The following is a 56,195-nucleotide window of genomic DNA, read 5'->3' as shown; positions in this document are numbered from 1 at the left end:
AAAGATCCAGAAGGCTCCCATCAGAGCCAGCGGCGTCATGACCCACCACTGCCCAGCAGTGAACCCCTTGTCGCGCTGCCGAGCTGCGTAGGCGGTGCCCGGGCAGAGTCGCTCTGCTTTGCGCAGACCCCGCCGGGCCATCAAAGGCCCGACGAGGAAGCCGAACGGACCCAGGAAGAGCAGGGTCAGCGAGAACCACCAGAAAAATCGGTTGTGGGGCGTCAGCACTTTTTTAGGCGCAGCCCGCGGCGCACCGGCGCCAGGAAGCGGGTGTGCCAAGCCAACCGGCGTGCTGGCCATCGGGTCAGGGTTGGTCGTCATTTTGCGTAGGCCCTCCACGTGCCGTCGGCCTTGGCATAGCGCAGGTTCTTGTTGACGGGGACGGGGACCTGCCGACCAGCAATCTCGAGGACGACCTGGCCGCGCGTGTCGCAGCGGTAGCCGTCGGCGTCCTCGGCCTTGGTGCAGCCGGTCAACTCGAAGTCCCGAATGTCGCTCACTCGGCCGGCGCCGCTCTGCTCAAGCAGGGTCACCAGGGCCTGCTTGGCGTTGTCGTTCGAGGGCTTGCCGCTGCAGGCGGTCAGGCCCAAGGCCGTGGTCAACGCGACCAGGCCGATCCATGCGTTTTTCATGTCGTTCCTTTTGCTGAGGGATGGTGATGGGGGAGGCGGGCGAGATCAGGGGCTACGGCTTGTCGCGGTTGCCGTCGGGCTTGAAGCCCGCAATCCAGAGCCGGCTGTCCTTGAAGGGCGTCAGCAGGCCGCTGGTCCCCGGATGCAGATCTGCGGTCTGGAGGAACCCCGAGACCCACGCCACGCGCAGCGACACGTCGACGGCGCGATCGGCGACGCCGGGGCGGCTCACGTTGACGGCGAACGGTTGCGCGGGCGGGTTGGGGCCGGTGGAGCGCTGAGCGCCGGTGTTCGGCTTGCTGGCCGGCACCCGGATACCGGTCAGCGTGTCGCGGCCTTTCCAGAGAGCCGACGTGTTGAGCTCGGCCACTTCGCCCAGGTCGTCGCTGTCGGTCAGCGGGGCGTCGGCGCAGGCGCGGAAGGTCTCCGTGCTCGAGGTCGCGGGGTCGGACCAGATATGCGCTTCCACGGTCCAGCAGGGCAGAGAGACGCCCCATTCGGTGAACGTCAGCGCGACCCGAGGCCACTCCAAGCGGCCTGCCTGGGCAGCCTGATGGTTGTCGCCCTTGAAGAGTCCGGGCAGCTTCCCGGCGCCGCCGAGGGGCGTGTAGAGGGGGCCGGTGCTGCTGGTCCGGGTGGTGGACTTGCCGTCTGCGTTCGGCTTGATGCCGACCATTCGTTGGCCGGCATCTTTCAAGCTGCCACCCAGTTGGCGGAAGAAGCCGGGCTTGGGGGCTGAGCCGTCCTGGGCCTGGGCCGTGATGGCCAGCGACGCTGCGAGCAGGACGGCGCCTGCGATCCGTGCGGTCTTCATGAAATCCCCTGTCTATGGTTGGAGGGTGCTACATTTCATGAAGAGTCTGCCATGCAGAGGAGGACCAAGTCATGCTGTCTGACCCGGTTTTTCAACTTTCATTCACTTGTCGAAGTCCTCACCCCGCGCGCTCTTTGCAGCTCGCCTCAAGCAGGCCCGAGAGCTGCGCGGCATTGCCAGCCAACGAGCGCTGGGGGTGCTGATGGGGCTTGATAAGAAGCTGGCGAGCAGCCGGGTCAACCGCTACGAGACTGAGGTCAGCGGAATCGACTTGGATGGGCTGGGAAGGCTGGCCGATACGCTAGGGGTGCCAATGGCCTATCTGGTCGCCGAAGACGACGACATAGCAAAAGCAATCTTGGCTCTGGCGCAGATGGCTCCTGAAGAGCGATCTCGCGCCATCGACGCTTTGTTGCGAGCCGGCAACCTCTCTGGCTGACCGGTTGTTCAGGGGCGGTCCCTGGGACTTACGAATCCAGTGTCCGAGGCCCTGCCCACCGGCAACATGGTTCACCAGGGCAGTAGGCATGGGGCTTGCCATGAACCATCTTTTTTGGCAAAAAATTTTGTTTTATGTTATTTAAATCATGGGGTTACCGGAATTTTTGAGCCGTTATAGTCTGTAGCTCTATCTAGATACTGGGTGAGAGGAAGAGAAAACTTGTAGCATCGATCCTCCGAGCGGCAAGTTATGGCACTTCTCCAGTCCATCCTCGACTTCCTTGAACGCATGGCTTCGCAAACCGACCCAGTTTTCGCCGCGGCGTTGCTGCTTGTCGTAATGGCCCTGACCTTGGTGGGAATGTCCCTCTATGTGGTGCTGGCGGCGATCCGAGGGCGAAAGGAATGAGCACGACTTGGGGGAGTTTCCCGAAGGGGGCCGTTGAGTCGGCTCAACTGGCATCCCTCACTGGGGCTGGTGGAGACGTGGGCATCCACATTGCGGCCCATAAGCTCTACTTTGCGCTGGCGCTCGAAGTGAACTTCGTCACTCGCCAGGTCGAAATGGGGATGTCGTTCCTGCAGGATCGCACTGCACTCGCTAGGCCAATGTTGAGTAGGGCCTTGGGAGCTTTGGAACAGGCTGGAGTGTTGCAGGTTGAGCGCGATGGCTATCGAAACCGGTATACACAGCTCCTACATGTGCCGAACGCTTTTCGGCAGGTCCCAAGCTTTGTGACCCGCCAAGCGCTCAAGTTGAAGCTCAACCGAGGGGTGTCCGTTCTGGCGGCGTGGAAGTTGCTGCCCGTGTTGCTTTATTTGCGTGATAGAAAAACAGGTGACGCGCTGGCCATGCATGAGACGTTGCAGCGCTACTCACGAGTGCGGCCGGAACACATCAGTGCCGGCATCTCCCAGTTGGTCGAATGGGGCCTAGTCAGGCACCGACCGACGGAGAGCAATCGCAACGGCCATCCAAGCTTTGTGTATCGGCTGGTAGGAGACTTCGGTGGTGGGACACCTGAAAACGCTGTGGCGACCACCCCAGTGCTGAAACCGCACAAGGTGCCTTTCTAAGGATGACCTGGTTCGTCGGGAGCTTGTGGAGAGCAGATAGCGGCAGAGAACTCCCAAAGGCCCACAATCAGCTCCGCTTCTTCCAGCGGCGGGGGCGCCGCCTTCCCTCAGGTGACGTCCTCTGTCCCGTCTGCCCGTCGTGCGCGAATCAAGGGCTGGTGCCCTCTGCTGGGAGAGGTGTGCCCAGCTCAGGTCCCATGTTGACCAGCTCCTGACAGAGTGGGCGAGCCTCATTTGGTGCGTAGACACCGCAAACGTGGCACATCCCAAAGGTGGCCATGGCTGACATACGCGCTGCGTTGTCCAGCATGGTCAGGACAACGCTCGGATCGAAGTCGGCTTCCAAGGTCTGGCGGTGCCCATACATAGCCAGAGCGGCACGGCCTCCATGGGTAAAGGAGTGATAGAGATTCCACTCGTCCTGTGAAAACCTTGAGAAAAAATCGGTGCCCACAAAAGGCGGTCGGGCGTCGATGGCGGCGGCCACATCGGTCAGATTGCCCCCTTGGAACTTGTCATTTTCAACAAGCTGCGAGGCTTGCTGGTCAGTCGCACACAGGGCAAACCACCACCCGCGTTGCAGGGTTTCATACATGGGGCGCACGAGGGCGAAGGCGCTCGGGATCAGATTTAAGTCAGGCTTTGAGGTCAAGGTAACGATAGAAAGGGCGTGCTGGAAAGAAAGCCCAAATTCCTGGTATCCGATGTGGTGCCGATCGGGTGCGTGCTCAGGTGGCATGGGGACCTGTTTTGCGATATCGGCCATGCGAAGCTGAAGGGCCAGCACTTCCTCTGCGCGTTGTAGGATTGGATCTTGAGGCACGGCGGCATCCTCCCATAGGGCTAAGGGCGAGGGTAGCGCAGTCGTTCCCATCTCGGCATATCAGCATGAGCAGTGAAGGGCTGGCTCAACCCGGCACTTGCTTAGATAATTGGCAATCGACCTATCAGGATTGGAGTGTCTATGTCAAGCTTGGTTCCGCGAGAGAAGCGTAAGTTGGAAGACTTGTTTGGCATGAACAGTGGCTATGTGTTGGATTTTTCCAACAACACGTTCGCGCGGTTTTTTGAAGAGGAAATCAAGCGAGACATTTACAGCGGCGCTTATAGCGACAAGGGTTCCTCCAAGGCCAACCATCTACGCAGCTTCTGGAACAAAGAGGATGATGCCTTGGTTGGGCGAGTCATTGCTGGCTTGCTGGAGTATTGCAAAGAAACTGGCCATTCGGCGCTTGAGCGGCAAGCGCTATTCCGTGACTGCGAGGCGATCGCTGCGCGATTAGCTCAGGCAAAACCTATACCAGACATTGAAACGCTAGAGGGCGATACTGAAGACTTTCAGCAGGTGGCGAAGGCAGCCCGCGAGTGTTTTGAGCGAAACGAACCCGAGCAGGGGTTAGACCGCTTGCATACTTTTTTGGTTAAGTTTCTTCGGAAGCTTTGCGAAGACCACAGTATTCCCAAGGACCGCTCGGTTCCGCTGGGCGGGTTGATGGGAGCCTACGTAAAGCGCCTGAAAGAAGAGGGTTTGGTTGCCTCGCAGATGACCGAGAACATACTTAAAGGGGCCATCACAATCTTCGGGCAATTCGATCATGTGCGGAACAACCATTCGATGGCCCACGATAACCCCGTTTTGGCTTACGACGAAGCTCTGCTAATTGCCAGCAATGTCACTAGCACGGTCCGCTTCATTAAAGCATCGGAAGAGCGGTTTAAGGCAGCAGCTCGCGTTCGCGCCGTGGAGGCGAGCCGTCAGGACCTCAATTTTCCCTTTTAATTGCCGCTTTGCCAGGTGGACGTTGACTGGGATATAGGGTAGGTCGGCAGTAGGCATCTGGTGATGCTCATGATGGAGCTCCAGAAAAGGCAGAAAATTTGAGCGGTGCATACTTATGCCCGGGGCCGGTCGAGTGGTTCATTGGCCAGTTGCCTTTACGGGTAGAACTTGCTCGGCTCAGCCAAGCACGAATCGAACTGCCCCCGCTGGTAGCGCGGCAGTTCCACGTTGGGCTGATACAGCTCCAGTGCGCTGATCTGCTTGCTGCGCGTCGCCTGCGATCGCTTGTGTAAGTAGTGCTTGCGAAGCACTGGAACCCGTTCGCGGGGATCGGTGCTGTGGCCCGTGACCAAGGCAATCTCCTTCTCGGGGACGTCGATTGCATCGAGTTCGGTGGCTAGGGTGTGGCGGAAGGCGTGGAAGCCGATTCCTTTCTCGAACCCAAGGGTCTTCAGGTAGCGCCCAAAGTCCACCACGAACTGCTGGCTGTAACGCGCATTCGTTTCCCCGGTCTTCCGGTTCACACCAGCGGAGAGCAACGGGAACAGTCGGGGGTGGTCGGTCGCCTTCATGTCTTCCACGAATTCCAGGAAGCCTGCCTCCAAGAGTGGCTTCGCGATGGGGACGATGCGCATGCAGCCCGCACCCTTCATGCTTTGCCGGCTGCGCCGACGGCGTTTCGGGTCCGCGGCCAAGTCTTGGTCCAACGTCTTCTGGAAAGCGATGCACCACACCCCGCGTTCCTCAATGATGTCGGTCAGCTTCAGCTGGCAGACCTCGTTGACCCTGGCGCCGGTATACAAGCCGATCATCGGCGCCCACCAATACTGGGGTTTCTTTGCCCAGGGGATGAATGTCTCGGGGTCGAAAATGGCCTGCAGGTCTTCGTCCTCGAACAGCCGGATGGCCTTCTCTGGATCGATGGTGTCGTCCTGCTTGATCTTCCGGAAGGCTTTCATGGGCGAAGAAACGATGGCCTGTCCGTTGACCAGGTGGTTGAAGAAAGCGACGAGGAACCGGCGATGACGCTCCTCGGTGGCCGGGGCCAGCGGCGCCACGTCCTGCTCTTTCCCCATGGCGATGGCTTCGTCGAAGGTGAGATCCTTCAACAGCGGGTCCGACGTCAAGTTCCTGGGGGCCCAGCGTAGGAGCTTCCAGAGCGCTTGGATGTGGTGGTAGTCGACACGTGATGCGGAGATGTTGCCGCAGGTAAGAAGCAGCAGCTTCAACGTGCGCTCGGTGGCCAACACTGTCTTTGGGTCCAGCTGCCGGCGGCGCATGTCCTCCAGATGGTCTTCGATTTCTTTGGCCAAGGGGCGCGACGGGGTGCCCATGGGCAACTGCGCTGGGTAGCGTGTGCTGTTCTTCAGGCCGCTCTTTCGTCCGGTTTCGTCGAGCGCGGCGAGGATGCACTCTTGGAGATTGATGGCGGCTTCCCGGCCTCGGATGATGGCGCGGTCGATGCGGAACCGGCCGATGTGGATGCCTTCCAGCTGCAGGAGGCCGAACGGCGAGGCGATGTAATCGTTGAGTGTTGCGGAGGGGTTGCTGGTCATGGGTCACTTCCATCGAAAGATGGAAGTAGGGATAAAACAGGGCGCGAATTCGTCAATGGGGTCGATACAAAAACTTGCAGCGTTGGCGCAGTCCTTAGGCGTTAGGGTATTCCCGATGGGGTGCTTCCCGCATCCGCAAATTCGTTATCCGGCGAGAAGCCTTATAAACCAAGGGTTTTGAGAGAATTTTTGTCGATTTATCGCAGTCAATTGCGTACTGTTTGCAGTAAATAAGCTAACTAAAATGATTGAAGTGTAGATTTCGAAGCTTAACCAATGATAAATGTTAGCTTATTTTAGTTAGTTTATTTATATTTCTCTGGGTTTTTGGCAACAGAATTTTTTTCTGAGCAACAGCGAAGGAGTTGCGACGGTGGATCACTTCGAAGGCGTGGTGCTCGACTACCTCCGAGCGGACCGTGGGTTGTTCGTCAATAGCCAATGCTGCATCCAGCTCAACGAGGGGGCCAACCCGGACACCAGCGGCCCGCATTGGTATTGCGACGCGGTGGCCGTGAGCTTCAAGGAACAGATGGCTTACCTGTGTGAGATCACCTACGCGGCCGGGGTATCGTCGCTCCTAGGTCGGCTGCGGTCTTGGGATGAGCATTGGGAAGGACTGAAGGTTGCCCTGGCGCGCGACAGTGGTGTGCCGGCAGCGTGGCCCCTCAGACCCTGGCTTTTCGTGCCGGAAGCACATGCAGAGCGGCTGAAGGCCGGCCTCGCGTCTCTGCGCTGCCTGCCGAGTCCGCGAATCACGTTCCTTGAGGAAGTCGTGCCCTGGAGCTACCGATCCTGGAACCGCGGTTCCTATGAGGATGCTCCAGGCCTATGAAGTCCAGCGGCATAGGCAGCTGACCCGCCATCTCCATCGCCGGCTATGATTCCCGCAAAGGGGAGGGAAGCCGATATGAGGATGATTCGAATCCGCCAGGCCCTGCTCGGCTGGGCTCTCTTGCTGCCAGCGTCAGCAGCCATGGCCTGCAGCTGCGTGATGTATGAAAGCTTGGACGACGCTAAAGCCAGGGCTGCCGTGGCTGTCCAGGCGACGATGGTTTCCGTGCAGAGGAAGATCGTTCAGCACGGTGACGCGCCTTACTCGGAGCAAGAGGTGGTCCGTTGGCGTGTTGGGGAGTCCATGCGTGGTCCCTTGGCCGCAGGCCAGGAATTCGAGACGCGGACAACGATTTCTCCGGCTGCCTGTGGTGAGCAGGTGGTCGATGTCCAGCGAGCGCAAGCAATGCCTCTACGTAAAACGTGGTGGCTGTTCTTCCAGTGGATTCCCGAGAACGGGGCGTCTTGGTTTGTTGCCACGTGCTCAAGAAGCCAGCCCGTTGACGCAGTGTCCCCAGTGCCTGCTTCGTAGGATGACCTCGTTCTAGGTGCAGGGAAGGGCATCGCCTAACGGCCGCCCTGAAACTTGAAGGTGAAGCGAGCGGATGCGGCGGTCGCGCTGGCAATTGGCACGGGTGTGGCGTCCACCAGCGTCAACATGCCATCGGCAACAGGGACCGGGACGCCCAGCGTGAGGTCCATCTCCTTGGACCAGCCGCCGCCAAGCACGGTCACCCTGACGACCAGCCGGCCGGCCTGGATGCATTGAACGTCGGCAGGGCAGCGGCTGTCCTCGATGACGCGATCGGGGCGCACCCTGGGGCCATCCACCGCCGCAGTCTCTCCCAGGCCAACAGGGCCTTCGATGGGCTGGTTCGCGACCGGACCACCCGCCGCGCACCCGGCAAGTGATATCGCCATCAGCGCTGCAAGTAGCTTCACTCTCATCCAAGAGGCAGGGACAGCTTTTCGTTGTTCGATTCGCATGTCTGGGGCGGCTCCGAAGATGGCCTGAGTGTCCCACAGCTCTGCAATCCGCTGCTGAGATGCGCACCAGAGACTGCCGAACTTGAATGCTGTGGGCATGAGCACTCTCAGTGAGCGGACGCTCACGGCAACGCACGCCAGACCCTGGGCAACGTTGCACGCAGGCAGCACTCAAGTCCCCCTATGCTTTTCAATCGCCGGCAGTGCAGTCGCACATCATTGCTCTCCACCCGCGCTGGGCCTCTTGAAGGGAATCCTAGCTTCGCTGTCCCGACCGCAAGGGCGAGCCTCCTCCTCGACGCTGACGCTCTGTTGCGGCCCTCCGCTGCGCGCCGCTGCCGCGGTGCTCACTCCCGGGTGCGGTCGAGCCTAACGCTCCGCCTGCCGGTTCCCACGAGGCGCACAACGCGCTGGTGGAGAAGAACCGATGAAGCGCACCACCCAGGACCGCACGGCTCAATACCAACTCCCGATGGACGAGGAGGGCATTTTGCTCGCCGCCGCTACCATCTTGGAGCGTCGCCTTCAGCGGCAAGGCCGGATCCACAATCCCATCCACGCCGGGAGCTACCTGGTCGCCCGTTGTGCCCACCTGCCGCACGAAGTGTTCGGCGTCGTCTTCCTTGACACCAAGCACCACATCCTGGCCACCGAGCACCTCTTCAACGGCACCATCGACGGCTGCGAAGTCCACAGCCGAGTCGTCGCCAAGCGTGCCCTGGACCTCAACGCTGCCGCCGTCATCCTCTTCCATAACCATCCCAGCGGGAATCCCGAGCCGAGCGACGCCGACCGCCAGGTCACCGAGCGCCTGAAGCAAGCGCTTTGCCTCTTCGACATTCGAGTCCTCGACCACCTGATCATCGGCGGCCACCAGCACACCAGCCTGGCAAGCAGGGGGTGGGCCTAGCCCGCCCCTTCACCTCTCTTGTCTGCCGGGGCTAGACTGCCAAGGAAGATCTACATCCATGGAGCAGGAATGAAAGCGTTTCACGTGCGAGGGATTGTCTGGGAGACCGATGGCAAGCGTCCTGCGTTGCCGGATGAAGCCAGGGTCGAATGCGAGAGCGAAGAGGGGATCGCTGATGCCTTGAGCGACGCATACGGTTGGCTGGTGAGCGAGTTCCTTGTCGTAGAGGAGACCGGCGGCGACCACACCAGTAACGTGCGTCGGGATTGAAGGGTTGGCGAGTTGGTCGGCGCCCGTTTCCCGCTTCCGCTAAAGTGTCGGACCGTGTTTGAACTGGCGCTCGCCACCTGAGCGTGCGCTTAGAGGAAGTCGTTGTTGATGGCGTTGAAGGGTCTGTTGGTTCTGTCTTTGGCTTTTGCTTCGGTTCCTGGCGTGGCAGCAGAGTTGGTCGGCCGCGCGACCGTCACGGACGGCGATACCCTCACCGTGGCGAAGCAGCGCATCCGCCTGTGGGGCATCGATGCCCCAGAAAGCACCCAGCAATGCACCACCAAGGACGGACGCTTCTGGCCCTGTGGTCGGCGGTCCGCCGCCGCGCTGGACGGCTACGTGCTGGACAAAACCGTTCGCTGCCAACCCAAGGACACCGACCGCTATGGCCGGGTGGTCGCGGAGTGCTTCGTCCAAGGGCAGTCCGTCAACCGCTGGATGGTGTGCTCAGGCTGGGCCGTCGCATATCGCCAATACGCCACGGCGTTCATCGCGGACGAAGCCGGCGCGCGCCAGCAGAGGCGTAATCTCTGGCAAGGGCCTTTCCAGATGCCCGCCGACTACCGGCGCGGCAAGCGTGAGCAGGCCGCACGCCATGCCAAGGTCGCCACGCCACCCATGCCCCGCGGATGCCGCATCAAGGGCAATATCTCCCGTCATGGCAAGAAGATCTACCACGTGCCCGGACAGCGGGACTACGAGCGGACCAGCATTGATCTGAGCCGTGGCGAGCGCATGTTCTGCAGCCCGGAGGAGGCCGTGCGCGCAGGGTGGCAGCCAGCAAAGCGCTGAAGTGTTTTTGTCTGCCAAAGCACCGAGCGGCGGCCGTAGACTCTGACGCGGTGAGGGAGAGGTTATGTCTCCGTGGGAGTCCGGCGGCCAGAAGAGCAAAGTCTGAAGAGGCGAATGTCATCAAGCAGAGCCGGGCGGGACAGCAGTAACCAGAAATGAGTCAACAGCAAGAACACAAGTTCAAATATGTTCTTGCTAGTCGTTTTGAAATCGAACATCTAGATAAACTGGGGGCGGCGTCATGTGGGTTTGCGAAGGCTCAAGAATCGACTGGACCGCTGTGGCCGCCATAATCGCATTAGCCATATGGATGGTTGATGGTTGGCGCCGTCGCGGCGAACGCGCCGCCACTCGCCGCGTTCTTGCTCAAATAATGACTACGCCAGTTGGTTTGGCACAAATCGAAATTGCTCACTTCAGGACGCTGGTTATGCCATCGACGGAAGACCAGTCGATAGTCTTGGAGCTTATGAATAGCGGAGAGAAGCGTAGAGAGTTTGCAAATAAGGCCCTTCAGGTCAAATTTGAACTCCCTACGCAGTTCCTTGATAAGGTCGATGTTTTTGGGCAGCGCACCTCAAACAGGCTGGCTTGGGCCTTTTCCCAGACAACTCGATTGCATACCATGTGGAGGCTTTTCGCAGAAACATCCGATCAGGTTGATGATGACGAGATGGGGGCAAGACTAAAGCACGCCCTTGTTCAGATACAAGAGACTGAGCAGGCTATTGGTGAGGCTTTCAATGCCGTCCTGACAGATGGTCGAGCATCAGCCTGGATTTGACTATTTTCAATGAATTGCGACAGTATTTTTTGGAAATATGAAACATGCCAATTTCGTTTTATTTCGACGGCGATGATGTTGTTTGGACGCAGCGTTTTGAGTCGCCAGCCGTTTACCTCGATACGTGTGGCATTCGGGAGATTGCGCGGAACGAAGAACTCGCCACCCGCTTCGCAGAGGGTCTCAAGGTGCGCGGTGGCACTTGGCTGTTATCGTCTTTATCAATGAGCGAATTCGCGCACTTCTCCGATCCTCGGCACGTTGAGCAGGCGGAACGTTTTTTTGCTCAGGTAGTGCCCCACGTTTACTTCTTTTGGAACGATCCAGATGATGCGCGAGCCCGTGGGGAAGCAACAGATCTCGCCAAGCGCACGATACCACCGGCCGATCGCCGGAATATGGATTACTTCTCCCGCAGGTGGGCGCATACACAATCGCTTGTCGGAACCTTTAGTGGAGTCTTCCAGTTGGTCCACGAACGCCGAGCGGAGATGGCTAAAGTTCTGGACGAAATCGCGGACAGTTTAGTCGAGGCTCTAGCACAAAAACGGAGCCTCCCTGCCTACCGGAGTCGAGCAAAGGCGGCGCATCCTGATGATGGCCGTAGCCGACAGAAGATCATCTTCGGAGAACTTCTGCGGTCTGTAGTGCTCGACCCTAAGGCGAGATTTACACGCAACGACGCCATCGACCTCATGCATACAGTGGATGCGGTGGACTACTGCGATATTGTGTTATTGGACACGGCATGGGCAAAAAGAGTTCAGGCTCTTCGCGGCCGTATTGCACAGTGGAGGATCACAATGCCTTTGGCTCAAGGCTTTTCCGTTGGTAAGGATGGGGTTTCGCAATTTTTATCTTCGCTGGAGAAGTGGTCTAGCTACCGAGCTTAAGCTAGCTTCATTGGGCTCGGGTTTTATTGCTAGTTAGCTATTTTTATTTTTGGGTCGCCAAAGTGAATTTAGATAATCGTGAATTGGCATTGGCGATTTGGCTCTCAATTGCGCTGTTTTGGGGGCTTGGACGTAAAGACATCAGTCGCGCATTACTAGGATTGATTCGTGCTTTATTTAAGCGCAGTTTGGTTATAATTTTTTCTATCTTATTTTTTTATATTTCTTTGATTGTTTTAGCGCTTTGGCATATGGGTTGGTGGAGGGTTGATAATATTAAAACTACCTTTATTTGGGCTTTCGGTTCGGCATGCTTAGCTGTTTTTAATGTAAATAGAGTTGAGGGTGAAAAGAATTTCTTTCGCCGCGGTCTTGGGGAAATCGTAGGTGTTGCGGTGGTGATCGACTTTCTGACCGCTGCCGACACTTTTCCTCTTTGGGTGGAAATGCTCATTCTCGGAAGCGCTTTTTTTCTAGCTTCTATAAATGTGGTAAGTGCCAAAGATCCTTCTCTTAGGGGCGCGCATCGTGCAACAAAGTTTCTTCTGACCTCGCTTGGCCTTATAATGCTTGGGAAGTCGATTTTTCATATCGCATCTAATTTCGGCGACTTCGCAAGTGTTAATACCGCTCGAGAGTTTTTCTTGCCAATTGTCCTAGGCTTATTACTGTTGCCCTTTCTGTTTATGCTCAATGCTTACATGGTGGCTGAAAGTGTATTGGGCGTGTTCAAGCATCGAAGTAAAGACCCCAAGCTAACTATGCGTGCTGGCGTGAAGCTTCTTAGAAATATGGGGCTTGATATGTCAGGGTGGCGGCAGTGGCAACATCATGTGGGCAGGTTTCCGCCCGGGAGCCTTGCCGAAGTGGACGAATCGATCTTAGAAATCAAGAGGGCTCGACGACGTCAGCGAAATCCATATCGCGTCCAACCTGTGATCGGCTGGCTGCCAGACGCAGCGATAGGTTTCCTTGCCCAACAAGGCTTGCAAACTCGGTCCTACTATCGGGACTACGAGGATCAATGGCGCGCTGCGTCAGCGATGGTCAAGTTAGGCTCGGGCATCGTGACTAACAATGTAGTCTACTATTTAACTGGGGATGAGTTCACCGTCAAGGAGCTGCGGTTGCAACTCAATGTCAATCAGCCTGAGGATCGAGAAAGTGCGAAGGATGTTTTTGCTGCGCTATGCAACTGTCTCCTAAGAAAAGCTCTTCCTTTTGTTTTTACCTATGACGATTACTTTGAGATTGAAACTGAACGAACTGTAGCCTGTGGTGGCCACATGGTGAGCTTAACGCTCTCTGAGTGGTCAGGTGGGATCAAAGGAGGCTTTTCTTTGACTTTTGTGATTGCAGTGCCTGAGAGCGGCCATTCGTAAATCGGTCGTATGGCTTTTGCTAAGCTAAGACAAGGATTTTTGGTTCTCGGCCATCTTGTTCGCGTCGATCTTCGTCATGTTTTTCTATCGGTGTCTTGCGAGCCCGAATGTCGCCACAACTTAGCTGATATATTTATGTGAGCCCAGCGCGGTGATTAGGTTCAGTAGCGCGGCATAGGAGCTCATGGCTTGCTCCAGTGTGCTGCCTTCTTCGCCGTATCTCACAGCCGGTGAAGTCTTTAAGGTAGAAAGATATTTCTCGTCAATACGAATTTGAAGCTTCTCCTGTAGAAGGGTGCCGAGATGGACGTGATCATGTCCTTTCCCGGCATTTGTTGGATATGTGTGCCCAGCCTCCGCTAAAAAGCCTTTCAGTAACTTCTCCGCACACTGAGCTGCTTCCCACCGGGCTTTACCATACTCCCTTCCACTGGCAATGGCGTCGACGCTATGCCGGTAATCCGCGCGTGCCTCTGTGAAGAGACTATGTCCGTTGAGCGAGTTCAGAGTCATAATTGCTTGCCAACCGTATACGAAGCAATGTAGGAAAAGAGCAAGCTCTTGGTCCGTTAGCTTGTTTGCCATCGCTTGGGTCAGACCTTCCACCGAGCACAAAACATTGTGGATTGCTGGCCCCCTTCCTACAGTCTCTTGGCGACAAAGCGAAAGGTCTCGATCAACGACGCATCTCCCTTCTCCAAACAGCTTTGGAAGTCGAATTCTCCATAGGACGCCCTTGGCGATGACTAGGAGGGTTCCAGGCGACATGTTGACCTTCATGGCGTCACCGAAGTGCTCGGAATACCAATCATGAACACGGGCTAGGAGATCAACCGGTTCGAAGGGCGCTCCCCGGTCTTTGGAGCCTCCAATCATAGGTGTTCCACCAAGTTTCAATGTCCAGGACACTTGCATGGAGGCCATGATTGCGCGGCGTGCAGGCTCAATGCCCTTCGATGACAGCCTGTCGTCAAGTGACGTCATCATCGCGTCGAACTCAGCCTCATTTGTAGGGCGATTGGGCCACTTCCATTCGTTTAGCTGATCCTTCCTGGACTGCGTCATATAGCACCAGTTAGCTGATCTAGAGAGCCAGTATAGGCGAACCCGCGGAGACCTTTGTCAAGCGACCGACATAGGCGAATTCGCCAGTAGCGCACTCGGATGCCCAGGCGTTTGGCCTCAATGCTTCGAGCAATCGCGCTGCCGCTGCTATTCGAGAGCACGACGGTGCGTCGCCCACGCATTTGGGGGTTGATATCCGCTCGCAGCTGCCGTAGAAGTTGCTATCGTCAATTAGGCCGTGGTGGAAGGTGTATGTGCTACAGATGCCAAGGCAAGTCACGAAAGACAATCGAGACGGAAGAGGATTACAACATCTACAGGGGCAAAGTGGATGGGGTGACTTGGGAGCATGTGGAATACTCAGAGGAAGCGGATTGCCAGCAAAGGAAGCTGCAGGACACGACGGCGGCTGCTAAAAGCGCTGCATTGTCCAGCGAGGATAGAAGGCTTTGAAGCTTTTCATCGCCTTAGTTCCCCTGAATGGTTAAGAGCCCCATCACTGTTGATCGCCTCATCCTCGTGGAACAGAGGACTGAACATAGCGAGCGGGTTTCACACACTGCGGTCGAGTGATCCACTTTCGAGGGCGTGTTGCAGGGCAACTGCAACCTGGGTAGCGGCATAGACCCAATCGTCGTCTTCGACATATGGATCCTCTTCCGACTCTTCCTTACCTCCATGGAATAGGTTGTTGCGGACCTGGCGCATGGCTTCCACCAGCGCGACTGCATCCGAGTCGGCATCCAAGGGGCAGGGCCTGAAGCGGGCGACTAAACGGCCGTCCTCATCCACGATCTTTTGTTTCATCGGGCGCTCGTTGCGTCGACCAAGGAGGCGTTGGCGGGCCCATCCGGGAACCTCTTCCACAAAGGTATCGCCCAGCTGTCGAACGCGCTCTTCCACCCTGCGCCAGGCCACGTCGGGCGTCGGTTTGCCGCCCCTGCCTTTCCGAAAGAAGTCTCCATGCCGACGGAGCTGGAACTCCAGCTTGCTCACTGCTTTGAGAAGATCGTAGGCGAGGTCTTGGCGAACAGGCATGCGAGCATCGTATCCGAGCACAGGGGGATCTACATAGCCACCCGCCGCTGCTAAGGTCAATGTGCCGCCAAGAAGGTGACCTAAAAGAGGAGGATTGAATGCGTTTGAACAAGATCTGTTGGGGCTGGAGTAAAGCGGCTGCTATCGCGTGCGTCACTGCCGCTATGTGGTTGCCCTCATTGGCCTGGGCCCAAGGCCCAACCGGAGTCGGTGCCTTTCAGATTGGGCTGACGAAAGCGCAAGTCATCGCACTCCCGAAGAGCGGTGTGCATTTGGCGTCGCCAATGGTCGATGTGGCACGGAACCCGTTAGAAAACACGACAGCGGGGAAGGAGCAGGTCACCACAACGGTGGTGACTCCGTGGCGCAGCGAGCCCTTGGAATCGTCGCTCACCTTCGAAGGCGGCAAGCTCGCCTTGATCACGTTGCGGTGGCGTAACGACGACATGCTGATGACCACAGTGGTCGCCCAGATCTCCGAGAAGTTTGGCCCCCCGAAGGAATCGGATGAGCGGCACGTGGAGAGTTGTCCAACCTACGCTGGTGCATCCAAGCAAGTCAGCAGCGGGATGGTTACCCGTTCCTGGAAGCAAACCAAGGGCAAGATGATAGTCGTCACGGGCGCAAGCACTCTGACCAATGACAGCTGCTTCGGAAGAAGGGAGGGCAAGGAACCATCGACAATCAACATGCTGCTGATTTCTGCTGTTGATAACGTAGAGAACCCGTTTTAACCAAGGATAGGAAATGAAGTTGAAAAAATTCTTCTCCATGTTACTTGAAATCCTTCGGCAGGCTCCCCCCTACCTATTTTTGCCTGCGTCAGTTGCGGTTGTAGCCGTAGACACGGCTCATCAGCACTTTTTTCCAGTGCGATTCCCGGTTATCGACTTCGCCGGGCGCCGACTGAAGATCCATGATTTCCAACAAAGAGAATCGCAGGTCGTCCTGTCGCTCGGTGGCCTTGACGCCCAGCTCTTGCACTAGCGCTTTGTTATGGCCGTGGCCCGTGTTGGCATAGGTGCTCCAACGGCCCCAGATGCCGGATTCACCATCGGCCTTGCCGACGTAGAGCTTGCCGGTCTTAGTGTCGGTGATGAGGTAGATGCCCTTCACCTCTGAAAGCGCGGTCTTCCACGACTCGGTCTCGTGCTTGACCAGCAGGTTCAAGTCTTGCTTCTTGATGTCCACCAGCTTGTAACCGGGGAAGCGCCCCAGGCTCAATTTCTCCGGCAGCAACTCTGTCACGGTGAGGTCACCTATCAAATATTCGCCGGTCAGGTAAGTCTGCCGGGACTTGTAGACGCTGGAACAGAACAGCCGTCCTTCCAGGGGCTCGGTGGCGGCAACACGCTCCAGGTCGTAATAGAAGCCGCCCTTGGGCTTGTCGTCGTGTAGGGTATGGCCGACCTGCCGGAACAAGCCGGCGAACATCCAGCGCGTGGTAGCACCGTCTTGGATGAGGCTCACCACAAGCGAGCGGTTGAAGTTGTTGCCGTTCTGCCAGCGCTGCCACTCGTCGAACTCCCCGCGCTTGTAGACATCAATGGGGTGATCAATAGCGTTGTAACGGGCCAGGTGGACCTTGGCCTGGTTTGGATCGAACGAAGGCTCGTGGAGCTGGATGAGGTCATACAGAAGCATGCGCAATCCCTGGCGGCAGTGTGGACCACCATCTTCTCACTGCTAGCCGCTTTTGGACTAGAGACTGGAAGGCATCTGAGAATGGGGCGGGCCCAGCCCCTTACTGTGGGTAAAGGTCCGGGCAACTGGGCGAGTCCTGGGGCCTGACATATCTTTTTGTATGATCAATGTTGCTTCCCAAAGGATGGACCGATGGCGTTTGACTGGACCAAGCTTCCGCTCGCCAATACCCCCTGGCGCATCCAGGTCGTAGCCGACATCCTTGCAATACTGATTCGCCGGGCGAAGGAAGGGCGTCCCATCTTCTATGGGGAGTTGGCCGAGCAGTTGGAGCGCGAGTTCGGGCACGAGCCCAAGGCCCGCAAGACGGTCTACGGCCCTGCCGTCGGCGCGGTGGGCCTTGCCATTGAGCAGTTGGGGTCGTTGCCGCAGTGGCGGGGGGAGCGCATCCCGCCGATCAACACAATCGTGGTGAGTAAAAGCACGGGCTACTCCAGCACGGGCGCCGACGAGATTGCCCACTACTTCTTCGAGGACAACGGCGCCGGCATGGCCGCCGGCCGCAAGGCCTACCTCGATGCCGCCATGAACGCGGTTTACCACTTCGACAAGTGGGACCAGATCGCCGCGGCGCTCGGGGTGGCCCGGCTGGAACCCGCGTCCGGGGAACTGGAGGCCGATAAGGGCGACGTGCTGCCTTTGCCCAAGATTCAAGCGGGCAGCGGCGATGAAAGCCCAGAGCACAAGGCCCTCAAGCGTTGGGTGAGCGAGCACCCCGAAGAAATGGCCGATTTCGGCATCTTCAAGTCAGGCCAGAACGAGGCTGTGTTGAGCAGCGGGGATCGGCTGGACGTGCTGTTCGCCAACGGCAGACAGCGCTTGGCGGCGGAGGTGAAGACCAGCAAGTGTTCGGAGGACGAACTCATGCGAGGGGTTTTCCAATGTGTCAAATACCGCGCCATCCTAAGGGCCGAGCAACTGGCCACCCGCCAGGTCCCCAATGGCGAGGCCGTCCTGATCTGCCCACGGTCTCCAACCAGGGCGACTAAAGCGCTCATCAAGCGGCTCAACGTGAGCTTTCATCGGGTGCCAGTGGGCGCCGAAAAGGGTAGTTAGCAGTGACAAGCGTGGAAGAGTTGGATCTGCGAATCCAACAGATCGATGGGTGGATTCGGGCATTGACCATTGAGGTTAATTTCCTTGATGAGCGCGTTCATCTGGTCAAGCCGCTGGTCCAGGACACGGAAGTGCAAGCGGCGATGCGGGCAAAGTTGGACGGGACATTAGGGGTGGAGCTATGGAAGCAACTTACCCCCTTACTTGGACAGGACTACATCCGTGAGCTGGCCAGATTGTTTCTGGACAAGGGTGAGAAGACCGGAAGCCTCACAAACATCTGGCGAAAGTTGAAGGTGCCAGGTGTTCGCGAGCGATACCGAGTTACCTATGCCCACATGGATGACTACTACCACGACAGGCCGATGGATGGTTTTAGCCAAGAAGCCAAAGACGAGTCGCGTCAGCAAGATCGTGAAAAGAACTTGGCTCATTTCGACAAGGAATGGTCGAGGCTTTCAGAGACGATGGCAGAGCTAAACAGCGATTTTATGGCTGACAGTATCAGGGCCTTTCGTGACAAGCGACATGCTCATTGGGAGATGCAGCCGCTGGAAAAAGAGCCAGCACCTTTCGATATCAGCGTGCTGGGCCTCACCTACGACGGCGTCTTCGCATTCGGCAATAGATGTGAACAAATCCTTGCAGACCTCTGCAAGCTGCTCAATTATCTAGACTGGGAGCCCTCAGAATTCAGCGATATGAGCGTAGAACAGGGGAAGGCGCTGTGGATGACTTTGGCTAAGTGATGCCTTGGCGCGGATGCGATTTTTCGTCACTGCCTTTAAGGTCTTGTCCAATCCTTGGTTCCTAGATCTTCTAGAGATTAGGGCCGATGGCTCGTCGTCGAAACGGCGCAAGGGGTTGGTCGCGCTGCCTTGCGAAGGATTTCCATTGTGGCGTAGCTGACAGACAGGGCGGATACCATGAGCGTAACGAACGCTAGAATGCGGAACTTCTGCTTCCAAATCGGTTGGCTGTCTATCGCCAAGCGCTCGCGGGAGAAAATCAGGACGCCGGAAATCAGCAGCATGAGGCCTACCGTGGTGCAAGCAAGGGCGCCGATGATGCGTAGAAGGATTGCCAGATCACTTGCGGCAACTGTGGTGCCGGCGCCCATAACGGCCGCCCCGAGGGTCCAGGATCCTATAAGCTCCTTCATGTCCTTCAATGTTTTGAAGAACCGCTCGTCTCGTTGTTCACGGGTTTCGAATGCATCCTTCGTAGAAGACATGTGCGCAAGCCATAGCTGAAACGCATATTCCACCACCTAAGACCAAGCGAAGGCCACGGTCAATGAGTCAACTTGCGAAGTATTCCTCTCTTTTGTCTCTCGGATCTTACGTTTTTGAGGCGCGGGTGCGCCTGGGTGAATCAACTACTGAAATGAAATCGAGATTGTTAGAGCGGAGAGGCAGATAGGACCCATCTAACTGGTTCGCGCGAATGGTCTCAATCGTTGATGCTTCTTCTCTTGGTTTTGCCGGGCTCTCAGTGCGCCGTCTCGCTGCTTCCGAGCGTGCTCAATCGGCGTGCACCTAACTCGCTCGCACGCGTGCGAACCGCTTGCTCTTGGCGCGAGTCCAGATGTTGCAGCAGGACTCCAACCAGTTCCGCGTCGTCCAGTGCCTGGGCACCGGTCAGGAAAACCAGGCCCGCCACGTGCTGCCGCCGCTTCGCTTCTTCCCGCCTCGCCACTTCCTTGGCCTTCGATTCGCGGCGCTTGTTCGCTAAAAGTTCCTGCGCTTGCAGCTGAGCCAGTCGTTCCGTGGCTCGGGCAATGCGGTCGTGGTAGTGGCTTGTAGCAGTCATGCGTTTCTCCGGTGGTGGCCTCTTCTTTGAGTCAATCACAGAAAAGCACCCCGTCAAGTTTCGAGTGGTCTCGAAATTTGAAGGCTTCAAAAGTCGTTCGACACTGAAAAAAACTGCATAAAAGAAATAAGCAAGAGCGCACCTAGGTGTCACTGCGTGACACGTGCGCAAAGGGCTTCGCCCCTTGAACCCCAAGCGCCGGCGGCGCTTGCGCAAATCAAAAGCCAAGGCATAAACGAAGCAACCCCACTGCTTCGGAGCAACACCTCATGGCCATCTACCACGCCAACGTAAAGACCTTCAGCCGCGCCAAGGGACATTCGTCCATCGCGGCGGCCGCCTACCGCGCTGGCCTGCTTCTCGAAGACGAGAAGACCGGGCAGCGCCACGACTACCGCCGGCGGGACGGCGTGGTCGAAACCCGCTGCGTCGCCCCCGAGGATGCGCCCGACTGGGCCCTGGTCCCGGCCGAGCTCTGGCCGGCGGTGGAGGCGGCCGAGCGGCGCAAGGACGCCACGATCGCGCGCGAGTTTGAGTTCGCGTTGCCCCACGAACTCGACGAGGCGCAGCGATCGGCGCTGGCCATGGAGGTCACCCGTGCGCTGGTCAGTCGCTACGGGTTCGCGGCCCAAGCCAGCATCCACAGCCCAGGCAGCAAAGACGGCTTGAACTGGCACGTCCACGTCTTGGCAACGACGCGGCGCATGGGGCCGGACGGTTTCACGGACAAAACCAAGGAGCTGGACGGCGGACCATCGGGACGTGTTGAGGTGCAATGGGTACGCGAACTCATCGCCTCCACCATCAACGCCCATCTTCAAAGGGCGGCGCTCGAGATTCGCGTGGACCATCGCCGTTTGGAAGCACAAGCCAATGACGCCCTGGCCCGCGGTGATCTGGTCGCCGCGGCCGTGCTCTCGCGGGAGCCGACCGAGCACGTGGGCAAAAACGCGACCGCCATGGCTCGACGAGGCCAGGCGTCCGAGCGCGTCGAGGCGAACCGTCGGATAGAGGAGCGCAACGAAGAGACTTTCCAAAAACTCGTCTTTAGCTTTGAAAACGAGGGGCGAGCCATGGAAGTGCCCGACAGCCACAGCCACGAAAAGGCTCAACGGGAGGCCCGCCGTCCTCCGGTCATGCTGCCCCTGTCGCTGGGCCGCGGGGCAGGGCACATCGGGGTCTCTCGCAACATGGGGCCCATCGCCCAACGGCTGGGGTTGCTGGAGGAGACCCCTCCCGGGGCGCCACGCCCGGAGCCGGTGCCCATCCCGGCGCTCGTTGCCGAGTTGAGCCAGGAGTGGGGAGCACTGCGCCACGAGGCAGTGACGCGGGCGCTCCACGCCACCCGCCAGCTCTTGGCCTGGGCGGCCGAGCGCGCCGCGGCGTTCGCCGAGCACGCCCGGTTCCGCTCGGACCTGCTGGAGCTGGCCCGGCGGTTGCGCGGATTAAAGACCAGCCTGACCCGGTTTGCACGACGCCTGCAGGCCGAGCAACGCGCCTCCAGGCTCCGCCATCTGGCGGAGCGGTCCTGGGAGGACTTCACCGTCAACAATCCGCAGCCTGGCACCTCTTGGACGGAGCAGGATTGGAAGCAACGGCGCGCGTGGCGCTTGAGCACCTTGGAGAAGCGGACGGCCGAACTGCTCGAAGCGCGGGCCCGGGTCACCCCGGAGCAACAGGCCTTTTGCGAAAAGGACGCGGCAGAGAGTGGCCGCCTCCTGGAGGCCTGGAGCCAGGAGATGCTCGGGCGCTATCCCCTCGAGCTCGACCGACCGTTGGTCTTTGGAGTACAGGAGGCTCAACCGGCTGCGCTCGAAGACCTGCCGACCCTGGGCCTTGAACCGAGTGGCCCCCGACCACCGCGCCCCCGCCTCCACTGAAACAACGGTGCCCCGCTTGCGGGGCACTTTGTTGTTGGGGCGGCGGTGGCGGATCAGTGGAGCGTCGGCTTCTTCTTGTTCGCCACCGGGTCGGGAGCCGCCTTGCGCCGGCGGTTCTTCCGCCACTCTTCGACGGACGGGATATCGCGCACCACGACCGCTTCCCGGGTGCGGATCTCTTGCAGGCGCTGTGCTTGCGACGGGGAGGGGGGCGCTGGTGGTGGCAGGGTCGGAGCCGGCGTGGGTGGGACGTAGTCGTGCGCCGGAGGCGCAGAGGAGCCGCCTCGGTATTGGCGCATCATTTCCGCGGCCACCTCCAGGGCGTGCCGGATGTCGTCGACGCGGTCGGGCAAGCGGCAATGCCGCTCTTGGCAAAGGAGCCCGCTGATGAGGCGGCTGGCGATTTGAAGCGTGAGTTCGGACTGCATAGATGCTCCTTGGAGCCTGTGGGGGAGCCCTCATCCAAGCACCAAGTCGCTATACCGCAAGTGCAAATTTCAGAGCTATTTCACAAATATAAATAGGCGGCGCAAAGTTGGCTTTGCGCTGTCCTGTGATGCCTAGAAGGAGTCAACGAGTGGCCAAATTGGTGATCGGCTCTGCTCCGATCCGAGAAGGCTTTGGTCTTCAACTTCGTGAGACCCCTTAATGTCGGCGCAAAGCAAATCGACAGATGCTTGTCGGGTCCTTCACCAATGAACACGCCGCGCAAAGTGGGATTACTTTTGCTCAGGTGATGATGGCTGGCTCTTCTTCTGCTTTTTAGGACGTGGAGGGATCAGAATCCCAATCTGACCAATCGGCGGCTCGAAGAAACTTCTCCTAAGAAACTGCTCAAGAACCCGTAGCAGTGCTGCTAGCTGCTGGTCATCAGGACTCCATCCCCGATGGGCGGCAGCATTACCTGCATTTACCGCCACTTGCATGTGTTCGGCCTCTACCTTTCCTAGTCTTCCATCCTGAACTAGCTGTTCAATCTTTTGGCTGAGATCTAGGCTCTCATCGACTCCGAGTAAGAATGTTGCCCTATCAAAGGCAGTCCGGAGGCCGATGGCCGTGAGGACATTCAAGTCATTAGTTTTGGCGACATAAATTTCATGAATAACTTGTGAGAGGACGCTGTCCTTCCGATAGAGCTCCCATGTCCAATCTGGCTTCTCTGACTTTGGCTCCGGAGGCGGGTATACGGAAGTTCGCCTTGGACAGTACATCTCATCCTGGCCGGTTTCCGGATCAAACTTGACATCCCAATCTTCTGAGTGCCAGCTTTCAACCTTGTAAAAAATCGTCTCGCACCCGCGGCAGCGGAGGAGCTGGTGATTTGCGCCTCCCCATATAGGGTATTCCGGATGGGAATCGTCTTCGCTCTTCTCATCTAGCTCATGCAGAAGGTCACAGGAGCGTTGTCCCACGCAACGCGGACAGGCAGCTCGCACAATCTTCTCTTCACTCATGTCGCTGCTTCCGGGCTAATGTGATTGGGTCTAGTGATAGCCCTACGGCGTCGCCTTGGTGGAGGGAGGGTGCTTCGCAACTTCTTTGCCTCTGCTTTCAAGCTTGTTCCACGTTCGTGGTCAAGATTTCCGATGTTCTCAAGCTGACCAACTAGGCCCCGCCTCACCTTGACGCTGGCGCCGATGCTCTTTGCCTCAGTCCGCGCCTCGTGCATCTCCTTATGCTTCTTGTTGGGGGCTCGGCTGATGCCGTGGCGAAACGCTCGTCCTGTAACGACTTTGGCGCTGTCCTTCTGAAACAACTTCGCCTTCTCAACTTTTGAGCTAAAACCGAATTTTCTAAGCAACCGATCTAGCCACTGGATATCGCCGTGTCCGACGGTATTGCCAGTGATTGCCACATCATCCACGTAGAGCGTGAATGTGCCTCCCAGAGTGGCGACGCGATCGGCGATCATATCGAACATGTCACGGCAGGCCCAAAACGAGATGAGCACGCTGGCATGGGAGCCAGTTGCTAATTTTCCCTTGTAGCAGACCAAGTCAGCCATCGCATCCGCCACATCCCCGGGGCATTCGAAGACATTTCTGAAAAGCCTAAAGACACGTTGACGCGTGATGCTTGGGTAGAAGTCGGAGACATCCACCGTTACGGTTGCACCTTCCGCCCGCATGTGGCTCTCAGAGTTGGAGAGGTGGGAGCGCTTTGGAATCCCTGAGTGAAGATAGTCGGGCACGCGGACCTGCTTTAGCAGCACGTTAAGTCGCTTCTGAAGCGGCTTAACGACCTCAGAGGGCGCTTGAATCAGGCGTTCTTTCTTGGTTCGAGGATGAATTCGAGGGAACTCGGTGAAGTTGTCAGGCCGTTTGCACAGAGCTCGGAGCGCGCTTGGTGAGCCTTCCCATTGAAGCAACCTTGCGAGCGCCTTCAGCGTGGGTAGACGAAAGAAAGCTGATGACGTGACTTCATATCGATTCGCGCTTTTCCGTGGAAGGCTCATGTTGGGTATCCAGTGTCCATTCCAGAACTTTCATCAATCTCTTAGCATTTTTCTGTCGTCGCTCCGAGGGTCCTTCGATGGCTTCGGCGAAGCTCAGGAAGGTTGAGGCGGGCACGTCGAAGACCTCTGCAAACTTCTGAAGAAGCTCCACCGAAGCGGCCTTCTTCCCAGACTCGATTTCCGAAAGGTGTGAGCGAGATATGCCTAGGCGTTCCGCTAGCTCACCTTGCTGCATACGGTGAACCTCGCGGACCGTTTTTAAAGCCTTGTGGAGCATTTCCTCTCTTCCTGCATGGGTAGATAAAAAGGAGGGTGCTACTGATAGGTCTTAGGGTCCGAACTTCCCGCGCCGCGCTCAACGATCAAAGTGGTCATACACCTTCCACACGATCATTAAGAGCCGGAACAACCAAGGGCCGCAAAAAACCCGTTTGAACCATTTCAGTAGCAGCTGGCGCTTATCATCTTTCCTTTCAACAGGTGAAGCCATGTTGGTTTCCTCGATGCACCTCCCCGGGGTGGAGAGGCTCCGTTGCTACATCGAGAATGGGGAAACGCCAGTTACTACCCTCCTCCAATCTATGGCTGCGAGCCGTTGCCGCAGCCACCTGACCCTTCCCGATAGTCCCGACCGTTGCCGGCCGTCGACGTCGCTCGGGGTGTTTTGGGCTGTTCGCCCTCGAGTAGTTGCCTACTCACACCATGGCACGGATTGTTGCTCCCCGCGATGACGGAGTCAGAGTAGCAGCCATTCAGTCAAGTGTCGCTTAGAGCGACATTATGTCGTCAATTTTGTTCAGCGTTTGCTCATTTTGGCTGTTGCGGCTGTGTTGCGATTAGGAGTGCCTCAATCACCGGTGAAGCTGTAAGCCTTGCTGCACAAGGATTTCAGTGCATATGATCCCCCGCACCCGTTCTGCTTCATCAGCGGGGTGTGTTCGGGGACTTTCTCTGAGGTCATGGCGCCTTCGTGCGGACGTGCGGGGGCGACGGCGCCTGGCGCGCGCCGCCGGTGCGACAGGGCATGGGCGGCGGGCCGCCCGTGGGGGAGGCAAGTTTAGTGGATTGGGGTTGCGCCTGGTCGGGTACGGCGATGTGGCGGCTGGGCGCGGCTCGCGGACGTGATCGCTGGACGAAGGGCGGTCAGGCGTTTCTCGCGTTTGTTCAGTGGGTGACGTGCGAAGTTTGGGAGCTTCTTTGCCTGATTCCATTTTGCTATCCGTTCGGAACGTGCTCGGCAATCGAAGCGCGCCATTGCTCGCCTTTACTCACCCATGTGGCGTGGCTAGACTGCCGAATCGGGGAGGTCGGCGGGCAAGCCGCTGGCCGGTGGGTGTCGACTCAGGGGGATAACGATGTTCAAGCGACTGTGCTTGGCCTTAGGGCTGAGTGTGTTCTGTGCGTCTTCGATGGCCCGCGACAATGCGTTGCCGTTGCCATTGGCGCCCGACATGCCGGTCGAGGTGGAACTCACCCAGCAGGAACTGGCGATCGATGTCTCGTCGACGGCGATGCAGATGGGGATGCAGTTCGGGCTGGTCGGTGCGCTCATCGGGACTGCCGTGCAGAACTCGCAGAACAAGAACGCCGAAGCCGCCGTGCTGCCGTTGCGCAACATGATGGTTGGATACGACTTCGAAACGCCGTTGATGGGATCCCTGCAACGCCGGCTGCCGGGCTCGGGAATCGCCGATCGCCCTGTGCTCACTATCGTTCACGCACCTTGGCAGGCACGGCAGGATCTGGACGCCATGCCGAAGCATGTGTTGGTCATCAGGCCGCGTTACGCCATGGGCGATGCGATGGGTACGGCCTATGTTCTACTCAACGTGGCGATCGAAGATCGCGAGATAAAGAACGGAAAGGTCAAGACCAGGTTCCTGTTCTCGCGCCCTTATGCCGTTCGCTCCAGTTTCCAGTTTCCCACCCCTGGCGAAAGCAAGCCTTGGCTCGAGTTGGGGGCAGCCCGGATGGGCGGGCTGATCGATCAATCGATCGACCAGGCCGTTGCCATGATGGTCTACGATTTTTCTGCAGAAGGTCGCCAGCAATGGGGCCAGAAGATCAAGGGAAAGTCGGACATTGCCGGGCGTAGCGTGTCTGGCCGCATCGAGCGGCGCGACGGGGGCGTGGTGTGGGTGCGTGCTGGCAACCCGCGCTTCCAGGCCATCACCGGATACCAGTCATTGCGTTCCGACTATCAGCCGGCAGCGTTGACGGCGGCCATTCCGAATCCGTCGCTTGCCGCCGAAGCAGCGGCATCACACGCAATCGCGCCGACTCCGAGCGCTGAAGCGTCCATCGTACAAGTCGCCGCCGTGTCGCCCAACGATCCGACTCCGAGCGTGGTCGCGTCCGCCGCGGTCGACACATCTGCCCGCCCAGCGCAGGCGCCTGCAGAGACGTCGGTGCCCACGGTGCCGAGCCACCGCAAGACCTTCTGGGAAACATACAGGCCCAAGGATCCACCGACTCCCCAAGGCCAAGCGACCCATCCCTGATGGTCCGCATCGCCGTTTCGCTCAGCCTGCTGCTGTCGTTATGTGGGTGTGCCGCCCGCATGGAACGCACGCAGGTGCTGCATCTGCCAACGACGGTCGATTCCGGTCTGCGCTGTCCTTACCGACTGGGACAAATCGTCGATGCGCGATCGACCACAGAGGTGGGAATGCTTGGAAACCACACGTATGTATTCCCCGACATCGCTGCCAGCGTCCGTGAGGCACTGGGTTCGCTGGGCTGGTCGCGCGTTGCCGATGCGCCATCGGTGACAATCGCCGTTCAGAAGCTCTATCTGAATGCCTTGCCCGCAACCGTAACCGGGGTGGCGGCATTCGAGATTCGGCCTCAGGGGGCGGCGGCGTTCGTCGTGCGCGGGCAGTCGGCCAGGGTCAACTGGAACTCATCCACGTCCGATGCGTTGGGGATTCTGGGCGCAGCGGTCGGCGATGCGCGCATGCAGCTCGTGACGCGACTCAACGCCGGTTGCCGCAACCCGACTGCCACCGGACCCTGACAAGGCTGCGAACGCCGCCTTGTCGAATCCCAAGAGCGCGCAGAGGCCCCCATCGCTTACGGATGCCAGATGGGGGGGCTGGGATCGGAGGAGGCTGTTGCTGTTCGGACCGCCTGGCATCAGCCTCGACCTCAGGACTGACGCGTCGCTGGGACATCTACGCTTACGCCACGAACGGCCGCGACCGCGCGCGTTCCACCGGCAGTGCCAGCCGCGCTGAGGCCAGCCCCGGCGCCGCGGCCTCCAACGTCAGCGTGCCCGCTGTGCGCGTGGTCTGCAGCAGCGCCATGCACAGGCCGTTGAAGGCGCGGCGCTGGTCGGCCTTGTCGCTTTCGTGGCTGGACGGGTCGCCGTTGCCCACGCCGATCAGGCGGCCGGGGCCGTGGACGGCGAAGCGCACGTTGTCGCTGGCGGTGGGCACGAGGCGGCCATGTGCGTCGACGATCTCGACCGCGACCACGGCCACGTCCTCCGCATCAGCCAACAGGGTGGGGCGCTCGCAGCGCAGGCGTACCGCGGCCGGGGCGCCGACGGTCTCGCGGATCTGGGTCAGCACCTGCTTGCCATCACGGTAGCCGCGCGCTTCGATGCGGCCGGGCGCGTAGCGCACGCGCCACTCGACGTGGCCGTAGGCCGGCACCTGCTGCAGGCCCTGGCTGACGCCGTTGACCAGCAGTTCCACCGCGTCCAGGTTGCTGTGGCACCACACGTCGATCATGCCGTTGTCGCGCGCCTCCAGCAGGCCGTCCCAGTTCCAGTGCGGGAACAGGTGCAGTACCGGCGCGGCGGTCCATTGCGCGCGGTAGTACCAGTAGTTGTCCTTGGGGAAGCCGCAACTGTCGAGGATGCCGAACTGCGAGGCCACGTTCGGCCAGCGGTTGTACGGGGTCGGCTCGCCGCGGTAGTCGAAGCCGGTCCAGACGAAGCCGCCGGCGATGTACGGGCGCTGCGCGACATAGCTCCACCAGGCCTCGGCGCTGCTCGCCCACCACGGGTAGTCGAGGTCGTAGGCGCGGGCGTAGCCGCGCACGTCGTCGGTGCGGTAGTTGCCGCGCACGCCGACGGTGCTGCCGGTCTCGCTGCCGTAGACCGGGATCTGCGGATGGCGCGCATGGAAGGCGTCCATCTGCGTGGTGCGGTAGTTGAAGCCGACCACGTCCACGACCTGGCCGACGCCGTCGTCGAAGCCCTTGTCCATGGCGAAGGTGGTGGGGCGGGTCGGGTCCAGGCGTCGGATCAGGCGCTGCATGCGCGCAACGATGCGCGCGCCGCGCGCGGTGACCATCTGCGGCTCCTCGTTGCCCAGCGACCACAGCATCACGCAGGGATGGTTGCGGCCGCGCCGCACCATCGACGTCAGTTCGGCCATGGCCTCGTCGTCGGAGGACATGCGCCGGGTCTCGTCGATCAGCAGCAGGCCCAGCCGGTCGCACAGCTCCAGCACTGCCGGCGAGGCCGGGTTGTGCGCGCTGCGGTAGGCGTTGCAGCCCATCGACTTGAGCTGGCGCAGGCGCCATTCGTGCAGGCGGTCGGGAATGGCGGTGCCGACGCCGGCATGGTCCTGGTGGTTGTTGGTGCCGTGCAGCTTGTACGCCGCGCCGTTGAGCAGCAGGCCGCGCTGCGGGTCGAACTGCAGGCGGCGCACGCCGAAGTGCGTGGTGGTCGCGTCGCAGGTGCGGCCATCGCCGAGCACGCGCGTGGACAGTGTGTAGCGCTGCGGGTTCTCTGGCGACCACGGCAGCGGCGTGCCCAGGTCCAGGGTCTGCTGCACATGCTGCACCACGCCCGCTTCGACCGTGACCGGTGCGGAGCTGGCCTGGGCGACGATGCGCCCGTCCGGCGCGCGGATCACCGACACCACGCTGCATTGGCGCGGTTCGGCGCCGCTGTTGCCGAGTTCGGTCTCCACCAGCGCCTGCGCGTCGCCGCCGTCCCAGACGCTGCGCACGTAGACGCCGTCCATCGGCACGTGCAGCGCGTCGGTGGTGCGCAGCCAGACGTGGCGGTAGATGCCGGCGCCTTCGTAGAACCAGCCTTCGCCGAGCGTGGCGTCCACGCGCACCGCGATGATGTTCCTGGCGCCGTAGTCGAGTACGTCGCTGAGGTCGACCTCGAAGCCGCAGTAGCCGCTGCCGTTGCGGCCGACGATGTGGCCGTTGCAGAACACCAGGCAGTCGCGGAACACGCCGTCGAATTCCAGACTGATCCGCTTGCCCAGGTCCTCGGCCGGGATCTCCAGCACGCGCCGGTACCAGCCGATGCTGGTCTGCGGATCGGTGCGGCCCAGCGGCGTGTAGCCGTGCGCGGCGGCCGGGTCTTCGCCATTGACCAGGGTGGAGGTCGGGTCCTGGCGCGGCGGCAGCGCCACCGCCCAGTCGTGCGGCAGGTCGATGCGCTCCCAGTCGCTGTCGTCGAAGGCGAGCAGGGCGGCGTCGGCGGTGTCCTTGCCGGCCTTGGCGTAGGTGCGCTGGAAGGTGCCGAAATGGAAGTCGCGCGCCGGGTCGTCGGCGTGGCCGAGGTGGAAACGCCAGCCGCCATCGCACAGCAGGCGCTGGCGCGGTGCGTCGTCGTCCAGGTCCAGCGGCAGTGGCGGCATGGCGTTGTCGCTGGCAGGCGCAGCCGCGAGCGCGGCCGGCGCCAGGGCCGCAGCGGCACCGGGCACCGCCACCTGCACGCCGCCGGCGACCAGCGAGCGCAGCAGGTCGCGTCGGCTCAGTTCGATCATGGCCGCGGGTCCTGCGCGGGCGCGGCAGAGGTGCCCGCGGCCGTAGCCGGGGCCGGCCTGTAGGCGTGCTGCATGAAGCCGATGCCGGGTAGCAGTTCGTTGCCGTGGCGGAAATCGAAGAAGCTGGCGTTCTCCCATGAGGAGCCGACGCCCCAGCGGGTCTTGCAGGTATTGCTGGTCCAGGCCGGTTCCCAGTACACGACGCCGCTGCCGCCGTTGTCGACCACCAGTTGGGTGAGGTCCACCAGATATTTCAACTGGCCCTGCGGCGTGGCCGGGTAGCCCGGGATCAGCGAATCGGCGCCGAGCAGGTTGGGCGAGGGGTCGCCGCTTTCCAGCGTCCACGGGTAGGCGGTCTCCACCACCATCACCTCGGCCGGGTAGTGCTGGCGCAGGCGCTTGATGGTGGCGCCGAGCTGGTCCATGGTCTCGCGCGACCACTTGCGGTAGTAGCTGATGCCGATGAAGTCGAAGTCGCGCACGCCGGCCTTGGCCGCGGCGGCGAACCACGGCTCCACGTGCTCCGGCTGGGCGATGTGCAGCATCACCTTCGGCTTGATCGACGAGCGTGCGCCGGCGTCGCGCACCGCCTGGATGCCGGCGTTGAACAGCTTGGCGTTGCGGCGCCAGTCGATCGGCCGGCGCTTGTCCCAGGGTTGGCTGTCCATCAGGTCGGAGTTGCTCTCGTTGCCTACCTGCACCAGTTCCGGCATCAGCCCGGCGCGGTCCAGCGCGCTCAGCGTGTCGTAGGTGAAGCCGTACAGCGTGCGCGCCAGTTCGTCCTGGTCGGTGATGCTGGCCCAGGCCTTGGGGATCAGTTGCTTGTCGCCGTCGGCCCAGTCGTCGGAGTAGTGGAAGTCCAGCAGCACCTGCATGCCCTGCGCGCGCGCGCGGCGGATGGTCTTCTTGACGTCGCTCAGGTCGCTGTAGCGGGTCCAGCGCGCATCGTTCCACAGGCGCACGCGCACCAGGTTGGCGCCGTGCGTGTGGAACAGTTCGAACGGGTCGCGCACCGTGCCGTGGTCGCGGTACTGCACGCCGCAATCCTCCATCTCGTTGACGTAGGACAGGTCGGCGCCGAGGTACAGCGTGCCGGCGCCGGCCATGGGCGTGGCGAGGGCGGCGGCGAGGGCCAGCGCGAGCGCCGGCAGCCAGGTGCGTTTGGATCGCATGCGGGTCTCCACCGGCTCAGAACGTGTAGGTCGCTTCCAGGGCGAAGCGGCGGCCGAACAACTGGTAGCCGCCGTCGTCCTGGTTAGCCAGGCGATTGCGCTTGTTGTCGCTGTACGCGCGCAGCGGCTCGTTGGTCAGGTTGCCGACCTGGAACTTGAAGCCCAGGTGGTCGCTGTAGCGCCATGCCAGGCTCAGGTCCACCGTGCCTTCGCTCTCCAGCCGCGCCAGCCGCGCCGCGTTCCAGCCGTACACCACGGTGTAGGGGCTGTGGTACTTGTAGCCGATCCGCGCTTCGAAGCTGCCGTTGTTGTACCAGAGGTCCAGCGTGCCGGTGTTGCGCGCCAGGCCGCTGAGCGGCAGCGGATTGTCCGCCGGCGAGAACTCGTGCAGGTTGGATTCCACGTACGAGTAGTTCGAGTAGATGCCGAAGTTCTCCAGGTGCGGGATGAAGAAGAACGGGGTCTGGAACGTCAGCTCGGCACCGTTGATGTAGCCGCCGCCGCCGTTGAACGGGCCGCTGATCAGGTAGTCGCGGCCGTCGATGGTCTCGTGCTGGGTCTTGTAGCCGATGCTCGAATCCACCCACTTGCGGTACAGCGCCAACGCGGCTAGTGCTTCCTTGTGGAAGTACCACTCGTAGGACAGGTCGAGCTGGGTGGCGCGGAACGGGTTGAGCTGCGGGTTGCCGCCGCTGCCGGTGAGCTGGCCGACGGTGGTGTTGGGGTCGTCGAGCGCGCGCCCGGTGCGCAGTTCGTCCAGCGGCGGCCGCGCCATCACCTTGGCTACCGAGACGCGCAGGATGCGCTCGGGATCGATCAGGAAGTTGACCGTGGCGCTGGGCAGCACGTCGGTGTAGGTCTTGCCGGCGCTGCTCGGCTGCAGCGCGCCGCCGACGGTGTCGTAGCCGTGGCTGTCGGTGTCGGTGTGGACCAGGCGCACGCCGGCGTTGCCGGTGACGTCCACGCCGAACCACTGCGAACTGAACACCGCCTTGGCGAAGGCCTCGCGCACGTTCTCCTCCACGTTCCAGTGGTCCAGGCGCTGCTCGACGGCCAGGCTGGGATCGAAGCCGCCGAAGCCGAGCCTGGCGATCGCGTCCAGGTCGCCGCCGGTCAGGGTCGGCACGTTCAGGTCCGGCATCGTCTCCGGGTAGATCAGATCCTGGTAGGCCGAGATCGGCTGGCTATAGCCGGACTGGAAGCTGGTGAAGTGGCGGTTCTGCTTCTCGCGGCGCGCGGCGCGTGCGCCGAACTCCAGCGCGGTGATCGGCGAATCCTCGATCGCACGGCTGGCGCTCAGCGCCAAGGCGGCGATGCGGTCGCGCAGTGCCTGCGGTTCGGTCTGGCCGCTGATCCCCCATTCCGGCGCGTCGGAACTGGTGCTGATGGTGGGGGTGACGCCGTGGCGGAAGTCGAACGACACCGTGTCCGGGTTGCTGCCGAAGCGCACCGCGCGCCAGTCGTTGTCGCGCTTGGCCTGCGAGAACGACAGGTCGCTGCCCAGCGTCCATACATCGCCGCGCCACTTGGCGTTGAGGCCGCCGGCCGCCAGCGTCTTGACCTCGTCGTAGTTGGCGATGACGTGGTCCACCTGCAGATTGGAATTGGCCAGGGTGCCGGCGACCACGTCGCCATCGACGATGGTGTAGGACGAGCCGGGCGTGGTGTACGGGTTGCTGGCGGAGTAGATGCTGTAGCCGAGGTTGTTGAACCAGTTCTGGCGCTGGTCCTCGTCGATGCGGATGCGCGAGTACAGGCCGTCGAGCTTGAGTTCCAGGTTGCCCGAGCGCCACTGCACGGTGCCCATGGCGCCGGTGCGGGTCTGCTCGGTCAGCTTGAGCTGGTCGGCCGCGCCCCACGGGGTGTAGTCGACCTTGCCGTCGCCATCGACGTCGCGCGCGTTGCTGGCGTCGGTGTAGCCCCAGGTGCCGATCGAGACGCCGGCGTTCTTCTGCTTCTGGTAGGTGGCGCCGAGCGCGACCGCCAGGTTGTCGTTGATGCGGTGGATCCAGCTCGCGCCCAGGCGCTGGCCCCACGGCGAATAGTCGCGCGCGTCCTTGGCCTCGTCGTAGTAGACCGGGCCGGCGGTGGCGACGAAGGTCGGGCCGGTGTGGTCGAGCGGGTTGATGGTGGAGATGTCCACGGTGGCGGCGATGCCGCCGGCGATCAGGTCTGCCGACGGGGTCTTGTAGACCTTGACGGTGGAGACGATCTCGGTGGGGAACACCTCCCAGCGCACCGCGCGGTTGGGTTCGGAGGAGGCGATCTCGCGGCCGTTGACCGTGCCCATGGTCATGCGCGGGCCGAGGCCGCGCACCGTGGCCAGGCTTTCGTTGCCGCGGTCGCGGGTGCCGTTGACGCCGGGCAGGCGCACCAGCGCCTCGGCCACGGTGACGTTGGGCATCTGCCCCATGTTGTCGGCGGAGATCACCTCGACCACGTGGTCGTCGAGCTGCTTGGCCTGCACCGCCTGTTCCAGGCTGGCGCGCTGGCCGACCACCATCACGTTGTCCAGGGTGACCGGTTGCTGGCCGTTCTTGGCCTCGGGCGTGGCAGGGGGCGTGGCCGTGGCCGCCGGATCGGCGGTGGCGCTCTGCGCATGCGCGGCGAAGCTGCCGGACAGGGCCAGGACGATGGCCGCGCCCAGCAGGGTGCGGGCGGCAGGGCGATGCGCACGCCCGCCGACCAGGCGACGGGACTGTTCCAAAGGCATTTTTGTTCCCTCCCAGGACAAAAAGTGACCGAGCAAATTGGCGTGGGCCGGAACAGTCCGGCCCTGGGAACAGCGGCGGGGCGCCAACCATGTCTGCAGGCTGTCCCGATCGTTGTCCTCGATGACGTATCTGGCGGCGCGGTCGGGCGTGCGTGGCATGTCCGGCGGCGGCGCCGTGGACATCCCCCTTCCGCTGTCTTGGCGCGCGAGAGACCGGGAGCGAGGATAGAAGCGCCAGGCATTCCATTCCAATGAAGCATTTGCCGAGGGCTATCTTGTTTTGGAATGGATGTCGCGCGCGGCGCCGCGTTGCCGGCCCGCCCGGCGTTCAGGCCGCCGCGGATGGGGCCTGCAAGCCGAGCAGGGCGGCCGCCGCCGCGCCCAGGCTGCGTTCGCGGTGGCGCAGCGCATGGAAGCTGCGTTCGCCCAGCGTTACGGCAAGGCGCTGCAGGCGGCCGCTCTCCAGCCACGGCGCCGCGGCCAGCTGCGAGATCGCCGCCAGGCTGGGCCCGGCCTGCACCGCCGACAGCACCGCTTCGTTGGAGGGCAGGGACAGGGCCACGCGCAGGCGCTCGGGGGCGATGCCGGCGGCGCGCAACGCCGCCTCGAACGCCGAGCGCGTGCCCGAGCCGGGCTCGCGCATGATCCAGGTGCTGTCGGCGACCAGCCGCGCCAGTCCGGGGCGGCGGCGCCCGGCCAGCGGGTGGCCCGGTGCGGCCACCACGCTCAGCCGGTCGTGGTCCAGCGGCGAACTCAGTAGCTCCGCGGCCTGCACCCGGCCCTCGACGAAGCCCAGTTCGGCGCGTCCCTCGCGCACCGCGCGCGCCACGCTGTCGGTGTTGCCCACGCTCAGACGGATCTCGATCTGCGGATAGCGCGCATGGAACGCCATCAGCCGGGTCGGCAACCAGTAGCTGGCCACGGTCTGGCTGGCATGCAGGTCGAGGGTGCCGCGCAGCACGCCGCGCCATTCGCTCAGCGCCAGTTCGGCGGCGCGGCTGCGTGCCAGGATCGCCTTGGCATCCTCGCAGAACGCCGCGCCGGCCGCGGTCAGCGCCAGGCCGCGGCCGACCCGGTCGAACAGCGCCACCCCGTACTGGCGTTCCAGTGCCTTGATCGCGGCGCTGGCGGCCGAGGGCGTGCGGTGCGCGGCCTGCGCGCCCAGGGTCAGGTGCTGGCGCTCGGCCACCGCCACGAACAGTGCGAGTTGTTCCAGCGTCATGTGAGAACCATTCGGATAAGACGAATGAAGTGTGCGAAATTATGCGATGGATCGAAACGGTTCGCGGGCGCACCCTGCCGCCACTTCGATCCGGATCGCTCCCATGCGTACGCAGTTGCAGAGACCGTCGGCCTTGCTGCCCGGGCTGGCCCTGGCCCTCGGGGTGGCGGCGTTGGCCTGGCTGGCCGAACGCGCGCAACTGCAGTGGCTGGGCCGGCGCTGGATCGACGCGCTGGTGTTCGCGATCGTGCTCGGCACCCTGCTGCGCACGGCCTGGCGGCTGCCGCCGTCCACCCACGCGGGCATCGCCTTCGCCGCCAAGCTGCCGCTGGAACTGGCGATCGTGCTGCTCGGCGCCTCGGTCGGCCTCGGCGCCATCTGCGCGGCAGGGGGCGTGTTGCTGGGCGCCATCGCCGTGGTGGTGCTGCTGGCGATCGCGCTCGGCTACGGCATCGGCCGCGCGCTGGGGCTGCCGTCGCGGCTGGCCACCCTGGTCGCCTGCGGCAACGCGATCTGCGGCAATTCGGCGATCGTCGCCGCGGCGCCGGTGATCGAGGCCGACTCCGACGACGTCGCCGCCTCGATCGCGTTCACCGCCGCGCTGGGCGTGCTGGTGGTGTTGCTGCTGCCGTTGGCGGTGCCCGTGCTGGGCCTGGACCAGCGCCACTACGGCATCCTCGCCGGCATGACCGTGTACGCCGTGCCGCAGGTGCTGGCGGCGACCGTGCCGGTGGGCGCGGTGAGCGCGCAGGTGGGCGCACTGGTCAAGTTGATGCGGGTGCTGATGCTGGGGCCGGTGATGCTGCTGCTGGGCCTGCTCCGCGGCGGCTCGCCGGCGCCGCGGCGCCCGGCGCACACGCTGGTGCCGTGGTTCGTGTTCGGCTTCGTCGGCATGATGGGCCTGCGTGCGCTGGGTGCGCTGCCGGCGCCGGCCATCGAGGCGGCGCAGGCGCTGTCGCTGCTGTTCACCCTGGTGGCGATGGCCGCGCTGGGCCTGTCGGTGAACCTGCGCACGGTGCTCGCATCCGGTGGCCGCGTGCTGGCCGCCGGGACGCTGTCGCTGCTGGCGCTGGCCAGCCTCAGCGTGCTGCTGCTGCGCTGGTTGCCGTAGGCGCGGGCGCTGCCGTGCACGCCTGCGATCAGGCGAGTGGGCATTTCGCATCGCCTGCACCCGCGTTCGATCATGCGCTCACCAAGCGCCGTGGAGCATGGCGACACCTGTCATGCAGAGGGCGGTGCAGCAGTGCCGGGACCCGCACGGCAACGGTGCGTTCGCGGTGATGTTTCCCGCGCGCTGTCCTCGGTGGAATCGGGTTCGCTCCTGGCGAGCGTCGGCGCGAGCGTGCATCCCTGCATCCGCTCGGTGCGCCTTCCGCGCCCATGGGCGACAGGTCGCCTGCAATGGCGCGCCGTGCCGCCGACGCACGGTGTAATAGTCTCCGCGCTGGCGGCGGCCTAAGGTAGCGGCCATCTTCCTCCGCATCGCCGCCCGGTTGCCCCATGGGACACGATCACAGCCACGCCCCTACCGAGATCCGTCACGAGCAACCCCTGTGGTGGGCGCTCGGCCTCACCGCGCTGTTCCTGGTGGTGGAGGTGGCCGGCGCGTTCGTGACCAACAGCCTGGCGCTGTTGTCGGACGCCGCGCACATGGCCACCGACACGCTGGCGCTGATGATCGCGCTGATCGCGGTGCGGCTGAGCCGGCGCCCGCCCGACGCCAAGCGCAGCTACGGCTACGCCCGGCTGGAAGCGCTGGGCGCGCTGGTCAACGGCGCGCTGCTGTTCGTGGTCGCCGGCTACATTCTGTGGGAGGCGGTGCAGCGTTTCCGCCAGCCGCAGGAGATCGCCACCGTCGGCATGCTCGGCATCGCCGCGTTCGGCCTGCTGATCAATCTGATCTCGATGCGCCTGCTCAAGGCCGGCAGCGGCGAGAGCCTCAACATGAAGGGCGCCTACCTGGAAGTATGGAGCGACATGCTGGGCTCGGTCGCGGTGATCGTCGGCGCACTGGCGATCCGCCTCACCGGTTGGAAGCTGATCGATCCGATCCTGGCGGTGCTGATCGGCCTGTGGGTGCTGCCGCGGACCTGGGTGCTGCTGCGCGAGGCGGTCAACGTGCTGCTGGAAGGCGTGCCCAAGGGCGTGGACCTGGATGCGGTGCGGGGGTATCTGCAGGCGGCGCCCGGCGTGGCCAGCGTGCACGACCTGCACGTGTGGGCGCTGGCCTCCAGCACCCCGGCGCTGACCGCGCACGTGGTGGTGGTCGACGGCGGCGACGCCGACGCGCTGCGCGCGGTGCTGTGCGACGGGCTGCATGGGCGCTTCGGCATCGACCACATCACCCTGCAGATGGAAGCCGGCCATTGCGGCGCCACGCCGTGCGGCACGCCGGCTGCGGCGGGCGAGGGCGGTGGTCACGATCATCATGGCGAGCATGGCCACGACGCGCACCACGGGCACGATCACGGCCATCCCCCGCATCGGCATGGCCATGCGCATGGGCATTCGCATCCGTAAGCCGTACCGCCGCGGGATGATGCCCGTGCGGGCACGGCGCCCTGTTCGGGAGTGGCTGCCAGGGTTTGGCGGGAATGCTGGTCGCGGTTGATACCGCTGCTACAAGATCTTCTGGTCTGTACGCCTGGCGGGTTGCCAGGTCAGGTGCATGCGTGGGTGGCGTAGGAGCGGCTTCAGCCGCGACGGGCGTCCCCTGGAACGCCTGTCGCGGCTGAAGCCGCTCCTACGGGACGCCGGTGCGACGCTCAGACCACCGGTTCGCGCAATGCCGGCGCATCCCAGCCCGGGCGCGGCGCGAAGCGCTCGCCGTAGCGCGCCTGCAGGGCGCGCAGGCGCGCCAGCAGCACGTCGGCGCCGGCGGCACGGATGTGCTGGATCGGGCCGCCGCGGAACGGGGCGAAGCCGGTGCCGAAGATCACGCCGGCATCGAGCAGGTCGGCATCGGCGACCACGCCTTCGTGCAGGCAGGCCACCGCCTCGTTGAGCAGCGGCAGGATCAGGCGGTCTTCCAGGTCGTCCGGGGCGTGGTAGTCCTTCGGCAGCTCCGGCTTCTTGGCGCGGCCGTTCTCCCAGGCGTACAGGCCCTGGCCGTCCTTCTTGCCGCGCTTGCCCGGCTCCACCGTCTGCAGCGCCGCGGGGATCGGCAGGCCCAGGAACGGCGCCAACTCGGCGCCGACGCCGGCGGCCACGTCCAGGCCCACCGTGTCGATCAGTTCGATCGGGCCCATCGGCATGCCGAACTTGACCGCGGCCTTGTCGATCGCCGGGCCGGGAATGCCTTCGGCATAGGCGGTCGCCGCTTCCAGCATGTACGGGAACAGCACGCGGTTGACCAGGAAGCCGGGCGTGCCGGCGACCGGTACCGGCAGCTTGTCGATCGCCTTGCAGAAGGCGGCCAGGCGCTTCTGGTTCTCCGGCGCCAGGCCGTCGTGGCAGACGATTTCCACCAGCGGCATCTGCGCCACCGGGTTGAAGTAGTGCAGGCCGCCGAACTGCGCCGGGCGCTGGATGTGCTCGCGCAGCTCGGTCAGCGGGATCGAGGAGGTGTTGGTGCTGAGCAGCGCGGTCGGCTGCATGCGCGGCTCCAGCGCCTGGTACAGCTCGCGCTTGGCCTGCGGGTTCTCGATGATCGCCTCGATCACCAGGTCGGCGGTCGGCACGCCGTCGCCGGCCAGGTCGCCCTTCAGCCGCGCCGCCACCGCCGGGCGCTTGCTGTCGTCCTTGACCCGCTTGGCGAACAGCTCGCCGGCGCGGCTCAGCGCACCGTCGATGAAGCGCTGCTCGCGATCCTGCAGGGTCACCTCGAAGCCCTTGTAGGCCGACCAGGCGGCGATGTCGCCGCCCATCACCCCGGCGCCGACCACGTGCACGTGGCGGATGCCGTGGTCCTTGCCGCCCAGCGCCTTGAGCCGCTCGGTGAGGAAGAAGATGCGGATCAGGTTGCGCGCGGTCGGCGTGCTGGCCAGCTTGACCACCGCCTTGCGCTCGGCGTCCAGGCGCGCCTGGATGCCGCTGCCGCCGCTGCGCTCCCATACCCCGATCAGGGCGTAGGGCGCCGGGTAGTGCTCCTTGCGCGCCTTGCGCGCCACCTGCTTGCGCATCTGCGGCGCCAGCAGCTTGCGCGCCGGCCAGGTATTGGTGGCCCAGGCGGTGGCGCGCTGCTTGAAGGGGCGGGCGCTGCCGGACAGCGCCAACGCCACCGCGGTATCGGTGAGCACGGCCGGGGCGGCGACCTTGTCGACCAGCCCAATCGCGCGTGCCGCCGACGCCGACACGGTGCGGCCGGTGAGCATCAGGTCCATCGCCGCCGGCGCGCCGATCAGCCGCGGCAGGCGCGCGCTGCCGCCCCAGCCGGGGAAGATGCCGAGCTTGGTCTCGGGCAGGCCGATGCGGGTGGCCGCATCGCTGGAGGCGACGCGGTAGCGGCAGGCCAGGGCGATCTCGGTGCCGCCGCCCATGCAGAAGCCGTGGATCGCCGCGACCGTAGGGCAGGGCAACTCGGCCAGTTTCTGGAAGGTGGCCTGGCCGCGGCGGATGGCGTCGTTGACGGTGCCGCGGCGGTCGAACTCCTGGAACTCCTTGAGGTCGGCGCCGGCGATGAAGCCGTTGTCCTTGGCCGAGCGGATCACCACGCCCTTGGGCGGATCGATGGCGATGCGCTCGAGCAGGTCGCCCAGCTCCAGCAGCACGTCCTGCGACAGCGCGTTGACGGGCGCGTCCTGACGGTCGAGGCTGAGCACGACGACGCCGTCGCCGCGGAAGTCCGCTTGCCAGTGACTGAATCGGAGCCCGTCGAAGCCTGAAAGCATGGGGAGGACCATCCGCTTGTGTATGGAGAAGATCGTTATCATCCAGAGGTTGTTTCCGTCGCGTCAAATCCCAATGCAGGGAATTGAGGCGGGTCCCGTGACCGCTGGCCTTGCGCCAGCCTAACGGAACGCCGGTTAACGTCGTGGGGCGGCGATCCGCTGAGGGACGCTGAACTTTTTTCCGAATTGGCGGTCAGAGGGTCCGACGTAGGTTGGGCTGACAGGAGTGCGGCCCGCTATGGCCGATGTCGAAACACCTCAGGAGCTGGACCTGGAACTGGTCCGGCGTGTGCAGCGCGGCGAGAGCGCGGCGTTCGATGTGCTGGTGCGCAAGTACCAGCATCGGATCGTCGGCTTGATCGGGCGCTACATCGCCGACTGGAGCGAATGTCAGGACGTGGCCCAGGACACCTTTATCCGCGCCTACCGCGCGATAGGGAGTTTCCGCGGCGACGCCCAGTTCTCCACATGGTTGCACCGGATCGCCGTGAATACCGCCAAGAATTACCTGGTCGCGCACAACCGCAGGCCGCCCACCGACGACGTCGACGTGCTCGATGCCGAGCAGTTCGACAGCGGCACCCGGCTGCGCGACACCGATACGCCCGAGCGCGAGCTGATGCGCCAGGAGCTGGAACGCACGGTGATGAAGGCGGTCGACGCCTTGCCGGAGGAATTGCGCACCGCCATCACCCTGCGCGAGGTGGAGGGCATGAGCTACGAGGACATCGCGCAGAAGATGGGCTGCCCGATCGGCACCGTGCGGTCGCGGATCTTCCGCGCCCGCGAGGCCATCGACGCCGAACTCCGTCCCCTGCTGGATACCGACAGCGCCACCCGTGAGCGACACCGCGTATGACCGATAGCACGCCCTTTCCCAAGCCCGCGCCGGCCCCCGGCAGCGTAGCGCCGGACAAGTTCGAGCTGCACTACCGGCAGCAACTGTCCGCCTTGATCGACGGCGAACTGCCGGCCGACGAAGCGCGTTTCGTGCTGCGCCGGCTGCAACACGACGAGGAACTGTCCGGCTGCCACGAGCGCTGGCAGCTGTGCGGCGACATCCTGCGCGGCCGCGTCAGCGTGCCGGCGCCCACCGATTTCAGTGCGCGCGTGCGCCAGGCGGTAGCCGCCGAAGCGCAGCACGCCGCGCGTGCCGAGGCTACCAGCGCGGCCGGCAAGCGCCGGACCTGGCGTTGGGGCGGCAGTGCGGCCCTGGCCGCCTCGGTCGCCTTGCTGGCCCTGTTCGTGACCCAGCGCCTGCCGCAGACCCCCGAGGCGCTGCCGCCGGCACAGGTCGCCGATGCCACCACGCCGACCCCGACGCCCGCTGCCGCCACGCCGCAGGGCCAGACGCCTGCACCGGCACCGGCCGATCCGCAGGGCGACCTCGCGGCGGCCGTCGCTGCGGCGCCGGCGGTGGCGATCGCCGCCAGCCGTCGCCAGGAAGCGGCGGCGCGCCGCGAGGCCGCGCGCAGCGAGCAAGCCGCGCGGCCCCGCAGCGCGCCGTCCGAGCGCGCCTACGCCGCGGCGGCACCGGCCAGGCCGCAAGCCCTGGCGCCGGCGCAGGCTCCGTTCGTGGCGCCGGTCGCCGCGCCGACGCTGGTCGCGCAACGCGCCAGCGATCCGTTCGGACATCCGGCAACGCCGTTGCAGGCCCGGCCGTGGCCGCGCTCGACGCTGCCGGCGGCCGCCGCCGACAGCGCATTCACCGCCAGCTTCCCGTACAGCGGCGCGGACCCGGCGGCGTTCTATCCGTTCGAACCCCGGCTGCCTGCCGACGCCGCGGCCAACCCGCCGCCGCAACAGCAGCCTTGACCCCACGCGCCGGCCGGAGGCGGTGCTTCTCCTCCGGCGCGTGGTCCCCGTTGCTTCGTCCCCTCGTTGTTCCCCTTCCCGAACCGGAGGCTCGCGTCCGATGACTCACCGTATCCGCCACCATTTGCTGGGCCTGCTGGCGCTGACCGTGCCGCTGGTCGCCTGTGCGCAGCAGCCCAGCCCCAGCGCCGCCAGCGCCACGCCGCCGGCCGCGCAGTCCGCGCCGGCGCCGCAGCTGGTCGGCAACCTTCCCGATTTCACCCGGCTGGTCGAGCAGGTCGGCCCGGGCGTGGTCAACGTCGAGACCACCATCAGCCGTCGCGCCGCGGCCGCGCGCTCCGGCGGCGGCATGCCCGACGACGACCAGATCCCCGAGTTCTTCCGGCGCTTCTTCGGCCCGGACGGCATGCCGGGCATGCCCGGGCAGCCGCGCGGCGGCCGCGGGCCGGACGACGACGATGGCGCGCCGGCCGGTCGCTCGATGGGCTCGGGCTTCATCATCTCGCCCGACGGCTACGTGCTGACCAACCACCACGTGGTCGACGGCGCCAGCGAGGTCAAGGTCAAGCTCACCGACCGCCGCGAATTCACCGCCAAGGTGGTCGGCAGCGACCAGCAGTACGACGTGGCGCTGCTGAAGATCGACGGCAAGAACCTGCCGACGGTGCGCATCGGCGACTCCAACCTGCTCAAGCCCGGCCAGTGGGTGGTGGCGATCGGCTCGCCGTTCGGCCTGGACCACTCGGTCACCGCCGGCATCGTCAGCGCCACCGGTCGCAGCAATCCCTACGCCGACCAGCGCTACGTGCCGTTCATCCAGACCGACGTGGCGATCAACCAGGGCAACTCCGGCGGCCCGCTGCTCAACACCCGCGGCGAGGTGGTCGGCATCAACTCGCAGATCTTCTCCGCCTCCGGCGGCTACATGGGCATCAGCTTCGCGATCCCGATCGACCTGGCGATGAGCGCGGTCGAACAGATCAAGAAGACCGGCAAGGTCACCCGCGCCCAGCTCGGGGTCATGGTCGGCGCCATCGATTCGCTGAAGGCGCAGGGCCTGGGCCTGCCGGATACCCGCGGCGCCCTGGTCAACCAGTTGGTCCAGGGCAGCCCGGCGGCCAAGGCCGGGCTGGAAGTGGGCGATGTGATCCGCACGGTCAACGGCACCGAGATCGGCGCCTCCAGCGACCTGCCGCCGATGATCGGCGCGATGCAGCCTGGCACCAAGGTGCGCCTGGGCATCCTGCGCGACGGCAAGCCGCGCGAGCTGACCGTGCAACTGACCGCGCTGGCCGACGACACCCAGGCCAGTGCCGGCCCGGTGGTCGGCGACAACGCCGCCCCGGCCACCGGCGCCAACGCCCTGCTCGGCATCGAGGTGGCCGACCTGGATGCCGCCACCCGCCAGCAACTGGGCGTGGAGCCGGGCAAGGGCGTGCGCATCACCGCGGTGACCGGGCGCGCGGCGCGCGAGGCGCAGCTGGTGCCGGGCATGGTGATCCTGCAGGTCGGGCGCACCCCGGTCGGCAGCGTGGCCGCGCTGAACCAGCAACTGGGCGCCTACAAGAAGGGCGACGTGGTGATGCTGCTGATCCGCGTCCGCGACGCCACCAGCTTCGTCGCGGTGCGCGCCGGCGGCTGATCCGTGCGCCCGGCCGTGGCCGGGCGCCGTCCCTGGCGCCGATCCGGACGGATCGGTGCCAGGGACGGGGGCGAAACCGGCGGCCGTCACCAGCGGCCGCCGGCCATGCGATAATGGCCCGTTATCCTGACGACGGTCCTGGCCGCCGCCCACCTCATGTCCTCTGATTCGATGCGGAACATCCGCAACTTCTCCATCATCGCCCATGTCGACCACGGCAAATCGACCCTGGCCGATCGCATCATCCAACTCTGCGGCGGCCTGCAGGCGCGCGAGATGGAGGCGCAGGTGCTCGACTCCAACCCGATCGAGCGCGAGCGCGGCATCACCATCAAGGCCCAGTCCGTATCGCTGCCGTACACCGCGCAGGACGGGCAGGTCTACCACCTGAACTTCATCGACACCCCCGGCCACGTCGACTTCTCCTACGAGGTCAGCCGCTCGTTGGCCGCCTGCGAGGGCGCGCTGCTGGTGGTGGACGCGGCGCAGGGCGTGGAAGCGCAGTCGGTGGCCAACTGCTACACCGCGGTGGAGCAGGGCCTGGAAGTGGTGCCGGTGCTGAACAAGATCGACCTGCCCACCGCCGACATCGACCGCGCCAAGGCCGAGATCGAGGCGGTGATCGGCATCGACGCCACCGACGCGGTGGCGGTCAGCGCCAAGACCGGGCTGAACGTGCGCGACGTGCTGGAGGCGATCGTGCAGCGCATTCCGCCGCCGGTGCCGCGCGACACCGACAAGCTGCAGGCGCTGATCATCGACTCCTGGTTCGACAACTACCTGGGCGTGGTCTCGCTGGTGCGGGTGATGCAGGGCGAGATCAAGGCCGGCGACAAGCTGCTGGTGATGTCCACCGGCCGCACCCACCAAGTCGACAGCGTCGGCGTGTTCACGCCCAAGCGCAAGGTGCTGCCGGCGCTGCGCGCGGGCGAGGTCGGCTGGGTCACCGCCAGCATCAAGGACGTGCACGGCGCGCCGGTCGGCGACACCCTGACCCTGGCCGGCGACCCGGCGGCCAAGCCGCTGCCGGGTTTCCAGGAGATGCAGCCGCGCGTGTTCGCCGGCCTGTTCCCGGTCGACGCCGAGGACTACACCAACCTGCGCGAGGCGCTGGACAAGCTGCGCCTGAACGACGCGGCGCTGCGCTTCGAGCCGGAAAGCTCCGAAGCGATGGGCTTCGGCTTCCGCTGCGGCTTCCTGGGCATGCTGCACATGGAGATCGTGCAGGAGCGGCTGGAGCGCGAGTACAACCTGGACCTGATCAGCACCGCGCCGACGGTGGTCTACGAAGTGCTGAAGACCGACGGCAGCATCATCAGCATGGACAACCCGGCCAAGCTGCCGCCGGTGAACATGGTCGAGGAGATCCGCGAGCCGATCATCCGCGCCAACATCCTCACCCCCGAGGAATACATCGGCAACATCATCAAGCTGTGCGAGGAAAAGCGCGGCAGCCAGATCGGCATCAACTACCTGGGCAGCCAGGTGCAGATCAGCTACGAACTGCCGATGGCCGAGGTGGTGCTGGACTTCTTCGACAAGCTCAAGTCGGTCAGCCGCGGCTACGCCTCGCTGGACTACCACTTCGTGCGCTTCGACGCCGGCCCGTTCGTGCGCGTGGACGTGCTGATCAACGGCGACAAGGTCGATGCGCTGTCGCTGATCGCCCACCGCAGCCACGCCGACCGCCGCGGCCGCGAACTGTGCGAGAAGATGAAGGACCTGATCCCGCGGCAGATGTTCGACGTGGCGATCCAGGCCGCGATCGGCTCGCAGATCATCGCCCGCACCACGGTCAAGGCGATGCGCAAGAACGTGCTGGCCAAGTGCTATGGTGGCGACGTTTCGCGCAAGAAGAAGCTGCTGGAAAAACAGAAGGAAGGCAAGAAGCGCATGAAGCAGGTCGGCCGCGTGGAGATTCCGCAGGAAGCCTTCCTGGCTGTGCTGCAGATGGACAAGTAGCTGGGAGTCGTGAATAGGGAATGGGGAATGGAAAGGGCGCATGCTCTTGCCTTCCCGATTCCCCATTCTCCATTCCCGATTCCCATTCCGAAGGAACAAGAATGAAATGGTTTGAAATCGCGCTGGTGGTGCTGACTTTCGCCACCGGCATCATCACCCTGCTGGACAAGCTGTTCTTCGCCAAGCGCCGCGCCGCCCGGGCCGGATTGCTGGACGCCGAGCCGGTGCTGGTGGACTACTCGCGGGCGTTCTTTCCGGTGCTGGCAGTGGTGCTGATCCTGCGCAGCTTCATCGCCGAGCCGTACAAGATCCCGTCCAGCTCGATGATGCCGAACCTGCTGGTCGGCGATTTCATCCTGGTCAACAAGTTCGCCTACGGCTTCCGCCTGCCGATCACCAACCAGAAGATCATTCCGGTCGGCGAGCCCAAGCGCGGCGACGTGGTGGTGTTCAAGCCGCCGCACAAGCCGGACGAGAACTGGATCAAGCGCGTGATCGGCCTGCCGGGCGACCGCATCGGCTTCCACGGCGACACCCTGTACATCAACGGCACGCCGATGAAGTACAAGGTCATGGGCGAGTACGTGGGCAAGGGCAAGGGCGCGGAAATGACCGGCGCCACGCTCCTCACCGAGTACCTGCCGGGCCACCCCCACACCGAACTGGAATGGCTGGGCCGCAACAACCCGGCCGGCCAGGGCGACTGGGTGGTGCCGCCGGGCAAGTATTTCGTGATGGGCGATAATCGCGACAACAGCGAGGACAGCCGGTTCTGGACCCAGACCCATTTCCTGCCCGAGGAGAACCTGCGCGGCAAGGCGTTCCTGATCTGGCTCAATTGCGAAGGGTGGTTCTGCAGCGGCAGTTTCGATCCGTCGCGGATCGGAACGACGATTCAGTGACCTGCGTGAGGGGAAGCGCGATGAAGCACAAGCAAAGTGGCATGACCTTGACCTCGTTCGTGATCGTGCTGGCGGTGGTCGGGTTCTTCGTCTACATCGGCATGAAGCTGTTCCCGATGTACATGGAGTTCTATGCCGTGCGCTCGGCGATGAAGGGCCTGGCGACGGAAACCGGCAGCGCCGAGATCGACCCAGCGCAGGTCAAGGCCTCGCTGTTCCGGCGCCTGGACATCAACAATTCGGACAACGTGAAGCCGAGCGACGTCACCTTCGAGCGCACCGACACCGGCGTGAAGATGCACGTGGCCTACGAAGTGCGCCGCCCGCTGATCGCCAATCTGGACGTGGTCGGCAAGTTCGACGCCACCCAGGACCTGACGACGCGTGGTGGCCAGTAAGACCTTCCTGCGCGGTGACCGCATCGGTCATCGCTTCGCCGAGCCGCAGTTGCTGGCGCAGGCGCTGACCCATCGCAGCGCCGGTGCCCCGCACAACGAACGCCTGGAATTCCTCGGCGACGGCATCGTCAACCTGCTGATCGCCGAGGCGCTGTACCAGCGCTGGCCCAAGGCCGACGAGGGCGCGCTGACCCGCGCCCGCGCCGAGTTGGTGCGCGAGGCCTCGCTGGCCGCGATCGGCCGGCAGCTGGAGCTGGGCGAGCGCCTGACCCTGGGGCCGGGCGAGATGAAGTCCGGCGGCCATCGCCGCGACTCGATCCTGGCCGATGCGGTGGAGGCCGTGGTCGCGGCGATCTACCTGGACGCCGGCTTCGAGGCTTGCCGCGCCACGATCCTGCCCTGGTTCGAGGCCGCGCTGGCGGCGCTGCCGGTCGGCAAGCCGGAGAAGGACGCCAAGACCCGCCTGCAGGAATGGCTGCAGGCCCGGCAGCGCACCTTGCCGGCCTACGAACTGATCAGCGAGACCGGCGACGACCACGCCAAGCTATTCCGAGTACGCTGTGTCCTCGCCGAGCCCGCCCTGGTCACCGAGGGCGAGGGCACCTCGCGGCGCCTGGCCGAGCAGCAGGCCGCCGCCGCCGCCATCGAGCAACTGGATTCGAGCAAGTGAACGAGCAAGCCACCCCTCCTTACCGCAGCGGCAGCGTGGCCGTGATCGGCCGCCCCAACGTGGGCAAGTCCACCCTGACCAACGCCCTGGTAGGCGCCAAGGTCAGCATCGTCTCCAATCGGCCGCAGACCACCCGGCACCGGCTGCTGGGCATCGCCAGCTTCCCGGCCGGCCAGTTGCTGCTGGTCGACACCCCCGGCCTGCACCGCGAGCAGAAGCGCGCGATGAACCGGGTGATGAACCGCGCCGCGCGCGGCTCGCTGGAAGGCGTGGACGCCGGCCTGCTGGTGATCGAGGCCGGGCGCTGGGATGAGGAGGACACGCTGGCGTTCAACGTGCTCAGCGACGCCGGCATCCCGGTGGTGCTGGTGGTCAACAAGGTCGACCGGCTCAAGGACAAGACCGCGCTGCTGCCGTTCCTGCAGCAGGTCAGCGAGGGCCGCAGCTTCGCCGCGGTGCATCCGATCTCCGCGCTCAAGCGCAAGGGCCTGGAAGCGCTGGTGCGCGACCTGCTGGCCCTGGTGCCGGAAGCGCCGCCGATGTTCGGCGAGGACGAGATCACCGACCGCAGCCAGCGCTTCCTGGCCGGCGAGCTGGTGCGCGAGCAGTTGATGCGCCAGCTCGGCGAGGAACTGCCGTACGCGACCACCGTGGAGATCGAGCGCTTCGCCGAGGACGGCGCGCTGCTGCGCATCGGCGCGGTGATCTGGGTCGAGCGCGAAGGCCAGAAGGCGATCGTGATCGGCAAGGGCGGCACCCGCCTGAAGGACATCGGCGCCAAGGCCCGCCAGCAGATGGAGCGCCTGTTCGGCGCCAAGGTGTTCCTGGAGACCTGGGTGCGCGTGCGCGAGGGCTGGTCCGACGACGAAGCGGCGCTAAAGGCGTTCGGGTACGGGGAGTGAAGCCGGGAATGGTGAATCGGGAATCCGGAATCGGATTTCCGTGCGTCCCAGGCAATCATGGCGTGTGCAGGAGCGGCTTCAGCCACGCCAGGCTTTCCCGGTAACGCCCGTCGCGGCAGAAACCGCTCCTACGGCAGAAGCCGATGTTTCATCGACGCGCTTGGCAATGATTCGGCTCGGGATAGTCTCCATTCCCGATTCTCCATTCCCCATTCCCAGCTCCCACCGCCTTGATCGAGCACGAACCCGGCTTCGTTCTGCATGCGCGGCCCTGGCGCGAGACCAGCCTGCTGGTGGAGGTGCTGAGCGTGCACCACGGCCGGCTCGGCGTGCTGGCGCGCGGCGTGCATGGACCGAAGAAGCAGGCCTTGCGCGCGGCGCTGCAGCCGCTGCAGTCGATCCGCTTCAGCGCACAGCGCCGCGGCGAACTGGCGCAACTGCGCGCGGCCGAGGCGGTGGATGCGGCGCCGCGGTTGAGCGGCGAGGCGATGCTGGCCGGCTTCTACATCAACGAACTGACCCTGCGCCTGGCCCCGCGCGACGATCCGGCGCCGGACCTGTATCTGGCCTATGCGCGGGTGCGGGCGCGGCTGGCCGCCGAGGCGCCGTTGGCCTGGTCGTTGCGCTGCTTCGAGCGCGACCTGCTGGAGGCGCTGGGCGTGGGCTTCGACCTGCGCCACGACGGCGACGGCGAGCCGATCGACCCGGCCGCGCGCTACGTGCTCGACGCCGAGCACGGGCCGCGCCGGCTGTTGAGCGACCGCGGCCACGACCAGCGCAGCGGCATGGCCACCGGTCGCGCACTGCTGGCCCTGGCCGACGACGCCGAACCGGCCGCCGACGATCTGCCCGGCCTGCGCCGCGGCATGCGGGTGGTGCTGCTGCATCACCTCGGCGGGCGCGGCCTGAAATCCTGGGAGATGGTCGAGGACCTGGCGCGGCAACGCAGCGCGGCCGCCGCGGCGCCGGAGTCGGCACCGCGCGTGGCGCCGACGGATTCGGAATCCGCCCCGGATGCGACCTCCGATGCGACGTCGGAGTCCACCGGCGAAGGGGCGAAACCGCCGCCGTCCGCGGCCTCGTGAGTGCGCCGCACTGGCGGCGCCACGGAGCCTGCGCTCGTCACACCTCAACCGGATGCAGGTTTCCCGTAGGAGCGGCTTCAGCCGCGACGGGCTTTCCCGGTCACCCCGTTGCGGCCGATCTCGCAGAGGGGACAGGAGACGCCCCAGCAGGGCGCTTTCCGGCCTGATCGCAGCCTCTAGCCGCGGTGCAGTCCACCGCGGCCGCCGCGCGAGGCGGCGGCCGCGGCAGGCGGCACTCAGCGCCAGTCAATCCGCAGGCTCAGCGCCGCGTTGCGCGCCTCGCCGAGCGTGTGCTGGTTCCAGTAGGTGCGATCGAACAGATTGTTGATGTTGCCGGTCAGCAGCGCGTCGTAGCCACCCAGCGTAGTGGCGTACTGGAACCCGGCCGCGGCGAGGGTGTGCCCGGGAATGAGGACACGGTTCTGGTCCTCGTAATAGGCGTCGCCGGAGTAGCGCACGTTGCCGTGCAGGCTCAGGCCGCGCACCCCCGGCACCCGCCAGGTGGCATTGGCCAGCAGTTGCCGGCGGGCGGCGCCGGCCGGCCGGTTGCCGCGCAGGGCCGCGTTGTCCGGCGACAGATCCTCCAGGCGCGGGTCCATCCACAGGCCGCCGACGCCCAGTTCCAGGTTCTCGGTCACGCCGACGCTGCCGATCACTTCCAGCCCGCGATACAGGGTCAGGCCGTCCTGGGTCAGGTAGCGCTGGCCGTCGCGGTAGGCGTCGATCTCCGCGCCACGCTCGATGCGGAACGCGGCGGTGGTCAGGGCGAAGCGCCCGCTCTGCAGCTTGGCGCCCAGCTCGTACTGCTTGCTTACGGTCGGCTTCAGCACGCTGCCGGCGTTGGCGTAAGCGGGCAGCGCATCGGTGCCGACGCGGCTGCCCGGTTCCAGCGACTCGACGTAGCTGGCATAGAGCGACACGTCCTCGATGGGCTTGTAGATCAGCGCCACGGTCGGGGTCGTCACCGAGGTGCGGTAGCCGCTGTCCACCGCCGCATTGCCGTCCAGATCGCGTTGCTGGTAATCGACGTGGCGCGCGCCGAGGATGGCGCGCCAGTGCTCGCCGAACTGTATGGTGTCGCTGACGAACACCGCCTTTTGGCGCAGGTCCGCGCTGACCGGCGCCAGGCTGTAGTCCGGGCGGCGGGTGGGGCGAAAGGTCTGCTGGCGATACAGATTGCCGTCGAAGTCGTGGCTCCAGTAGAACGCCTTGCTCCACTGGTCCCAACTGCGCTGCACCGAGGCGCCGAACACCAACTCGTGCGCCACCGGGCCGGTCTCGACGCGGCCGGTGACCAGCAGTTGCGCCACGCTGTTGCGCAGCACCGCACCGAAGTCGTAGGCGTAGCCGGCGTAGTCGCCCGCTTCGTCGAGCAGGTTGGCGAACATCTTGTGCGATGTGTGCCGGCGGCGGCTGCCGCCCAGGCTCAGCGCCGCGCTCCAGCGCTCGTCGATGCGCCAGTTCAGGCCGGTGGTCGCGTGCAGCAGTGCGGTCTTGTAGTAGGCGCCGTCGACGCGGAGTTTGGCGTAGTCGTCGGTCGGCCTGGGCAGGCGCGCGCCCTGGTAGGCATCCCAGTAGAAGTACAGCGGCTCGTGTTCGAGCGTGTTGCGCTCGTGCACCAGCTCCGCATGCCAGGTCAGGCCCTCGACGATCGGTTGCTCGACGGCCAGCGCGATCGTCTTGCGGTCGATCCCCGCGCCGTTGTACGCGTCGCCGCGTTCGAGACCGGCATTGAGCCGATAGCCGAAGGAATCCGGGCCGTTGGCGCGCCCGCCCGCATCCACCTGCGCCGAGAACGCGCTGTCGTTACGGTAGCCGAGCGTGGTGGCCAGCAGCGGGCTGTCGGTCGGGCGCTTGGTCTGGTAGCTGACGATGCCGCCCGGTGCGCCGAAGCCGTACATGAAGCCGCCCAGGCCCTTCAGCGCCTGCACCGATTGCACCGCTTCCAGCGGGAACTCGCCGCCCCATTCCATCAGCATCGGCACGCCGTCCACGTAGAAATTGCGCACGCCGATGCCACGGATCTGCGTGCCCCACCAATTGGTGGTGGCCGGCGGTTCGGCGGCGAACACCGACGGATCGTTGATGAAGATCTGTCCCAGCGTGGTGGCCTGGCGCCGCGCGATCTCCGGCGCTTCGACCAGCGTCACCGAGAACGGCGTATCCAGCAGGCGGGACGTGCCCAGCGCGCCGACCGCCGCATCCTGCTGCAGGTCCAGGCTGAGCCGCTGGCCTTTGACCATGACCGTGTCCAGCTGCGTGGCGTCGGCCGATGGCTGGGCATCGCGAGTGTCGTCGGCGGTGGCGGTGTCCTGGGCGTTGGCCGAGGTGGACGCGGCGGCCACGAGGGCGGCCAGCAAGGCGCGGGCGAGCACGCCCATGGCCGGCGCTGGCCGGTGGAATGCATTTTGAAACATGAGAGGCCCCTGTTGCGGTTGTGACCGGACGGGGCGATGGCTGGTCCGGAGATGTTGTTGAATCGTTAATTTATATGATAACAAATCTCATTTGCAAATCTCGGCGGCGCGGGCGCGTTCGCGGCGCCGCCGTTTTCGTCGACGTTTCACGACAGGATCGGTGAGGGCGGGCTGTGGGCGAGGGCGGCCGCGTTCGGGATCCGCCTGGCAACGCCCTGGTGCGCTGGTCGCGGCTGAAGCCGCTCCTACAAGAAGCCGGGGTGTTATCCCCAATCCCCAATCCCGGCTTTCAGTGCAACAACGCTGCCACCGCTTCGCTGAACTGGTGCCGGGCATGCGAGGAGGCCGGATCGCCATGCAACTGGCGCACTGCACGCGCCAGGCGCGCGGCGCCGACGAAGCCGCAGCTGGCCTGCAGCCGGTGCAGATGGGTGCGCACGGCCTGGTCGTCGCTGAGCTGCAGGGCCGAGGCGACCGCGTCGCGGGTGCCGGGCAGCTCGGCCAGGAACAGCTCGCGCAGGGCGATCAGATGCGCGCGCTCGCCGTTGAGCGCGGCCAGCGCGGTGGTCTCGTCCCAGTCCAGGGTCGGCTCGGCGGTCCCGGCTGCGGCGCCGACACGGCCGCGCGCGAGCAGCCGGCGTACCGACTGCAGCAGCCGCTCGGTAGTGAGCGGCTTGAGCAGCACGTCGGCGAACCCCGCGTCGAGCAACTGCGTGCGGACGGTGGCGCTGGCGTCGGCGGTATGCGCCAACCCCAGGGTGTCCGGGTGTTCCCGCTGCAACTGGCGCAGCAGGTCGCTGCCGCGGCCGTCGGGCAGGTTGGCGTCGATCAGCCACAGGTCGTGCGTCTGCGCCTGCGCGCGTGCGAGGGCGCTGGCGACCGAGTCGGCCAGGTCCACCTGTGCCGGCAGCGACTGCAGCGTCGCGTCGAAGAAGGCGCGGCTGATCGGGTCGTCTTCGACGAGCAGCAGTCGCGTTACCGGGTCCTGGGTCGATGCCATGCTGATGCCTCCATGCGGCGTGGTCGCCTCCCGCGCGGCTGCGCGCGTGCGTCGCGCCACTTTGCCTCGCCGGCGCGGCAATCGCAAGCCGGTCCCGGCCCGGTCCATCTGCGACAATGGCCGCCCTTTTTCGCCCGCAGCCTGTTGCCACGTGGCCCGATCCCGAAACCGTCTCGACCGCACGCCCTTCCAGACCGACATCGCCGACCTCAGCCACGACGGCCGCGGCGTTGCCCGCCGCGAGGGCGACAAGGTCGCCTTCGTCGCCGGCGCGCTGCCCGGCGAGACCGTGCTGGCCGAACCCACCGCGCGCAACCGCCACTTCGACGAGGCGCGCACGCTGCAGGTGCTGCAGGCCTCGCCGCAGCGGGTGACGCCGCGCTGTCCGCATTTCGGGGTCTGCGCCGGCTGCGTGCTGCAGCACCTGGCCGAGGACCAGCAGATCGTCGCCAAGCAGCGGGTGCTGACCGAAAACCTGGAGCGCATCGGCCACGTGACCCCGCAGGCGGTGCTGCCGGCGCTGACCGGCGCGCCCTGGGGCTACCGGCGCAAGGGCCGCTTCTCGGTGCGGCGGGTGGAAAAGAAGGACAAGACCCTGGTCGGTTTCCGCGAGCAGGACCCGCGCTTCGTCGCCGACCTGTCGGTCTGCCACACGGTGATCCCGCAGATCGGCTTCAAGGTGACCGCGCTGGCGGAGCTGGTCGAAAGCCTGGACGGCAAGCGCGACATCCCGCAGATCGAGTTCATCGCCGGCGACGCCGCGGTGGCGCTGACCTTCCGCCACATGCAGCCGCTGAGCGCGCGCGACCAGGCCGCGCTGATCGCCTTCGCCCAAGAACACGACTTCGCCATCTTCCTGCAGCCCGGCGGCGTGGACAGCGTGCATCCGCTGTATCCGCAGGCGGTGCCGCTGTCGTTCCGGCTGCCGCAGTGGGACGTGGAACTGGCGTTCCGGCCGCTGGACTTCATCCAGGTCAACGCCGCGCTCAACGAAAAGATGATCGCGCATGCGCTGGCGCTGCTCGACGCGCAGCCCGGCGACCGGGTGCTGGACCTGTTCTGCGGCCTGGGCAACTTCACCCTGCCGCTGGCGCGCACCGTGCGCGAGGTGGTCGGCGTGGAAGGCGACGCCGGGCTGGTGGCGCGCGCGCGGGAGAACGCGCAGCGCAACGGCCTGGACAATGCCCAGTTCTTCGCCGCCGACCTGACCCAGGACCAGCGCCAGGCGCCGTGGATGCGCCAGGGCTTCGACAAGCTGCTGCTGGACCCGCCGCGCTCCGGCGCGCTGGAGGTCCTGCAGCAACTGCCGCTGAAGCAGTTCCAGCGCATCGTCTACGTCAGCTGCCACCCCGGCTCGCTGGCGCGCGACGCCGGCTACCTGGTCAACGAACAGGGCTTCGTGCTCAAGGCCGCCGGCGCGATGGACATGTTCCCGCATACCGCGCATGTGGAGAGCATTGCGGTGTTTGAGAAGCCGGGAATGGGGAATCGGGAGTAGGGAATCGTCACGGCGGCTGCGCGCGCGGTTTATGCTTTTTCCATTCTCCTTTCCCCATTCCCGATTCCCATGGCCATCGAAATCGAACGCAAATTCCTGGTGACCGGCGATGGCTGGCGTGCGGCGGCGCATGCGGTGATCCCGATGGCGCAGGGTTATCTCAACGACCAGGCGGCGCTGGCCAGCGGGGCGCAGAAGGCCTCGGTGCGGGTGCGGGTGCAGGGCGAGCAGGCGTTCCTCAACCTCAAGTCGCGCGAGCTCGGGCATACCCGCCAGGAGTTCGAGTATCCGGTTCCGGTGGACGATGCGCGCGCGCTGCTGGCGCTGTGCGTCGGCGGGCTGATCGACAAGCGCCGGCACCTGGTGCAGCACCAGGGCCACCTGTGGGAGGTCGACGAGTTCCTCGGCGACAACGCCGGGCTGGTGGTCGCCGAAATCGAGCTGGACAGCGCCGACGAAGCGTTCGCCAAGCCGGACTGGCTCGGCGCCGAAGTCACCGACGACCCGCGGTACTACAACGTGGCGCTGGCTAGCTGTCCATTCTGCGAATGGACGGGATTCGGGATTCGGGATTAGGGATTGGCAAAAGCGGGGCCGCATGCGGCGATCGGGTTTATGCTTTTGCCAATCCCGAATCCCGAATCCCGAATCCCGAATCCCTGCTCATGCGCATCGACATCTGGTCCGACGTGGTCTGCCCCTGGTGCTGGATCGGCAAGCGCCGGTTGCAGCAAGGTCTTGCGTCGCTCGGCGCGGACGCGCCGGCGCTGGAGATCCACTGGCATCCGTATCTGCTCGACCCGGACGCCGGCACCGAGCCGGTGCCGTTGCGCGAGGCCTATGCCGCCAAGTTCGGCGGTGCGGCGCGCACCGAGCAGATCCTGGCGCAGACCCAGGCCACCGCGCGTGCCGAAGGCCTGCCGTTCGACTTCGGCCGCGGCCAGGTGCGGGTGAGCACGCTGCCGGCGCACCGGCTGCTGTGGCTGGCCGCGCGCGAGGGCGATGTCGACGCGGTCGCCGAGGCGCTGTTCCACGCGCACTTCGCCGAGGGCCGCAACCTGGCCGATGCGCAGACGCTGCGCGATGCCGGCGCCGCGGGCGGGCTGCCGGCGGAGCGGGTGCAGGCGCTGCTGGAGGGCGAGGAGGGCCTGGACGAGGTGCAGGCGGCGCTGCAGCAGGCGCAGGCGATGGGCATCCGCGCGGTGCCCACCTACGTCATCGACGGCCGCCAGGCGCTGCAGGGCGCGCAGCCGCCGGAGGTGTTCGCCGCCACCGTGCGCGGCCTGCTGGCCGGCGCCCAGGCGGGCCGGGACTGCGGCCCGGACGGGTGCGCGGTCTAGTGTGCCGCCGCGGCGCCAGGCGATGACCGCCGGCGCTGCGCAGCGACTGGCCGCGGTCCACGCCATCGCGGCTGCGGCGCAGCGTGCTCTCCGCCGCGGCGCGGTCGCGGCGACCGGCACAGATCCCTTCTGACGGGCGTCGGACGGCCGACGTGCCGTGCAGGCAGGCCGTCGGGAGGCCGGCACCGCCTGTCCAGCGCGCCGCAGGCCGCTTCGCAGGCGTTCCATGACCGAGCTGTGTCGGCCGCGAGGCAGCAGGCGTCTCGGCGACGCTAGGCGAAGACGCCGATGCGCCGTCGCGCGAACCGGACCAGCGGGCGTCGCCCCCCCACGCACCAAGGGCGTCGCGCCGCGTCCTACCGTGGGTGACCATCCGGCGCCCGACGCCGGCGCTGCCCGACGCGTCTCGGGCGCCGCGACGGCGATCCCGCGGCCTCTGCGCTGCGCCGCTTTCATCGCCAGCTTGCCTGGCCTGCATGGGCACGCCATGCGCCGACCTGCCGCCGACGCCGGCATCTGCGACAATGCCGGCCCACAGGCGCCTGCACCGCGCCGGCAGGAGACCCCCCCGCATGCTCGCGATCGGCGTTGCCGGTACCGAACTCACCGCCCAGGAGCGCGACTGGCTGCAGCACGCTGCGGTGGCCGGCGTGGTCCTGTTCAAACGCAATTTCGCCTCGCGCGCGCAGGTGACCGACCTGAGCGCGGCGATCCGCGCCGCGACG

The 56,195-nt window shown here is 64.4% G+C and carries 54 protein-coding genes (2 of these 54 running past the window's edge); 32 read left to right on the top strand and 22 right to left on the bottom strand.

Annotation, left to right across the window (positions count from 1 at the left end; all coding sequences use genetic code 11):
• The 3 genes in view from AC1PME_RS14840 to AC1PME_RS14830 are tightly spaced (at most 52 nt apart) and all read right to left on the bottom strand, a layout consistent with a single transcriptional unit that may run on beyond the window.
• Positions 1–321, bottom strand: partial view of a hypothetical protein gene (locus tag AC1PME_RS14840; protein WP_481096280.1) — the 5' portion only. It extends 60 nt beyond the left edge of the window; only the first 321 of its 381 coding nucleotides appear in the window; its start codon is at positions 319–321; its stop codon lies off the left edge, out of view.
• A complete protein-coding gene (locus AC1PME_RS14835; protein WP_045760595.1) occupies positions 318–632 on the bottom strand; it encodes a hypothetical protein in 315 nt (104 codons plus the stop codon). Before AC1PME_RS14835 ends, AC1PME_RS14840 begins: the two co-directional genes overlap by 4 nt.
• A 52-nt stretch (positions 633–684) precedes the next feature.
• A complete protein-coding gene (locus AC1PME_RS14830) occupies positions 685–1,446 on the bottom strand; it encodes a hypothetical protein (protein ID WP_481096279.1) in 762 nt (253 codons plus the stop codon).
• A 172-nt stretch (positions 1,447–1,618) separates the two neighbouring features.
• Here AC1PME_RS14830 and AC1PME_RS14825 point away from each other — a divergent pair, with 172 nt between their 5' ends.
• From AC1PME_RS14825 to AC1PME_RS14815, 3 genes are all read left to right on the top strand, one after another.
• Positions 1,619–1,885, top strand: a complete 267-nt coding sequence (locus tag AC1PME_RS14825; RefSeq protein ID WP_481098127.1) for an XRE family transcriptional regulator — start codon at positions 1,619–1,621, stop codon at positions 1,883–1,885.
• A 252-nt stretch (positions 1,886–2,137) separates the two neighbouring features.
• Positions 2,138–2,296 (top strand): hypothetical protein, encoded by a 159-nt coding sequence (locus tag AC1PME_RS14820; protein WP_481096278.1) that lies wholly within the window; start codon positions 2,138–2,140, stop codon positions 2,294–2,296.
• 77 nt (positions 2,297–2,373) lie between these two features.
• On the top strand, positions 2,374–2,964 hold the full coding sequence (locus AC1PME_RS14815) for a hypothetical protein (RefSeq protein WP_481096277.1): 591 nt from the start codon (positions 2,374–2,376) through the stop codon (positions 2,962–2,964).
• Between the two features lie 148 nt (positions 2,965–3,112).
• Here the strand turns inward: AC1PME_RS14815 and AC1PME_RS14810 are convergent, their stop codons facing one another.
• Positions 3,113–3,730 (bottom strand): DUF6988 family protein, encoded by a 618-nt coding sequence (locus tag AC1PME_RS14810; protein WP_481096276.1) that lies wholly within the window; start codon positions 3,728–3,730, stop codon positions 3,113–3,115.
• A 231-nt stretch (positions 3,731–3,961) separates the two neighbouring features.
• Here AC1PME_RS14810 and AC1PME_RS14805 point away from each other — a divergent pair, with 231 nt between their 5' ends.
• Positions 3,962–4,744, top strand: coding sequence for an abortive infection family protein (locus AC1PME_RS14805; RefSeq protein ID WP_481096275.1), 783 nt, complete (start codon positions 3,962–3,964; stop codon positions 4,742–4,744).
• A gap of 155 nt (positions 4,745–4,899) precedes the next feature.
• On the opposite strand, the gene AC1PME_RS14800 is transcribed toward AC1PME_RS14805, so the two are convergent.
• Positions 4,900–6,300 (bottom strand): site-specific integrase, encoded by a 1,401-nt coding sequence (locus tag AC1PME_RS14800; protein WP_481096274.1) that lies wholly within the window; start codon positions 6,298–6,300, stop codon positions 4,900–4,902.
• A 373-nt stretch (positions 6,301–6,673) separates the two neighbouring features.
• Between AC1PME_RS14800 and AC1PME_RS14795 the strand changes: the two genes are divergently transcribed.
• Positions 6,674–7,135: a hypothetical protein gene (locus AC1PME_RS14795; protein WP_481096273.1), complete on the top strand. Its 462-nt coding sequence runs from the start codon at positions 6,674–6,676 to the stop codon at positions 7,133–7,135.
• Positions 7,136–7,701: 566 nt separating this feature from the next.
• Here the strand turns inward: AC1PME_RS14795 and AC1PME_RS14790 are convergent.
• Positions 7,702–8,082 (bottom strand): hypothetical protein, encoded by a 381-nt coding sequence (locus AC1PME_RS14790; RefSeq protein WP_481098126.1) that lies wholly within the window; start codon positions 8,080–8,082, stop codon positions 7,702–7,704.
• A 466-nt stretch (positions 8,083–8,548) separates the two neighbouring features.
• Here AC1PME_RS14790 and AC1PME_RS14785 point away from each other — a divergent pair, with 466 nt between their 5' ends.
• The 6 genes from AC1PME_RS14785 (at position 8,549) to AC1PME_RS14760 (ending at position 13,152) form a co-directional block, all read left to right on the top strand.
• Complete coding sequence (locus tag AC1PME_RS14785) at positions 8,549–9,031, top strand: JAB domain-containing protein (RefSeq protein ID WP_267122979.1); 483 nt, start codon at positions 8,549–8,551, stop codon at positions 9,029–9,031.
• A gap of 69 nt (positions 9,032–9,100) precedes the next feature.
• A complete protein-coding gene (locus AC1PME_RS14780) occupies positions 9,101–9,301 on the top strand; it encodes a hypothetical protein (protein ID WP_481096272.1) in 201 nt (66 codons plus the stop codon).
• Between the two features lie 108 nt (positions 9,302–9,409).
• A complete protein-coding gene (locus tag AC1PME_RS14775; protein ID WP_481096271.1) occupies positions 9,410–10,093 on the top strand; it encodes a thermonuclease family protein in 684 nt (227 codons plus the stop codon).
• A 310-nt stretch (positions 10,094–10,403) separates the two neighbouring features.
• On the top strand, positions 10,404–10,877 hold the full coding sequence (locus AC1PME_RS14770; protein ID WP_481096270.1) for a hypothetical protein: 474 nt from the start codon (positions 10,404–10,406) through the stop codon (positions 10,875–10,877).
• Between the two features lie 44 nt (positions 10,878–10,921).
• On the top strand, positions 10,922–11,770 hold the full coding sequence (locus AC1PME_RS14765; RefSeq protein ID WP_481096269.1) for a hypothetical protein: 849 nt from the start codon (positions 10,922–10,924) through the stop codon (positions 11,768–11,770).
• 26 nt (positions 11,771–11,796) lie between these two features.
• A complete protein-coding gene (locus tag AC1PME_RS14760) occupies positions 11,797–13,152 on the top strand; it encodes a hypothetical protein (protein ID WP_481096268.1) in 1,356 nt (451 codons plus the stop codon).
• A gap of 120 nt (positions 13,153–13,272) precedes the next feature.
• On the opposite strand, the gene AC1PME_RS14755 is transcribed toward AC1PME_RS14760, so the two are convergent.
• Both AC1PME_RS14755 and AC1PME_RS14750 read right to left on the bottom strand, forming a co-directional pair.
• Entirely contained in the window at positions 13,273–14,217 is a 945-nt protein-coding gene (locus AC1PME_RS14755; protein ID WP_481096267.1) for a HEPN domain-containing protein, read from the bottom strand.
• Positions 14,218–14,769: 552 nt separating this feature from the next.
• Positions 14,770–15,255: a hypothetical protein gene (locus AC1PME_RS14750; protein WP_267122985.1), complete on the bottom strand. Its 486-nt coding sequence runs from the start codon at positions 15,253–15,255 to the stop codon at positions 14,770–14,772.
• A gap of 98 nt (positions 15,256–15,353) precedes the next feature.
• On the opposite strand from AC1PME_RS14750, the gene AC1PME_RS14745 reads away from it, so the two are divergent.
• Positions 15,354–15,989 (top strand): hypothetical protein, encoded by a 636-nt coding sequence (locus AC1PME_RS14745; RefSeq protein ID WP_481096266.1) that lies wholly within the window; start codon positions 15,354–15,356, stop codon positions 15,987–15,989.
• 88 nt (positions 15,990–16,077) lie between these two features.
• On the opposite strand, the gene AC1PME_RS14740 is transcribed toward AC1PME_RS14745, so the two are convergent.
• On the bottom strand, positions 16,078–16,899 hold the full coding sequence (locus tag AC1PME_RS14740) for a GIY-YIG nuclease family protein (RefSeq protein ID WP_481096265.1): 822 nt from the start codon (positions 16,897–16,899) through the stop codon (positions 16,078–16,080).
• A gap of 192 nt (positions 16,900–17,091) precedes the next feature.
• On the opposite strand from AC1PME_RS14740, the gene AC1PME_RS14735 reads away from it, so the two are divergent.
• Positions 17,092–18,015: a hypothetical protein gene (locus AC1PME_RS14735; protein ID WP_481096264.1), complete on the top strand. Its 924-nt coding sequence runs from the start codon at positions 17,092–17,094 to the stop codon at positions 18,013–18,015.
• Between the two features lie 11 nt (positions 18,016–18,026).
• Entirely contained in the window at positions 18,027–18,764 is a 738-nt protein-coding gene (locus AC1PME_RS14730) for an AbiU2 domain-containing protein (RefSeq protein ID WP_481096263.1), read from the top strand.
• Positions 18,765–18,841: 77 nt separating this feature from the next.
• On the opposite strand, the gene AC1PME_RS14725 is transcribed toward AC1PME_RS14730, so the two are convergent.
• Both AC1PME_RS14725 and traD read right to left on the bottom strand, forming a co-directional pair.
• A complete protein-coding gene (locus AC1PME_RS14725; protein ID WP_481096262.1) occupies positions 18,842–19,249 on the bottom strand; it encodes a hypothetical protein in 408 nt (135 codons plus the stop codon).
• Positions 19,250–19,506: 257 nt separating this feature from the next.
• Positions 19,507–19,827 carry a conjugal transfer protein TraD gene (gene traD / locus AC1PME_RS14720; RefSeq protein WP_267122991.1) on the bottom strand — a complete coding sequence of 107 codons (321 nt, stop codon included), beginning with the start codon at positions 19,825–19,827 and terminating at the stop codon, positions 19,507–19,509.
• 269 nt (positions 19,828–20,096) lie between these two features.
• Here traD and AC1PME_RS14715 point away from each other — a divergent pair, with 269 nt between their 5' ends.
• Complete coding sequence (locus AC1PME_RS14715) at positions 20,097–21,707, top strand: MobA/MobL family protein (RefSeq protein ID WP_481096261.1); 1,611 nt, start codon at positions 20,097–20,099, stop codon at positions 21,705–21,707.
• Between the two features lie 53 nt (positions 21,708–21,760).
• Here the strand turns inward: AC1PME_RS14715 and AC1PME_RS14710 are convergent, their stop codons facing one another.
• From AC1PME_RS14710 to AC1PME_RS14695, 4 genes are all read right to left on the bottom strand, one after another.
• Positions 21,761–22,135, bottom strand: a complete 375-nt coding sequence (locus AC1PME_RS14710; RefSeq protein ID WP_481096260.1) for a hypothetical protein — start codon at positions 22,133–22,135, stop codon at positions 21,761–21,763.
• A 291-nt stretch (positions 22,136–22,426) separates the two neighbouring features.
• Positions 22,427–23,161 (bottom strand): DUF4145 domain-containing protein, encoded by a 735-nt coding sequence (locus AC1PME_RS14705; RefSeq protein ID WP_481096259.1) that lies wholly within the window; start codon positions 23,159–23,161, stop codon positions 22,427–22,429.
• Positions 23,158–24,162, bottom strand: a complete 1,005-nt coding sequence (locus AC1PME_RS14700) for a reverse transcriptase family protein (RefSeq protein ID WP_481096258.1) — start codon at positions 24,160–24,162, stop codon at positions 23,158–23,160. The genes AC1PME_RS14705 and AC1PME_RS14700 overlap by 4 nt, the downstream gene beginning before the upstream one ends.
• Positions 24,128–24,439, bottom strand: coding sequence for a helix-turn-helix domain-containing protein (locus AC1PME_RS14695; protein WP_481096257.1), 312 nt, complete (start codon positions 24,437–24,439; stop codon positions 24,128–24,130). Before AC1PME_RS14695 ends, AC1PME_RS14700 begins: the two co-directional genes overlap by 35 nt.
• A gap of 1,078 nt (positions 24,440–25,517) precedes the next feature.
• On the opposite strand from AC1PME_RS14695, the gene AC1PME_RS14690 reads away from it, so the two are divergent.
• Positions 25,518–26,663 (top strand): hypothetical protein, encoded by a 1,146-nt coding sequence (locus tag AC1PME_RS14690; protein ID WP_481096256.1) that lies wholly within the window; start codon positions 25,518–25,520, stop codon positions 26,661–26,663.
• Complete coding sequence (locus tag AC1PME_RS14685; RefSeq protein ID WP_481096255.1) at positions 26,663–27,178, top strand: hypothetical protein; 516 nt, start codon at positions 26,663–26,665, stop codon at positions 27,176–27,178. Before AC1PME_RS14690 ends, AC1PME_RS14685 begins: the two co-directional genes overlap by 1 nt.
• A 163-nt stretch (positions 27,179–27,341) precedes the next feature.
• Here the strand turns inward: AC1PME_RS14685 and galA are convergent, their stop codons facing one another.
• The 4 genes from galA to AC1PME_RS14665 form a co-directional block, all read right to left on the bottom strand.
• Positions 27,342–29,903, bottom strand: coding sequence for a beta-galactosidase GalA (gene galA, locus AC1PME_RS14680; protein WP_481096254.1), 2,562 nt, complete (start codon positions 29,901–29,903; stop codon positions 27,342–27,344).
• Positions 29,900–31,075: a glycoside hydrolase family 53 protein gene (locus AC1PME_RS14675; RefSeq protein WP_481096253.1), complete on the bottom strand. Its 1,176-nt coding sequence runs from the start codon at positions 31,073–31,075 to the stop codon at positions 29,900–29,902. Before AC1PME_RS14675 ends, galA begins: the two co-directional genes overlap by 4 nt.
• Before the next feature lie 16 nt (positions 31,076–31,091).
• On the bottom strand, positions 31,092–33,788 hold the full coding sequence (locus AC1PME_RS14670; protein WP_481096252.1) for a TonB-dependent receptor: 2,697 nt from the start codon (positions 33,786–33,788) through the stop codon (positions 31,092–31,094).
• A gap of 328 nt (positions 33,789–34,116) precedes the next feature.
• Positions 34,117–35,010: a LysR family transcriptional regulator gene (locus AC1PME_RS14665; RefSeq protein WP_481096251.1), complete on the bottom strand. Its 894-nt coding sequence runs from the start codon at positions 35,008–35,010 to the stop codon at positions 34,117–34,119.
• A gap of 103 nt (positions 35,011–35,113) precedes the next feature.
• Between AC1PME_RS14665 and AC1PME_RS14660 the strand changes: the two genes are divergently transcribed.
• Both AC1PME_RS14660 and AC1PME_RS14655 read left to right on the top strand, forming a co-directional pair.
• Positions 35,114–36,121, top strand: a complete 1,008-nt coding sequence (locus tag AC1PME_RS14660; RefSeq protein ID WP_481096250.1) for a YeiH family protein — start codon at positions 35,114–35,116, stop codon at positions 36,119–36,121.
• A 389-nt stretch (positions 36,122–36,510) separates the two neighbouring features.
• The gene (locus tag AC1PME_RS14655; protein ID WP_481096249.1) at positions 36,511–37,530 is read left to right on the top strand and encodes a cation diffusion facilitator family transporter; all 1,020 of its coding nucleotides are present in this window, start codon (positions 36,511–36,513) and stop codon (positions 37,528–37,530) included.
• A gap of 245 nt (positions 37,531–37,775) precedes the next feature.
• On the opposite strand, the gene AC1PME_RS14650 is transcribed toward AC1PME_RS14655, so the two are convergent.
• Entirely contained in the window at positions 37,776–39,839 is a 2,064-nt protein-coding gene (locus tag AC1PME_RS14650) for a 3-hydroxyacyl-CoA dehydrogenase NAD-binding domain-containing protein (RefSeq protein ID WP_481096248.1), read from the bottom strand.
• A 238-nt stretch (positions 39,840–40,077) separates the two neighbouring features.
• Between AC1PME_RS14650 and rpoE the strand changes: the two genes are divergently transcribed.
• From rpoE to recO, 9 genes are all read left to right on the top strand, one after another.
• The gene (gene rpoE, locus AC1PME_RS14645; RefSeq protein ID WP_010340494.1) at positions 40,078–40,698 is read left to right on the top strand and encodes an RNA polymerase sigma factor RpoE; all 621 of its coding nucleotides are present in this window, start codon (positions 40,078–40,080) and stop codon (positions 40,696–40,698) included.
• The gene (locus AC1PME_RS14640; RefSeq protein ID WP_481096247.1) at positions 40,695–41,654 is read left to right on the top strand and encodes a sigma-E factor negative regulatory protein; all 960 of its coding nucleotides are present in this window, start codon (positions 40,695–40,697) and stop codon (positions 41,652–41,654) included. Before rpoE ends, AC1PME_RS14640 begins: the two co-directional genes overlap by 4 nt.
• Positions 41,655–41,754: 100 nt before the next feature.
• Positions 41,755–43,296 (top strand): DegQ family serine endoprotease, encoded by a 1,542-nt coding sequence (locus AC1PME_RS14635; RefSeq protein WP_481096246.1) that lies wholly within the window; start codon positions 41,755–41,757, stop codon positions 43,294–43,296.
• Between the two features lie 171 nt (positions 43,297–43,467).
• On the top strand, positions 43,468–45,258 hold the full coding sequence (lepA, locus tag AC1PME_RS14630) for a translation elongation factor 4 (RefSeq protein WP_254461445.1): 1,791 nt from the start codon (positions 43,468–43,470) through the stop codon (positions 45,256–45,258).
• Between the two features lie 101 nt (positions 45,259–45,359).
• Complete coding sequence (gene lepB / locus AC1PME_RS14625; protein WP_254458698.1) at positions 45,360–46,160, top strand: signal peptidase I; 801 nt, start codon at positions 45,360–45,362, stop codon at positions 46,158–46,160.
• 20 nt (positions 46,161–46,180) lie between these two features.
• Positions 46,181–46,558, top strand: a complete 378-nt coding sequence (locus AC1PME_RS14620) for a DUF4845 domain-containing protein (protein WP_254458697.1) — start codon at positions 46,181–46,183, stop codon at positions 46,556–46,558.
• The gene (rnc, locus tag AC1PME_RS14615) at positions 46,545–47,228 is read left to right on the top strand and encodes a ribonuclease III (protein WP_429002443.1); all 684 of its coding nucleotides are present in this window, start codon (positions 46,545–46,547) and stop codon (positions 47,226–47,228) included. Before AC1PME_RS14620 ends, rnc begins: the two co-directional genes overlap by 14 nt.
• Positions 47,225–48,130, top strand: a complete 906-nt coding sequence (gene era, locus AC1PME_RS14610) for a GTPase Era (RefSeq protein WP_010340598.1) — start codon at positions 47,225–47,227, stop codon at positions 48,128–48,130. The genes rnc and era overlap by 4 nt, the downstream gene beginning before the upstream one ends.
• Before the next feature lie 230 nt (positions 48,131–48,360).
• Positions 48,361–49,215: a DNA repair protein RecO gene (gene recO, locus AC1PME_RS14605; RefSeq protein WP_481096245.1), complete on the top strand. Its 855-nt coding sequence runs from the start codon at positions 48,361–48,363 to the stop codon at positions 49,213–49,215.
• Between the two features lie 236 nt (positions 49,216–49,451).
• On the opposite strand, the gene AC1PME_RS14600 is transcribed toward recO, so the two are convergent.
• A complete protein-coding gene (locus AC1PME_RS14600; RefSeq protein ID WP_481096244.1) occupies positions 49,452–51,596 on the bottom strand; it encodes a TonB-dependent siderophore receptor in 2,145 nt (714 codons plus the stop codon).
• Positions 51,597–51,921: 325 nt separating this feature from the next.
• Positions 51,922–52,638, bottom strand: coding sequence for an Hpt domain-containing response regulator (locus AC1PME_RS14595; protein ID WP_254461444.1), 717 nt, complete (start codon positions 52,636–52,638; stop codon positions 51,922–51,924).
• A 145-nt stretch (positions 52,639–52,783) separates the two neighbouring features.
• On the opposite strand from AC1PME_RS14595, the gene rlmD reads away from it, so the two are divergent.
• From rlmD to nagZ, 4 genes are all read left to right on the top strand, one after another.
• Positions 52,784–54,130 (top strand): 23S rRNA (uracil(1939)-C(5))-methyltransferase RlmD, encoded by a 1,347-nt coding sequence (rlmD, locus tag AC1PME_RS14590; protein ID WP_481096243.1) that lies wholly within the window; start codon positions 52,784–52,786, stop codon positions 54,128–54,130.
• 69 nt (positions 54,131–54,199) lie between these two features.
• Positions 54,200–54,706: a CYTH domain-containing protein gene (locus AC1PME_RS14585; RefSeq protein WP_481096242.1), complete on the top strand. Its 507-nt coding sequence runs from the start codon at positions 54,200–54,202 to the stop codon at positions 54,704–54,706.
• Between the two features lie 89 nt (positions 54,707–54,795).
• Positions 54,796–55,470 carry a DsbA family oxidoreductase gene (locus AC1PME_RS14580; protein WP_481096241.1) on the top strand — a complete coding sequence of 225 codons (675 nt, stop codon included), beginning with the start codon at positions 54,796–54,798 and terminating at the stop codon, positions 55,468–55,470.
• Positions 55,471–56,042: 572 nt separating this feature from the next.
• Positions 56,043–56,195 carry the 5' end (the start) of a beta-N-acetylhexosaminidase gene (nagZ, locus tag AC1PME_RS14575; RefSeq protein WP_481096240.1) on the top strand. It continues 855 nt past the right edge of the window, so 153 of the gene's 1,008 nt are visible here — the first part of the coding sequence; it begins with the start codon at positions 56,043–56,045; its stop codon lies beyond the right edge, outside the window.

Source organism: Xanthomonas sp. NCPPB 901, from assembly GCF_056725085.1.
Note: the sequence above shows the minus strand (reverse complement) of the source record. Positions and strands in the feature narration are given on the sequence as shown.

Coding starts and splice junctions, on each gene's coding strand:
- AC1PME_RS14835 (WP_045760595.1), bottom strand. CDS start 632: ATGAAAAACGCATGGATCGGCCTGGTCGCGTTGACCACGGCCTTGGGC.
- AC1PME_RS14830 (WP_481096279.1), bottom strand. CDS start 1,446: ATGAAGACCGCACGGATCGCAGGCGCCGTCCTGCTCGCAGCGTCGCTG.
- AC1PME_RS14820 (WP_481096278.1), top strand. CDS start 2,138: ATGGCACTTCTCCAGTCCATCCTCGACTTCCTTGAACGCATGGCTTCG.
- AC1PME_RS14810 (WP_481096276.1), bottom strand. CDS start 3,730: ATGGCCGATATCGCAAAACAGGTCCCCATGCCACCTGAGCACGCACCC.
- AC1PME_RS14800 (WP_481096274.1), bottom strand. CDS start 6,300: ATGACCAGCAACCCCTCCGCAACACTCAACGATTACATCGCCTCGCCG.
- AC1PME_RS14790 (WP_481098126.1), bottom strand. CDS start 8,082: ATGAGAGTGAAGCTACTTGCAGCGCTGATGGCGATATCACTTGCCGGG.
- AC1PME_RS14785 (WP_267122979.1), top strand. CDS start 8,549: ATGAAGCGCACCACCCAGGACCGCACGGCTCAATACCAACTCCCGATG.
- AC1PME_RS14780 (WP_481096272.1), top strand. CDS start 9,101: ATGAAAGCGTTTCACGTGCGAGGGATTGTCTGGGAGACCGATGGCAAG.
- AC1PME_RS14775 (WP_481096271.1), top strand. CDS start 9,410: ATGGCGTTGAAGGGTCTGTTGGTTCTGTCTTTGGCTTTTGCTTCGGTT.
- AC1PME_RS14770 (WP_481096270.1), top strand. CDS start 10,404: ATGGTTGATGGTTGGCGCCGTCGCGGCGAACGCGCCGCCACTCGCCGC.
- AC1PME_RS14765 (WP_481096269.1), top strand. CDS start 10,922: ATGCCAATTTCGTTTTATTTCGACGGCGATGATGTTGTTTGGACGCAG.
- AC1PME_RS14755 (WP_481096267.1), bottom strand. CDS start 14,217: ATGACGCAGTCCAGGAAGGATCAGCTAAACGAATGGAAGTGGCCCAAT.
- AC1PME_RS14750 (WP_267122985.1), bottom strand. CDS start 15,255: ATGCCTGTTCGCCAAGACCTCGCCTACGATCTTCTCAAAGCAGTGAGC.
- AC1PME_RS14745 (WP_481096266.1), top strand. CDS start 15,354: ATGCGTTTGAACAAGATCTGTTGGGGCTGGAGTAAAGCGGCTGCTATC.
- AC1PME_RS14740 (WP_481096265.1), bottom strand. CDS start 16,899: ATGCTTCTGTATGACCTCATCCAGCTCCACGAGCCTTCGTTCGATCCA.
- AC1PME_RS14735 (WP_481096264.1), top strand. CDS start 17,092: ATGGCGTTTGACTGGACCAAGCTTCCGCTCGCCAATACCCCCTGGCGC.
- AC1PME_RS14725 (WP_481096262.1), bottom strand. CDS start 19,249: ATGTCTTCTACGAAGGATGCATTCGAAACCCGTGAACAACGAGACGAG.
- traD (WP_267122991.1), bottom strand. CDS start 19,827: ATGACTGCTACAAGCCACTACCACGACCGCATTGCCCGAGCCACGGAA.
- AC1PME_RS14715 (WP_481096261.1), top strand. CDS start 20,097: ATGGCCATCTACCACGCCAACGTAAAGACCTTCAGCCGCGCCAAGGGA.
- AC1PME_RS14710 (WP_481096260.1), bottom strand. CDS start 22,135: ATGCAGTCCGAACTCACGCTTCAAATCGCCAGCCGCCTCATCAGCGGG.
- AC1PME_RS14705 (WP_481096259.1), bottom strand. CDS start 23,161: ATGAGTGAAGAGAAGATTGTGCGAGCTGCCTGTCCGCGTTGCGTGGGA.
- AC1PME_RS14700 (WP_481096258.1), bottom strand. CDS start 24,162: ATGAGCCTTCCACGGAAAAGCGCGAATCGATATGAAGTCACGTCATCA.
- AC1PME_RS14695 (WP_481096257.1), bottom strand. CDS start 24,439: ATGCTCCACAAGGCTTTAAAAACGGTCCGCGAGGTTCACCGTATGCAG.
- AC1PME_RS14690 (WP_481096256.1), top strand. CDS start 25,518: ATGTTCAAGCGACTGTGCTTGGCCTTAGGGCTGAGTGTGTTCTGTGCG.
- AC1PME_RS14685 (WP_481096255.1), top strand. CDS start 26,663: ATGGTCCGCATCGCCGTTTCGCTCAGCCTGCTGCTGTCGTTATGTGGG.
- galA (WP_481096254.1), bottom strand. CDS start 29,903: ATGATCGAACTGAGCCGACGCGACCTGCTGCGCTCGCTGGTCGCCGGC.
- AC1PME_RS14675 (WP_481096253.1), bottom strand. CDS start 31,075: ATGCGATCCAAACGCACCTGGCTGCCGGCGCTCGCGCTGGCCCTCGCC.
- AC1PME_RS14670 (WP_481096252.1), bottom strand. CDS start 33,788: ATGCCTTTGGAACAGTCCCGTCGCCTGGTCGGCGGGCGTGCGCATCGC.
- AC1PME_RS14665 (WP_481096251.1), bottom strand. CDS start 35,010: ATGACGCTGGAACAACTCGCACTGTTCGTGGCGGTGGCCGAGCGCCAG.
- AC1PME_RS14660 (WP_481096250.1), top strand. CDS start 35,114: ATGCGTACGCAGTTGCAGAGACCGTCGGCCTTGCTGCCCGGGCTGGCC.
- AC1PME_RS14655 (WP_481096249.1), top strand. CDS start 36,511: ATGGGACACGATCACAGCCACGCCCCTACCGAGATCCGTCACGAGCAA.
- AC1PME_RS14650 (WP_481096248.1), bottom strand. CDS start 39,839: ATGCTTTCAGGCTTCGACGGGCTCCGATTCAGTCACTGGCAAGCGGAC.
- rpoE (WP_010340494.1), top strand. CDS start 40,078: ATGGCCGATGTCGAAACACCTCAGGAGCTGGACCTGGAACTGGTCCGG.
- AC1PME_RS14640 (WP_481096247.1), top strand. CDS start 40,695: ATGACCGATAGCACGCCCTTTCCCAAGCCCGCGCCGGCCCCCGGCAGC.
- AC1PME_RS14635 (WP_481096246.1), top strand. CDS start 41,755: ATGACTCACCGTATCCGCCACCATTTGCTGGGCCTGCTGGCGCTGACC.
- lepA (WP_254461445.1), top strand. CDS start 43,468: ATGCGGAACATCCGCAACTTCTCCATCATCGCCCATGTCGACCACGGC.
- lepB (WP_254458698.1), top strand. CDS start 45,360: ATGAAATGGTTTGAAATCGCGCTGGTGGTGCTGACTTTCGCCACCGGC.
- AC1PME_RS14620 (WP_254458697.1), top strand. CDS start 46,181: ATGAAGCACAAGCAAAGTGGCATGACCTTGACCTCGTTCGTGATCGTG.
- AC1PME_RS14600 (WP_481096244.1), bottom strand. CDS start 51,596: ATGGGCGTGCTCGCCCGCGCCTTGCTGGCCGCCCTCGTGGCCGCCGCG.
- AC1PME_RS14585 (WP_481096242.1), top strand. CDS start 54,200: ATGGCCATCGAAATCGAACGCAAATTCCTGGTGACCGGCGATGGCTGG.
- AC1PME_RS14580 (WP_481096241.1), top strand. CDS start 54,796: ATGCGCATCGACATCTGGTCCGACGTGGTCTGCCCCTGGTGCTGGATC.